This window comes from Vibrio sp. 2033 (assembly GCF_033339735.1).
This window is the reverse complement of record NZ_JAWOVC010000007.1, coordinates 1-50,400: the sequence shown is the minus strand read 5'-3', so window position 1 is coordinate 50,400 and position 50,400 is coordinate 1. Positions and strand designations below refer to the sequence as shown.

Below are 50,400 nucleotides of genomic sequence, written 5' to 3'. Positions count from 1 at the left end.
GAGACTTGAACTCTCACACCTTGCGGCGCCAGAACCTAAATCTGGTGCGTCTACCAATTCCGCCACTTCCGCAACTTATTCTGTAGTTATCAAGGTAATTGGTAAAAACCTAAATAACGTTGTTCATGGTGGCTACGACGGGATTCGAACCTGTGACCCCATCATTATGAGTGATGTGCTCTAACCAGCTGAGCTACGTAGCCAAAACCATATTTTTTGTTCTCAACGCTTTGTTGCCTTGTCGTTGGGAACGGCGCGCATTATGCGAAGTTGAGTGAGATCCGTCAACAGTTTTTTTTAATAAATTTCGGAAAAAACCTCGTTCGCTTCCTTTTTAAACAAAGAGGCGTGTTTATGATCTAAAACTGGAAATAAATTAGCTTGCAGTTGCGTAATTTATTTTTGTTCATTTACTTAAGGTATTAAAAAAGCCAGCTTAACAGCTGGCTTTTAGTGTAAATGAAGTGTTTAGAATTCATTCATTTAATTAAACATTGAAGCGGAAGTGTACAACATCGCCATCTTTTACGATGTAGTCTTTACCTTCTAGACGCCATTTACCTGCGTCTTTTGCGCCATTTTCACCATTGAATTGGATGAAATCGTCGTAACCAACTACTTCTGCACGAATAAAGCCTTTCTCGAAGTCAGTGTGGATCTTACCTGCCGCCTGAGGCGCAGTTGCACCAACAGGGATTGTCCAAGCACGTACTTCTTTAACACCTGCTGTGAAGTAGGTGTGTAGAGTCAGTAGTTCGTAACCAGAGCGAATTACACGGTTCAGGCCCGGCTCTTCGATCCCCATATCTGCTAGGAATTCTTCGCGATCTTCATCTTCTAGTTCAGATAGTTCAGATTCGATAGCTGCACATACAGGTACAACGACATTGTTTTCTTTTTCTGCGAACTCACGAACCGCATCTAGATATGGGTTATTTTCGAAGCCATCTTCGTTTACGTTTGCAATGTACATAGTTGGCTTCAGTGTTAGGAAGTTTAGGTAGCCGATTGCTGCTAACTCTTCTTTAGATAGCTCAACTGTGCGTGCCATGCCGCCTTCAGTTAGTACTGGTAACAGTTTTTCTAGTACGGTTAGTTCAAATTTTGCGTCTTTATCGCCGCCTTTTGCCTTCTTCGCGTTACGTTGAATCGCTCGCTCACAAGAATCAAGGTCAGCCATTGCAAGTTCAAGGTTGATCACTTCGATATCTTCGATAGGTGAAACTTTACCTGAAACGTGAACAATGTTTTCGTTTTCAAAACAGCGTACAACGTGGCCAATCGCGTCTGTTTCACGGATGTTAGCTAGGAATTTGTTACCTAAACCTTCACCACGTGATGCACCAGCAACAAGACCAGCGATGTCCACGAACTCCATCGTCGTTGGAAGAACTCTCTGTGGGTTAACGATCTTAGCTAGTGCGTCTAGACGTAGATCTGGCACAGGAACCACACCAGTGTTTGGTTCAATGGTACAGAACGGGAAGTTTGCTGCTTCGATACCCGCTTTAGTTAGTGCGTTGAACAGAGTTGATTTACCTACGTTAGGTAGACCAACGATGCCACATTTAAAACCCATGATAGTAACCTTATTCAGCTTTGAACGTGTGGAGGCGATTTTGTGCTTTAGATAGGCCATCCTTAATCAGGATATCTAGACAACGAACAGCCTCATCAGCTGCTGCATCTAAAAGCTCTTGCTCTTTAGCTGGCGCTTTACCTAATACAAAACCCGCCACTTTATCTTTGTGTCCCGGATGACCAATGCCAATACGAAGACGATAAAAATCTTTGTTATTGCCCAGTTTGCTAATGGTGTCACGCAGACCGTTGTGTCCACCGTGACCCCCACCTTTTTTAAACTTAGCGACACCTGGCGGTAAGTCTAGCTCGTCATGAGCAACCATGATCTCTTCAGGTTTAATTTGATAAAATTTCGCAAGCGCTGCGATCGATTTACCTGATAGATTCATGAAGGTGGTTGGGATAAGCAAACGGAGATCCTGGCCATTGACCATAATGCGTCCTGTTAGACCAAAAAACTTTGGTTCGTTCTTCAGTGTAACGTTGTGAACGCGTGCTAATTCTTCTACAACCCAAGCGCCCGCATTGTGACGAGTTCTGGCGTATTCTGGTCCTGGATTAGCAAGACCAACAAGAAGTTTGATTTGTTGACTCAAGGTTAGGATCTCTCTGGAATCTCAAAAAGCGCAGTATGATAGCACAGAAAACTCACGGTGGGCGACCAAGGGATTTTCTAGTTATCAGTACAAATAAAAAAACACCCCAAAGAGGGGTGCTTTTGAAATCAGTGTAACTGAAATGTTCGTATTAGTTGAACATTGCAGAGATTGACTCTTCGTTGCTGATACGACGAATCGCTTCAGCCAGCATGCGAGATAGGCTTAGTGTTGTCACTTTACCTGTTGCAGCCATCTCTTTAGACAGAGAGATAGAGTCAGTCACGATAACTTGGTCAAGAACTGAGTTCTTGATGTTATCCGCAGCGTTGCCTGAGAATACTGCGTGAGTAGCGTAAGCGAATACACGCTTAGCACCGCGCTCTTTTAGTGCTTCAGCTGCTTTACATAGTGTGCCACCTGTGTCGATCATGTCATCAACGATCACACAGTCACGACCTTCAACATCACCGATTAGGTTCATTACTTCAGAAACGTTTGCACGTGGACGACGCTTATCTACGATTGCGATGTCGATGTCGCCTAGTGCTTTTGCTGTTGCACGAGCACGAACAACGCCACCTAGGTCAGGAGATACCACTACAGGGTTATCTAGACCGCGAGCCTGCATATCTTCAAGTAGCACTGGCGTGCCGAAGATGTTGTCTACAGGTACATCGAAGAAGCCTTGAATTTGCTCTGCGTGTAGGTCGATAGTTAGAACGCGGTCAACACCAACGTTAGATAGGAAATCAGCAACAACTTTTGCAGTAATTGGCACACGCGCAGAACGTACACGACGGTCTTGGCGAGCGTAGCCGAAGTAAGGGATAACTGCAGTGATACGGCCTGCTGAAGCACGGCGCATTGCATCAATCATAACAACCAATTCCATTAGGTTGTCGTTAGTCGGTGCACAAGTGGATTGAATGATGAAAACATCGCTACCACGAACATTCTCATTGATTTGAACTGCAACTTCGCCATCAGAAAAGCGAGAAACAGATGCATCACCAAGAGAGATGTAAAGACGATCAGCAATACGTTGGGCTAGTTCAGGTGTTGCGTTACCAGCAAATAGCTTCATATCAGGCACGGTGGAAACCTCGGGTTTGCGTCCAGTTTAAATAGGTCGGTGTGAGGCTGATTGGTATTCAGCCAAAGTCTCTTTTAATGGCGAAATATTGCGCCCTTGAGCGACAAATGCCGAGACTTTATCAGAGAGTTGTGCAAGGATAGTTTCTGCTTCAGATTTGCTCGAAAATTCAGCAAAAACGCAAGATCCTGTCCCCGTCAATCTTGACGGCGCGTATTGTAGCAGCCAAGAAAGTTGCTTATCAACCTCTGGGTAGAGCATTCGTACAATTTTTTCGCAATCGTTTACGCTTGGCGTATTTAAAAGTGTTTCTAGATCTCGTTTTGGGGTGTTTCGCGTCAGATCTGGATGACAAAAAACGTCGACGGTTGCGATAGATACATTCGGTCTGACGACTAAATACCATTTTTCTTCGGGATAAGCAGGAGAGAGTTTTTCACCAACACCTTCAGCAAAAGCTGCAAATCCGCGCACAAATACGGGCACGTCTGCGCCTAGTTTTAAACCTATTTCAGCCAGTTCGTCGTCAGTTAGATTCAGTTGCCATAAGTAATTCAGTGCCACTAATGCTGTAGCTGCATTCGATGAGCCCCCACCAATGCCTCCACCCATAGGCAGCACTTTCTGTAGCTCAATATGCGCGCCAAAAGGGCAGTTTGAGTAAGTTTGAAGCGCGGTTGCTGCTTTCCAAATTAAATTGTCTTGAAGAGGCACACCTTCTATCTCTGGAGAAATCGTAATATCACCAGAATGGTTCGCTTGAATGGTGAGCTCATCGCCGTGATCGACGAATTGGAATAACGTTTGTAACTCGTGGTAGCCATTCTCTGTACGGCCGTTGATATATAGAAAGAGATTCAATTTCGCTGGTGATGGCCAGCGTGTTGAAAGTTCAATCATTGGGTGATGTTCCATTTTGTGATCACTAGATTTATTTTGACATCAGCTGTGGTGAGTTTCAGCTTATTTGGCAGAGGGAGAGACTGTTCATGCCATTGAACGTCGCCATATCGTTGATATGCAATGCTCCAATCATTTAAACCAATTTGTTTGTTTAACGCTTGCAGTGTATTGGTTGGAGACAGTTGGAATTTGTCGGCATCGGTCGGTAGACCTAATAGCCAGTCAGGCATGTGATCGACGGGCATCATCAACCCTGTAAGACGGTAAATCAGCTGGTTAGCACTGCGAGAAGAAAGGACCTGATCGTCGTAAGTTTCTACTGTGGCGCCTTGTGGGGTGATGGTGAGCTTTAATGCCGTTTGTCCGAGAATCGTTGTTAAACGCAACTGGCTTAGTGCTGAAGAATGTTTCCAGTAGAAGTTTAAATTTTGTCTTTGGTCTGGGCCAATATAACCAAGTTTCCCCGTTGCTTGAAAATCTTGGATGGTTTCGAGTCGATGCTCATGAGCTTGCCATTCAACGCTGGTAACACTTTCAGGAACGGACGAACAACCAGCGAGCAGTAAGCTCGACAAGAAAAAAAGAATAAAGGAGCGTAACGTCATGTTTGATGGCTTATTAATCAGTTTCATCGGGAATCGCTCACAACTATAGCATTGAAAAGTCGCACTTAGGAAAACAAATCCGGCTTACCCTTTCAATAAATGCGTGCTTACAGTAAAATTCTGGACCTATTTTATAACCTATCCCAGAGATACCACGTTAGATGTCCTTGCTTGCTATTGGAATTAATCACAATACAGCGTCTGTCGACTTGCGAGAGAAGGTGGCGTTTGGTCCGGATAAACTCGGCCCTGCACTCGAGCAACTTAGAGAGCACGAAGCAGTTAACGGCAGTGTGATTGTTTCAACCTGTAACCGAACTGAGTTGTACTGCGATGTTAAGCAAGGAGCGCGAAACAAGTTGATCGATTGGCTTGCTCAATTTCATCAAGTGAGCCGCGAAGATTTAATGCCGAGTTTGTATGTTCATGAAGAGCAAGCAGCAATAAAGCATTTGATGCGCGTATCGTGCGGTCTTGACTCTCTGGTGTTGGGTGAGCCTCAAATTTTGGGGCAGGTAAAGCAAGCATTTTCTGACTCGCGAGATCATCAAGCCGTCGATGCCTCGATTGATAAACTGTTTCAAAAGACGTTCTCAGTCGCCAAACGGGTAAGAACAGAGACAGATATTGGTGGTAATGCCGTGTCCGTGGCTTATGCGGCATGTACACTGGCAAAACATATTTTTGAGTCGTTATCAGATTCAACCGTGCTTTTGGTTGGTGCGGGTGAGACGATTGAATTGGTCGCGAAGCATTTAGCGTCCAACGGTTGCACAAAAATGATTGTCGCGAACCGCACTAAAGAGCGCGCGCAAGGCTTAGCGGACCAATTTGGCGCAGAAGTGATCAGTTTGAACGAAATTCCTGAACATTTGGCGAAAGCGGATATTGTGATTAGCTCAACGGCGAGCCCATTGCCTATTATTGGCAAAGGTATGGTCGAAACGGCTCTAAAGCAGCGCCGGCATCAACCTATCTTGTTGGTCGATATTGCGGTGCCGCGAGATGTAGAGTCGGAAGTCGGTGAACTGAACGACGCATATCTGTATTCTGTTGATGACTTGCAATCTATCATCGACAGCAACATTGAGCAGCGTAAAGTCGAAGCGATTCAAGCTGAAGCGATTGTTAGTGAAGAAAGCGCTGCATTTATGACATGGTTGCGTTCACTGCAAGCCGTCGATAGTATTCGCGACTATCGCAAATCAGCCAACGAAATTCGTGAAGAGTTACTGAGCAAAAGTTTGCAATCTTTAGCGGCAGGCGCAGATCCGGAGAAAGTGCTGCGCGAGCTGAGTAATAAACTCACCAACAAACTGATTCACGCTCCAACTCGCGCATTGCAAAGTGCAGCAGAGCAAGGCGAACCAGCAAAATTAACGATTATCCGCCAAACACTTGGCTTGGATGATCTATAACTCACGCTTTTTATTAAGAAAACGACACTATGAAAGCCTCTATTCTGACTAAGCTAGAAACGCTAGTAGAACGTTACGAAGAAGTTCAACATCTTCTTGGTGATCCTGATGTAATTGGAAATCAGGACAAATTCCGTGCTCTATCAAGAGAGTACTCTCAGCTAGAAGAAGTAACCAAGTGCTTCCAAGCTTATCAACAAGCACAAGAAGATCTTGTCGCCGCTGAAGAGATGGCAAACGAAGACGACGAAGAAATGCGTGAAATGGCGCAAGAAGAAATCAAAGAAGCGAAAGCGACGATTGAGCGTCTTACTGATGAGTTACAGATTCTTCTTCTGCCAAAAGATCCGAACGATGATCGTAACTGTTTCCTAGAAATTCGTGCAGGTGCGGGTGGCGACGAAGCGGGTATCTTCGCGGGTGATCTATTCCGTATGTATAGCAAGTACGCAGAAAAGCGTGGTTGGCGTATCGAAGTGATGTCTTCTAACGAAGCAGAGCACGGTGGTTACAAAGAGATGATCGCGAAAGTAAGCGGCGACGGTGCATACGGCGTGTTGAAGTTTGAGTCAGGCGGTCACCGTGTACAGCGTGTTCCAGCAACAGAGTCTCAAGGTCGTGTGCATACTTCTGCTTGTACAGTAGCAGTAATGGCGGAAATCCCTGAAGCGGATCTGCCAGAAATCAAAGCAGCAGACCTGAAAATCGATACGTTCCGTGCATCTGGCGCGGGTGGTCAGCACGTTAACACCACGGATTCTGCAATCCGTATTACCCACTTACCAACGGGTACGGTAGTTGAGTGTCAGGATGAGCGTTCACAGCACAAGAACAAAGCGAAAGCAATGGCGGTTCTTGCTGCTCGTATCGTTCAAGCGGAAGAAGAGCGTCGTGCCGCAGAAGTGTCTGATACACGTCGTAACCTTCTAGGTTCTGGTGACCGTAGTGACCGTATTCGTACATACAACTACCCACAAGGTCGTGTGTCTGATCACCGTATCAACCTGACCATCTATCGTTTGAACGAAGTGATGGAAGGTGACCTACAGAGCTTGATTGATCCTGTGATTCAAGAGCACCAAGCAGACCAACTTGCGGCGCTCGCAGAGAACGGCTAATCGATGAGCCAAGTTCAATCGATTGAGCAAGCACTGAAAAGTGCGACGGCGAAACTGGCAGAAGGCGGCAAAGAGTCGCCTTCTCTCGATGCAGCTGTACTCCTTTGCCATGTCCTTGGCAAACCACGAACTTACCTGCTGACCTGGCCAGAAAAAGCGTTAGAAGCAGAGCAAAAATCTCAGTTTGACGCTCTACTTGAACGACGTTTAACTGGTGAACCCGTCGCTTATATTATTGGTGAGCGAGAGTTTTGGTCTTTACCGTTCAAAGTTTCTCCCTCTACCTTGATCCCAAGACCGGATACAGAACGTTTGGTCGAGGTTGCACTCGATAAGACCTACGAGCAAACTGGGCCTATTTTAGATCTTGGAACGGGGACGGGGGCAATTGCTATCGCACTCGCATCTGAAATGCCAAAACGTCAAGTGATGGGCGTAGATCTCAAACAAGAAGCGAAAGCACTTGCAGAGTACAATGCTGAGCAGCTAAACATCAAAAATGTGACCTTTGCTCAAGGCAGTTGGTTTGAGCCTATTACAGAAGGTACGAAGTTTGCTTTAATTGTCTCCAACCCGCCATATATTGATGAAAAAGATCCACATTTATCCCAAGGTGATGTGCGCTTTGAGCCAAAATCTGCATTAGTTGCTAAAGAGAATGGCTTAGCTGATATTCGTCATATCTCGGATCTTGCTCGTCAGTATCTTGAAGTGGGCGGTTGGCTGGCATTTGAACATGGTTATGATCAAGGTGAGGCGGTGCGTGAGATAATGCGTGGCTTTGGTTACCAACAGGTCGCTACGGAAAAAGATTATGGCGGTAACGATCGAGTAACGCTTGGTTGTCTGGCCAGTTAATCATGGAAGTCAGCAAACACTAACTAAAAAGAGAAGAAAAATGTACGTAGCTCTAAAACACATACACTTAGTGACGATCGCTCTCAGCGCGACGCTACTATCGATCCGATTCGTGTTAATGATGATGAACTCACCGAAGCGAAATAATCGCTTTTTGAAAGTGTTTCCCCACATCGTTGATACTGCATTGCTAGTGTCAGGTATCGCGCTTATTTTCATTACGGGTTTCATCCCGTTTACCGATGCCGCACCGTGGTTAACAAACAAAATCACCTGCGTACTGGCGTACATTGCGCTTGGATTCTTCTCATTGAAACTTGCGAAAAACAACCTACTGAAGATATTTGGCTTTTTCGGCGCATTAGGTTGGTTGGTCATGGCTGCAAACATTGCTGTGTCTAAGAGCCCTACGTTATTTGGATAGACGTCATGTTAGAGTTTTTTGACGAAGATTTTGACAATATACCGTTGGTGGAAGGTGCGCTTGAGCTAAACAAAGCGATTAACCCAGAAACCAAAGTACATTGGGCGAAACAAGAGTTAGAGCGTCTTTACAAAGATGCAGAAGCCACGCTTGTTCATGAAACCGATGAAGAGCAACGATTTGATGCATTCCTACGACTGTTTTTCCACGAGTGGGGATTCAAAGGCGACGAGCAGGAATACTTTATTTCGGACAACAGCTTCATCGATAAAGTGTTGGAGCGCAGAAAAGGTATTCCTGTGAGCTTAGGTTCGATTTTGTTATACCTAGGCAAAAAGCTGGGGTTCCCGTTGAAGGGAGTTACTTTCCCTACTCAGTTCCTGTTAAAAGTCGACTGGATGCATAAGAAGCCAGACTACATCAACCCATTTAATGGTGAGTATGTAGGTGAAAGGATTCTTCAAGCTTGGCTTATTGGCCAAGAAGGACCGCTAGCTCAGCTAAAGCCTGAACATTTTGAGGAAGCTGACAACCCAACAATTATTGGTCGCTGGTTGGCGTTGATTAAAAGTGCGATGTTGCGTGAAGAGCATTATACGCTGGCATTACGTTGTACAAATCTTGCTCTAACATTTGTGCCAGATGACCCATACGAAATTCGTGACCGTGGTTTTATTTTCCAACAGCTAGAGTGCCCTCAAGTAGCGGTATCAGATTTTCAGTACTTTATTGACCAATGCCCTGACGATCCGGCTTCCGAGCTACTAAAATCACAAGTTAATGTGATGAGTGAAACGCACGTCACACTTCACTAATTTTATCGATGTGCCGAACGGTGGCGTATCGTGGACAGAAAAAGAGAATCAAAATGGAACAGAAAATCGTTAATATCGGCGACATTCAGGTTGCTAACGACAAGCCATTCACCCTATTTGCAGGTATGAACGTTCTTGAGTCTCGTGATCTTGCGATGCAGATCTGTGAGCACTACGTAAAAGTAACGGAAAAACTTGGTATTCCTTACGTATTTAAGGCGTCGTTTGACAAAGCAAACCGCAGTTCTGTTCATTCATACCGTGGTCCAGGTCTGGAAGAAGGTATGAAAATCTTTCAGGAGCTGAAAGACACTTTTGGTGTAAAGATCATCACGGACGTTCACACTGAAGCGCAAGCTCAACCTGTCGCTGACGTGGTAGACGTTATTCAGCTTCCTGCATTCCTAGCTCGTCAAACTGACCTTGTTGAAGCTATGGCCAAAACAGGTGCGGTTATCAACGTGAAGAAACCTCAATTTATGAGCCCAGGTCAAGTGGGTAACATCGTTGAGAAGTTCGCAGAATGCGGTAACGACAAGATCATCCTATGTGAGCGCGGTTCTTGCCACGGTTACGATAACCTAGTTGTAGATATGCTTGGTTTTGGTGTGATGAAAAATGCTTCAAAAGGTAGTCCAATCATCTTTGACGTAACGCACTCACTACAAATGCGTGACCCATCAGGCGCAGCATCTGGCGGCCGTCGTGAGCAGACAGTTGAGCTTGCAAAAGCGGGTCTAGCGACAGGCATCGCAGGTCTATTTATCGAAGCGCACCCAAACCCAGACCAAGCGCGTTGTGATGGCCCATCTGCACTGCCTCTAGACAAGTTAGAGCCATTCTTAGCACAAATGAAATCGCTTGATGATCTAATCAAGAGCTTTGCAGATATCGATATCAAGTAAACGCCAGATGACTGGTGGTAACAAATACTATAGCCAACCGAGTGTTGGCTATTTTTTTATCTGAAAAACTGTAAATTCTCAAACTTGTTACTGATGAATTTGTTATTGCTAAACAATGCATCATAATTATTAAATCAATGTGTTAGGGTGCACGTGGTTTTCAAATAGATCGAATGCTTAAAATGTGCGTCAGTAATCCCAATAAGAAAAAGGTAAATAAATGAATCAGCGTCTGATGATCAAAACTGTTTTGAGTGCCGCTATCTTGGCCTCGTTAGCTGGGTGTGCTACGCAACCTGCACCAGAATGGAATGCCGATACAACCTATAAATTGACCGTGTTGCACACTAACGATCATCATGGTCGCTTTTGGCAAAATCGATACGGTGAATATGGCATGGCGGCGCGTAAAACGTTAATCGATGATTTGCGCGAAGAAATACAGGATGAGGGGGGCAGCGTGTTACTGCTTTCTGGTGGTGACATCAACACAGGAGTACCTGAGTCTGATTTACAAGATGCCGAGCCGGATTTTAAAGGCATGAGCAAAATTGGTTACGATGCGATGGCTCTAGGTAATCATGAGTTTGATAATCCATTGGACGTGCTATTCAAGCAGCAAGAGTGGGCAAACTTTCCGATGTTGTCTGCCAATATTTACGATAAAAATACTGGCAAGCGTTTATTCCAACCATACGCGATGTTTAACAAGCAGGGCATTAAAATTGCGGTCATTGGTCTTACAACCGAAGACACAGCGAAACTTGGCAACCCTGAATTCATTGAACAAATTGACTTCCGTGACCCAAAAGAAGAAGCCAAGAAGTTGATTGCAGAACTGAAAGAGACAGAGTATCCAGATCTGATTTTTGCTGTCACGCATATGGGACACTATGAAAATGGTAATAGAGGCATCAATGCTCCTGGCGATGTGGCGTTAGCTCGTTATTTGAATGACGGCGATCTCGACATGATCGTTGGAGGACACTCACAAGAACCTGTGTGCATGGAAGGTCCAAACGTTATCAAAAAGAACTTTAAACCAGGTGATGAATGTCAGCCCGATAAACAAAATGGTACCTTTATTGTTCAGGCACATGAGTGGGGGAAATATGTGGGACGCGCCGATTACGAGTTTCGTAATGGCGAACTCTCGATGGTGAGCTACGATCTAATCCCTGTAAACTTGAAAAAGAAAATTAAAGTTGATGGTCAGTCGCAACGAGTCTTGATCCAAGATGAGATTAAACAAGACGAAATGATGCTTGAGTTTCTTCGTCCTTATCAAGAAAAAGGTCAGGGCAAGCTAAACGTGAAGATTGCAGAATCTAACGGTAAGCTTGAGGGTGACCGCAATGTGGTTCGTTACCAGCAAACAAACTTAGGTCGATTAATTGCAACGGCTCACATGGAACGTGCGAAAGCAGATTTTGCTGTAATGAATTCTGGTGGTGTTCGAGATTCGATTGCTGCGGGTGATATTACTTATAAAGACGTGCTCACTGTTCAGCCATTTGGCAATATGGTTTCTTACGTTGATATGACGGGTAAAGAGGTATTAGATTATCTAAATGTCGTTGCAACTAAGCCTGTTGACTCTGGTGCTTATGCACAGTTTGCCGGCATTGCGATGAGTATCAATAATGGTGAGGTAACCAATGTGTTTATTGGTAATAAGCAACTTCGCTTAGATGGTAATTACCGCTTTACCGTACCAAGCTATAATGCTGCTGGTGGAGATGGTTACCCTAAAATCGACGATCATCCAGGGTATGTAAATACAGGTTTTACCGATGCTGAGGTTCTGAAGGATTATTTAGAAACACACAGCCCTATTGATGTTAATGAGTATGCCCCTTCAGGTGAAATCACGTATTTAGTTGATACGGCGATTGATCAGTAACCCAACAGAGAAAAAGCGATTGACTCAAACTCGCTGATATCATTAACTAAAAGCGCAGATCCAATTCAGTCTGCGCTTTTTGTTTTTATGAGGAGAATCTTGATGACTCCGGCCATTAATCTTGCGAAAAAGAAAAAAATTCCACACACGATTCATCAGTATGAGCATGACCCTAGAGCCGATAGTTATGGTTTAGAAGCTGCTGAAGCGCTAGGACAGGATCCGAAAACAGTATTTAAAACCTTGTTGTTCTGCTTGAACGGGGAGCCAAAGAACCTTGCGGTTGCGATTATCCCTGTTGATCAAAAGCTGAACCTAAAACTGGCGGCGAAAGCAGCGAAGGGCAAAAAGGCCGATATGGCTGATCCGGAAATCGCGCAAAAGACCACAGGTTATGTCGTTGGTGGAATTAGCCCACTAGGGCAGAAGAAAGCCTTACCTACTTTTTTGCACGAAAGCGCAGTAGAGCAAGACACAATCTGTGTGAGTGCTGGTAAACGTGGTTTAGAAATTGAGTTAGCCCCGAGAGATTTGCTGAGCTTAACTCGCGGTCAGTTTGCACCTCTTTGTTTGTAAACTCATGACAAATAAAAAGGACGCTCATGAGCGTCCTTTTTTGATCTTGCCTGTCAGTGAAGCGTTACTTCTTCAGACTCAATGTACCACCAGTGCGTTTAGCTGGTTTACTTGGTTTCGCGGCATTTGGGTTCATGTAATGCTGCTTAGGCTTACTCGGTGATTGAGGCTTGTTTGCTGAATGCGTATTGCTCGATGCATCTGGTTTACGGTGTGATTTACCATGCTCGCCTTGCGGTCTGCTGCGTTCACCTTGTGGTTTCGCTTTGTAATGTTCTTTAGCTGGACGTCCGCCTTCATCATCACGCTGACGACGCTTTTGTTGACCTTTTTTCGAGTTTGGTGCATGACGGAATTCATCAGCATTGTTACCACGGAAAGTTCGTGTCTTCTGGTTACGACGAGCAGTAGAATCTTGGTTTTCTTCACGGCTATCAAACAGCTTCGCGTCGGTCGCTTTACGAATGTTGCGACCTCTAGAGTCTGTTTTTGATGCTTCTTCTGTACCTACCGAGCCTTCACACATTGCTAGGATCTCTGCCACTTCTTCGTCACTTAGATAACGCCATTTCCCATTGGGAATACCATCAAGAGAGATATTCATGATGCGTACGCGACGCAGCTTGAATACTTCATAGCCCAGCGCTTCACACATGCGACGGATCTGACGGTTAAGTCCTTGAGTGAGCACAATACGGAAAGAGAATTTAGTTTCTTTCGTTACCTTACAAGGTAGGGTGACTGTGTCGAGAATCTTAACGCCACTCGACATCTGTTTGAGAAACTCGCCTGTAATTGGCTTGTCCACGCGTACGACGTACTCTTTTTCGTGGCTGTTGCCTGCGCGAAGGATTTTGTTCACGATGTCGCCATCGTTGGTCAAAAAGATCAGACCATCAGAGGGTTTGTCTAAGCGGCCGATCGGAAAGATACGTTTTTGGTGGCCGATGAAATCAACGATGTTTCCAGGGACGTCTCTCTCAGTTGTACAGGTGATGCCTGTTGGTTTATTGAGAGCGATATAAATCGGCTTCTCTTTTGCTGCCACTGGCTTACCATCCACACAAACATCATCACCAGGTAGCACTTTTGTCCCCATTTCAGGTTTGTTGCCATTAATGGTGACACGGCCTTGCTCAATCAGTCTGTCTGCTTCACGGCGTGAGCAAAACCCCGTTTCACTGATGAATTTATTTAATCGTTTAGCGTTGTCTTGTGACATTTTTGTCTCCTAACGTTTCACAACGGCGAATGAAGCTCCCTTCCTTTAAGGGGAAGGACGAATAAGGGCGGGCATTCTAGCATTAGGGTGAAATTTAGCCTAACCGTTTTTGGTGACGTTCGCGGGTTTCTAATTTCTTTTCCGCACTTTTTCTAAGTAGGACGTAAACGGCTCCAGTTCCACCGTGAAAGCGTTGCGCACTATGGACGCATTGGACTTCCTTTATTTGTCGTAGCCAACTGCTAACAAAGCTTTTCATCATTGCAGGTGGATTTGAGCGTTCTCCTCGACCATGGACGATAACGACCGTTCTAATGTCCATTGATAGGCATTGCTTTAAAAACGTCACGACTTCATCACGTGCTTCTTTCAATGTTTTACGGTGCAAATCCAAGCGAGCTTGGATTGGATACTTACCAAGGCGAAGTTTGCGGTAAACCCCGTCCTGTACACCATCACGTTTGAACTCAACAAAGTCCTCTGGCTTGAGCATTTCAGCGTGATCAAGTGATAGGTATTCTGGGTCATCTTCCGTTAACCAGATTGCTGCTTCGCGTTTTGCGAGCTGTGCTTCTGTTACTTGGTGTACTTTTTTGTGTTCGGTGGTGTCTTGAGTGATTGGCTTTACATCGCCCATCATCTGTTGAAATAGATCAAAATCGTCGTCGTGAGACATAGCAGTAATCTCATTAAGAACAGGGAAGAATAATAGGATTATATCAATGAGTGGTGCATTGAGATCAAATAAAAAACCGGAGTAGGCAAGTAACCGACTCCGGTGCAAAGCGTTTCTAGAGCTAAGCGAGATCTAGTGAGGAGATTTGTCGTTCATGATCTTGTATATGAAGAAACCGCCGTAAAATAACATCAGACCAATTGCTCCAAAAATTACTATCATTGACGATAGACCCACTGCATTACCAAATAGGAGATCAAGCCAAAAGTCCATACGTTTCCTCCAAGATGTTCCCGACAGGAATAAACTAAATGGCGGTGTCTTGTTGCACACTGATCTGGATCAATTATGTTGCTAAGGTTAATAAACTGTATTTTGTTGTGAGTTATCAGTCACATTTTACGTGCTAGTGTTCAGTTATTCATCAAACGAATTAAGACCTAAGGTTTTTTTGTAAAAAGCACTTGCGCCACAGTTCAGAATCCGTAATATACGCATTCGTTGACGGGGACAATTCCTCAGTTAAACATCTCGGTGAATAGCGCAGCTTGGTAGCGCATCTGGTTTGGGACCAGAGGGTCGGGGGTTCGAATCCCTCTTCACCGACCACTTTTAGAAAGCCTGCTCAATGAGCAGGCTTTCGTCGTTTTTAGCGCTAGTAATTTTAGACTTCAATAGTATCGAATCAAATTGGGGTTCGCCTGATGTTCGAATATGGCACTTCACCGACACGTATTGAGAGGAAGGCTCTACAGAAATGTAGGGCCTTTTCATTTTTTAGAGCGAGTAAATTTATTACTTGATGTCACACGAGATAGTATTGATAGGAGTTTCAGAAGTAGTGAAACAGACATAAGCGGTCTTTGGGTGATTTGGACCAATCTTGACGTAACCCGCTTTTAAATCGTCTTCATCAAACGTTACTGAGTGAGATTTGCTTGTATTTCCATCATAGTAAACCGCTTCAAAGCCTTGGTTCATCATATGTGCAACGCGATTTCGAGTGTGGGCTGTTGAAAACGTGATGTTCGCGCAACGCATCATTGGTTTTTCGGTAATAAGAAATTGACCACTCTCTTTATCTAAAACACCGCCTTTTACTTCCGGAGTTATATCAATAGCTTGAAAAGCTTCTACGTTGCATGGCGGTTTAGCATAAGACAGCGAAGAAGTGAGCATAATTCCAATCGTGTATAGGAATAAATATTTAAATTTCATATGAGTTGTTTTGTATCCACTTAGCTTAACGGCGTTTTATAAGAAAGTTTGAATGAATTTTAAATAATTGTATTTAAATGGCATTTTTCAAACAATCACTAGATATCACAATTTGCTTGGCGCGTCTTACCCAGTGGTTTGATGTTAAACCCCCGATTTTTAAGCAGTTCAATCAGGTTATCTTTACCTACTAAATGCAAGCCACCAACAACAACGGTGTAGCGACCCGATTGTTGAGGTAGAACACTGCCAGTGTCGAGTTTTTTAGCCCAATCTCGATTACGCTCGTATAAAAAGGCTTGGTTAAACTCTTCTGTTGTATGATCGGTCAAAGAGGCTTCGACCAACATGCTACCATCACCGCTCTTCCAACTCTCTATCAAGCATTGAACCAACTCTTCTCCGCCATCATATTCTTCAATTGACGAGAGAAGTATCTCTTTACCGCCTTCTGATTGACCTGCGATTAAATCGATTTGGAATTGCACGGACTCCAGTGGAATGACCGGGATTTGCTTTTTATCAGCGAGTCCTATTAAGTGCATGTCGACCCCTTTATCAGAGACATACCCCAGTTTGTTGACTAAAGCGAGTTGGATGGTGAATGCAGCCATCCAAGGTGGGGAATTTAGGAGTTGAGTTTCTGGCAAACCTAAATCTTGGGCAATTTCAATTAAGTGGCGACGTTGAGCTCTGTCTAAAACATCTTTAGAAAGAATGGTTGTTTGTGGGTAAACCAAGCCTTCAGAATTCCTGACGTCTGCTTCAATAATCAACCCTGCGCTTTGGCTTAAGTGCTGGATGACCGTTCTAGGGAGTGGGTACATCGTTTTATCCCCCACATGTACCGAGCCAATAATCATAAGTTCGGTTTCCCCTTTTTTCGCTAACCAATGCTGTGGCTCTGCATAAGAGGAAAAAGGAGTCAAAGTAACAAGTAGAGATGATATGAGCGTCAAGAGACGAAACATAGAGTGGCCCTCAGATAAGATACCTTTAAACTTTATACGCAAAATAGCGTGAGGTTAAGTGCAATTTCTCCAGTGGTGTATTCGACAAAATCGTCATTTCTAAAAATATTGACGAGTTTTGACGACGAATAAATGAGAGTCACTTCACGAAAGGTAAATAGGTAATTCGCTTACTAATGGTTCACAAAATAATTAGGCGTGATCCAAATCTTACAAAATCAGTCGTAACTCATGAATATAAGTGACCTAGATCGCAGCAAACTCGTCAAAACAAGTTGTTCGATTTTGACGTGTATTGTAACTCCATGAAAATTAGGTTTTTATTGTTTTTGCTGAGTGTCATTTTTTGAACTGGATCACTTCCTATTTCTATTTATTTTACGCTTAGAAATAACAGGTTGTATGTTGAATGTAACGGTTAGGTACCTCGCATTTGAGGGGCCGAGATTTTTATCATTGTCGTTTTGAACCACTGACTTTTTTGGGGAAGTAAGATGTTTAAACCTAGTCTGATTGCTGTTTCTGTTATCACTACATTAGCAGGTTGCTCTGCGCTGAAAAGCTCTGAACAACAAGTTGTAAATTCGTTGGCTAATAATCTTGATATTCAATACCAAGTGTTGACTAACCACGGTGCAAACGAAGGTCTTGCTTGTCAGGACTTAGGGGCTGAGTGGGCGTCTTGTAACAAGGTAAACATGACGCTGGTTAACCAAGGTGAAGCGGTTGACTCAAAAGATTGGGCTATTTACTTCCACAGCATTCGTCTGATTCTGGATGTTGAAAACGAACAGTTCAAAATCTCTCGCGTAACGGGTGATCTACACAAACTAGAACCAACAGATAAGTTTGATGGGTTTGCTGCGGGTGAAGAGGTTGTGCTTCCTCTTGTTGCTGAATACTGGCAGCTATTTGAAACTGACTTCATGCCAGGCGCTTTCGTTGCTGCACCAAATGCAGAGCCTAAGATGATCGCTTCTCTTAACACAGAAGACGTTGCATCTTTCGTGACTGGCCTTGAGGGTAACAACCTAAAACGTACGCCAGATGACAACAACGTATTTGCAAACGCTGTGTCTCGTTTCGAGAAGAACGAAGACCTAGCAAAACAAGACGTATCAACCACGTTACTACCAACGCCACTGTCTGTTGAAGCAGGTAACGGTACGGTAGATATCGCGGCCGGTATTGCGCTGCCTAAAGACGCATTCGATGCGACTCAATTCGCAGCAATTCAAGATCGTGCAGAAGTGGTAGGTGTGGATGTTCGTGGTGATCTTCCTGTAAGCATCACTGTTGTTCCTGCAGACTTCACCGGTGAATTGGCAAAATCTGGTGCTTACGAAATGAGCATCAAAGGCGACGGTATTGCGATTAAAGCGTTTGACCAAGCAGGTGCTTTCTACGCAGTACAATCTATCTTTGGCCTGGTAGATAGCCAAAATGCTGATTCTCTACCACAACTGTCTATTAAAGATGCGCCGCGTTTTGATTACCGTGGTGTGATGGTGGACGTGGCTCGTAACTTCCACTCTAAAGACGCAATCCTTGCAACGCTTGACCAAATGGCAGCGTACAAGATGAACAAACTACACCTTCACCTAACGGATGATGAAGGCTGGCGTTTAGAAATCCCGGGTCTGCCTGAGCTGACTGAAGTGGGTGCTAACCGTTGTTTCGATTTGGAAGAGAAAAGCTGTTTACTGCCTCAGCTTGGCTCAGGTGCAACGACAGACAACTTTGGTTCTGGCTTCTTCAGCAAAGCAGACTACGTGGACATCTTGAAGTACGCGAAAGCGCGTAACATCGAAGTGATTCCTGAAATCGATATGCCAGCGCACGCTCGTGCAGCAGTGGTATCAATGGAAGCACGTTACGACCGCCTAATGGAAGAAGGTAAAGAAGCAGAAGCGAACGAGTTCCGCCTGATGGATCCTCAAGATACATCGAACGTAACGACGGTTCAGTTCTACAACAAGCAAAGCTTCATCAATCCATGTATGGAATCTTCAACTCGCTTTGTTGATAAAGTGATTTCAGAAGTAGCAGCAATGCACCAAGAAGCGGGCACGCCGCTAACAACATGGCACTTCGGTGGTGACGAAGCGAAGAACATCAAGCTAGGCGCTGGTCTGCAAGACATCAACGCAGAAGACAAAGTAAGCTGGAAGGGTAACATTGATTTGTCTAAGCAAGACAAGCCATTCGCACAGTCACCACAATGTCAGACGCTAATTGCAGACGGTACGGTAAGCGATTTTGCTCATCTACCAAGCCACTTTGCAGAAGAAGTGTCGAAGATGGTGGCAGAGAAAGGCATTCCAAACTTCCAAGCTTGGCAAGATGGCCTTAAGTACAGTGAAGGTGAGAAAGCGTTCGCAACAGAAAACACGCGTGTTAACTTCTGGGACGTTCTTTACTGGGGTGGCACATCATCAGTGTACGAATGGTCTAAGAAAGGTTACGACGTTATCGTTTCTAACCCAGACTACGTATACATGGACATGCCGTACGAAGTTGACCCGAAAGAGCGTGGTTACTACTGGGCGACGCGTGCAACAGATACTCGTAAGATGTTTGGTTTTGCACCAGAGAACATGCCTCAGAACGCAGAAACCTCTGTAGACCGCGATGGTAACGGCTTCACTGGTAAAGGTGAAATCGAAGCGAAACCTTTCTATGGTCTATCAGCACAGCTGTGGTCTGAGACAGTACGTAACGACGAGCAATACGAGTACATGGTATTCCCTCGCGTACTAGCAGCCGCTGAGCGTGCATGGCACCGTGCTGATTGGGAAAACGACTACAAAGTGGGTGTTGAATACTCGCAAAACTCTAACCTAGTAGACAAAGCCGCGCTAAACCAAGACTACAACCGCTTTGCGAACGTACTTGGCCAACGTGAACTGGCTAAGCTAGAAAAATCAGGTATCGACTACCGCCTGCCTGTACCAGGTGCGAAAGTAGAAGATGGCAAGCTAGCAATGAACGTTCAGTTCCCAGGGGTGAAGCTTCAATACTCTCTAGACGGCAAGAACTGGCTAACTTACGCAGATAATGCTCGTCCAAATGTGAAAGGTGAAGTGTTTATCCGTTCCGTGTCAGCAACCGGTGAGAAAGCAAGTCGAGTGACCAGCGTGAAATAACTCAATTCTTGTAAGTTAATTTTTTGGCAAAGCCTCAACATCATGTTGGGGCTTTCTTTATTTTTTGAGGAAATTAAGCGTGATCGATGTCTAATTATTTTTCATTGATAAATAAGTTTTGGGTTGTAATGGTCAAGGTTATTGTGAACTGGATCGACTTAATCTGCTAAATGTCAATAAATTATCTGTTTACGATCACACTTCTATTTTTTGAATAATTTTATAAAAATACGATAAGTGCCTGTATTTTCCATGTTTTTATCAGGGTTGTTGAGCTTCGGTTTGAACAAGATCACTTTTTAAAATGTTTTATTTTCCATCGCGAATTAATTGAAACAATATTGCGAACGCCAAGGAGGCACATTCCAAAGTTTGCGATAAAAGGGAAGAGATGCCCTCTAAAACTATCGCATAACGTGAATAAATAAAGGCAGTAATTATGAAAAATATTTTTGCACTGAGTGCTCTTTCTCTCGCTTTCGCTTCTAATGCTTTTGCTGGTTCTTCTTACGTAACAGGTAATGTTCAATTCCACGATGATGGTCGAATTCATGGTTCGGACGTTACGTCTACACTGGAAGCTGGTCATACTTTTGATAACCAATTCGGCGGCTTTACGGTTTATACCGAATTTGATGGTATTCAGTTGGGTAAACTGGAAACAGAAAACGGTGGCGCAGGTAACACAACACCAGCAATCACTGTGGGTGGTGAGCAGTCATTTAATATTACCGATCATTTATGGGTTGCCGCTGGTTACCAACACCTGTTCTCTGCTGGCGAGAATGTACAGTACCGTCCACTGGTTAAGATCGGTTACAACTTCGATAACGGCATCTCCTTAAGTAACCGTACTCGTGCGCACATTGATGCGACAGACGCAGATGCGGATACAGATTACCGCATGGACAACCGCATCGGTTACGTGATGAATGAGGATGTGACGCTAAGCTACAACAACGTCTACATGATTGAAGCGGAAACCATGGACCACGAGCTTCGTGCAACGTGGACTCGTAAAGGTGTTCAACCTTACTTTGAGTTCCGTAGTCAAGCACACGGTGCAGAAAACGCGAGTGGTGACAGCCTAGTGAATAACGCTTTTGTATTTGGTGCCTCTTACGGCTTCTAATTTTATATTTGTCTTAACTGTCCATTTAGAAAAAGCCCAGCGGTTTATCTCGCTGGGCTTTGTTTTTATTGGTCGTTGCCTTCGTGGTGGCTATATTCGAACACTTGGCCTTTTTCGTTAAAGGCGTAAACGGTGTAGCTGTCTTTTTTGTCGCCATATTCCATACCAGGGGAGCCCATTGGCATGCCCGGTACTGATAGGCCTTTTGCGTTACGTGGTGGATTTTTCAAAAACGCTTTAATGTCTTCGGCTGGAATGTGACCTTCAAACAGATAGCCGTTGATCTCTGCCGTGTGGCAAGAGTAAAGCTGTTCATTCTTGATGCCTAGATCGCGTTTGATGGCGTTCATGTCATCGTGCAATTTTTCTTCGACCGTAAAGCCGTTCTCTTCCATGTGTTTTGTCCATTCTCCACAACAGCCACAGTATGGTGATTTATGGTTAATGACATCGGCTGCCAATACGTTGGCGGACACGGTCGCAAGCATTGCAAAGGTCAATAGTTTCAACTTCATAATACCCTCAAAAAGAAGTGGTTATTTTACTGAAAACAGTCGTAGTCGATTTGCATTACTAACGACAGTAATTGAAGACAGTGCCATTGCCGCTCCTGCGACAACAGGACTGAGCAAAAATCCAAACGCTGGGTAAAGCACGCCAGCGGCAACTGGAATACCCAACGAGTTGTAAACAAAGGCACCAAATAGGTTTTGCTTCATGTTTTTAAGTGTAGCGCGAGAGAGTTCAATCGCATGTACTACCGCCATTGGTGACGTGTTCAGGATGGTCATTTGCGAACTTTCAATGGCGACATCACTGCCGCTACCCATGGCAATACCTAGGTTGGATAACGCGAGAGCAGGGGCGTCGTTAATGCCATCCCCCACCATTGCCACGACATGTCCTTGAGATTGAAGTTGCTCAATGTGCTGAGCTTTCTCATCTGGCATTACTTGGGCAATCACTTCATCAATACCAAGTTCTTGGCCGATAGCATTGGCAACGTGTTGGTTATCGCCCGTCAGCATTACCGTTTTGATGCCTTGCGATTTTAATGCAGAGAGCGCTTGCTTCGCATCTGATTTGATCGGGTCGGCAATGGCGATCAGACCGATCAGTTCGCCGTTCAATGCCACAGCTACCGGAGTCCACGCATTTTTTGCGCATTCATCGATGGCGGGTTTTAGTGCGCTGGTCTCGACGTTCTCTGCTTGCATAAATTGAAGCGAACCAATGAGCAGCGGTTTATCTTGATACGTCGCCCAAATGCCGCGCCCGCGAACGTTCTCAAACTTGTCTAATGAGACACCCTTTGCGTCGTGTCGTTTGGCGTAATCACATACCGCTTTTGCCAGTGGGTGCTCAGACTGACGCTCTGCCGCATACGCTAAAGCCAATAGATCTTCTTGGCTGGTGGCGTGAGTAAACACTTGCTGAACGCTAGGTTTACCTTGGGTAAGCGTGCCAGTTTTGTCGAATACAACCGTGTCGACTTTGCTTGCCAATTGAAGGGCGTCGGCGTCTTTGATCAGAATGCCGAGCTCTGCGGCTTTACCCACTCCCACCGTGACAGAAAGTGGGGTTGCTAAGCCTAGAGCGCAAGGGCAGGCGATGATCAGGACGGTTGTGGTGACCACCAGCATATAACTCGCTTTTGGCTCTGGGCCAACGGCAAACCAAACGAGCGCGGCCAGTATTGCTATGCCAACAACGACAGGGACAAACACCGATGAAATCTGGTCTGCCAGTTTCGCGATGGCTGGCTTACTGCTTTGCGCTGTGCGCACCATGCGGATGATACGAGCCAGCATGGTATTTGCGCCAATGCCCGTTGCCTCAATGACTAATCCACCATCGGTATTTAATGTCCCAGCAGACACTTGAGCCTCTTGCGCTTTTAACACTGGTACTGGTTCACCAGTGAGCATCGACTCATCAATGTATGATTCACCTTGAATCACAACACCATCAACAGGCACTTTCTCGCCTGGTTTGATACGCAGTTTCATGCCTAGCGTGATTTGCTCAACCGTTATTTGTTGATCGCCTTGTTCCGTGATTACCGTAGCTTGCTGAGGTTGCAGGTTAATCAGAGCTTGCAATGAGCGTGTTGTGTTTGCTTTGGCTTTTGCTTCTATATAGTGCCCAAGAGAAATTAAGCCGATGATCATTGCACTCGCTTCAAAGTACACGTGGCGTGAAGCAAGAGGGAACCAGTCTGGGAAAATCACCACAAGCATCGAATAGAACCACGCTGCGCCAGTACCGAGCGCGACTAACGTGTCCATGGTGGCGCGCTTGTGAGTAGCTGCTAACCAAGCGTTACTGAAGAAGTGTTTCCCTGCTGTGGCAAGAAGGAGTAAACATACGATACCGATCGCGCCCCAAGCTAATTGGTCGTTGGTGTTGCGAATCATCATATTGCCGCCAGCAACGCCCCAAATCATTAAAGGGGCACCGACGACAAGGCCAGCAATAGCATCCAGTTTAAAGCGTTTTTGTTGCTGACGTTGTTGCTGTGCTTGCTTTTCTTGCTGGGTTGCGGCGTCTTGTAGGATCTCTGCTTGGTAACCGGCTTGTTTTACCGATTCAACAATTGCGTTAAGGAGGTCATCAGAGTCTTGGCTTGCGAATACTAGTGCGCTTTGTTCTGCAAGGTTGACTTGTGCCTTCTCAACGCCTTCTACGTTAGTAAGTGCTTTCTCTACTGAAGATACGCAACTCGCACACGTCATGCCTTGAATCAGCATTTGCAATTGAATACTCGCTGGTGGCACCTGCGTATCTTTAATATTGCTTTGCTTTTCTACCTGTTCAGTCTCTGGTGAGCTTTCGTTCTCTACTTCAACAGAATCAAGGTTGGCGGTATAGCCGAGTGTTGCTATTAAGTCGATCACTTGTTGCTCGGAGAGGAGGGTACGAATCTCTAAGTGCGTTGTTGAAGCCTCAAAAGAAATAACGTCTTGATTAGATTCTAATAAAGATGAAAGTTTTTTGACGCAACCGCCACAGCTTAAGCCTGAAAGGTTTAGCTCGTAGTGATTTCCTGCTTGGTAACCAAGAGATTCAATCGACGAGACGAGCTCTTTAAGAGAAGACTCGGTTTTGACCTCTACTTGCGTCGGGGACAAATTGAGGATCTCCACATCGTGATTCGCATGTAAAGCATTCTCAACTTTTCTCGCACAGCCCATGCAGTTGAGCCCTGATAAAGGTATAACTAACTGATACATAATCTGCACCTCAATAGTAGTGATGCTATGAGCTTAAACCTTCCTGTAAGGGTAAGGTCAATACCCATTTGCTACTCACAACAATTTCGTCAAAATCTCTCGAATCCCACAAGTGCACGGTCATTTTACTTGCGAGTGATCTCAAGGTTTTTTCTCTTTGAATATAAAGTTCCGTTAAAACACCTAAAAGATGAATGAAGTCGCTCACGTTTTTTAGATGCTCTCAATGTCAGTTCAGTGTCAAAACGTACTTTTAACGTTTTTTATTTTTTATATTTGATGTTAAACAATTGTTTTTTATTGATTTATTTTATTTTTGATTTTCTCATTTTGAAGTCGCTCAGATTGCTGTAGAGAAAGTTTTTTAGTGCGAAAAAAGTTTGTCATATTTGCCCCGTCCAAACACTGTTTCAAGTTCCTGCCATGTCCTAGTTAGTGAATTTGAAAATGGAAAAAACTAAAAATATAGGGGTTTATAATGTCTTACCTAAAGAAAAGCCTACTTGCCACGGCAATTACCGGCATGATGTTCAGTGGTGCTGCATTTGCTGATGGTGCAAACAGTGACGCAGCAAAAGAGTTTCTAACCAAGGATTCATTTTCTTATGAAGTTTACGGGATCATCGCGATGCAGGCCGCGTACCGCGATTACGATTCTGGCAGCAAAGCAACGGACGATGATTTGGGTGGCATGCAGCTAAACAACGAATCTCGTATTGGTTTCCGTGGTAAAAAACAATTTGCTAACTTCGACCCTACTTTTATTTGGCAAATCGAAGGCGGTTATGTAGACCCTAGCTTTGGTGGCGAGGGCGCAGGTCTTGGTGAACGTGACACATTCGTCGGTTTTGAAAGTGCATCTTGGGGGCAAATTCGCCTGGGTCGCGTTTTGACACCTATGTACGAATTGGTTGACTGGCCAGCATCTAACCCTGGCCTGGGCGATGTATACGACTGGGGTGGTGCTATTGGTGGCGCCAAGTACCAAGACCGTCAATCAAACACTATCCGCTGGGACTCTCCAATGTTTGCTGACAAATTCTCCCTAGATATCGCAGCTGGTGCAGGTGATAAAGCAGGTCTAGGTGAAGGGGATGACTACTGGGGTGGTATCGCAGCACACTACAAAATTGGTCCTATCCAGTTAGATGCGGCATATGAAGGTAACCGTAATATCAAGATGGAAAGCCAAACGTGGGAAAACAACACGTACTTGGTAGGGGCACAAGGCTGGTTTGATAACGGGATCTCTTTCTTTGCGCAATACAAATACATGGAAGCGGACGCAAGCAATGGTGTGAGTGAAAAGCAAGATGCAATGTCTGCCGCCATCATGTACACCACGGGTGATTGGCAATACAAACTGGCTTACGCCGCTAACTTTGATCTAGAGCGTGATGGTAAGAAAATTAACGATACAGCGGACGATGTGTTATCAGCACAAGTTATGTATTTCGTAGACCCATCGGCAGTGCTGTACGTACGTGCTCGTACTCTAGACTTTGGCGACGGTGCGTCTCAATTAGATAAACCAACAGAAGCACGTTGGAAGTCTGCTGACTACGACGAGTTCTCTGTAGGTGTTGAATACTACTTCTAACTAAAGAAGCAGCTAAAAGGGCGGAAACGCCCTTTTATCTTGATACTTATTCAAATAAGCCTTTGAAATGACTGGCCTGTAAATTTTAGAGGCTTATCTAAATTGGTATAAAGTGAGAAACCATGATGAAAAAAACAACGACACTTCTCGGACTTTGCGCAATGCTTTCGGCGCCAGCTTTTGCTGCTCAACTCACTCTGCAATCTGAATTAGTTCCTCGCGTTCTCAACGGCGAGTTCGTCTACCCTGAGTGGATATCCAAGAACAACAGCATCGAGTTAAAGGATGGGGAAAACCAATTAGCGGTAACGGTTGGACAAATTGTATTTGAAGATGGAAAGCGCCGTAAATTCGATTCGCAGCCGCTGGTATTAGAGTTTGATGCAGAAAAAGACACCGAGCTTTCTCTGACTTATCAAACATTCCGTACTATTGAAGAGGCGAGAGCCTTCGAACTCGATCCTAAAGTGGTATTGAAAGACAAAAACGGAAAAGAAGTGGCATTCTCTATGGTTCAACTTCGTAAAGGTGGTTTGCAAGGTTTTCGTGATTACGAACGAGAAGTTGCCGACTATAACAACGTAATGAATAAAGAATCGACCAAGGCAAGCATTGCGTCTTCTCCAGCGGAAACCAAAACAATCAAAGCATCGTTTAATGAATTGAGCCGTGAAGAGCAGCAAGAATTTATGCAATGGGCAATGCGTAACCTGAAGTAATTTTGTCTTGTGCTTTAACAGTAAATAGTAGGGCTGTGCCTTTTTGGTTCTGCCCTGTTTTTATTTCTGTTGTCAAACCGATTGTAGAATTGACTTACGGTGGTAAAATGTCGCCACTTTTATCCTTGACATTACAACGAGAGATCTCTCGTTGCTCATTACCCCTAAGGAACTCAAATGACGGTTAAAACTCGTTTTGCTCCTAGCCCAACTGGCTATCTACACGTTGGTGGTGCGCGTACTGCACTTTACTCTTGGCTATACGCTAAAAACCAAGGTGGTGAATTCGTTCTACGTATCGAAGATACAGACCTTGAGCGTAACTCTCAGGAAGCGGTTGATGCAATTCTTGAAGGCATGGAATGGCTAGGCTTGGAGTGGGATGAAGGTCCTTACTACCAAACTCAACGTTTTGACCGTTACAACGAAATGGTTGATAAGCTTCTTGCTGAAGACAAAGCTTACAAATGTTACGCGTCTAAAGAGCTGCTAGATGAAATCCGTGCAGAGCAAGAAGCAAATAAAGAAATGCCTCGCTACGATGCTAACCATCCAAAAATCAAAGCAGCAAACGAAGCGGCAAAAGATGGCGAACCATGTGTTATCCGTTTCCGTAACCCGAAAGAAGGCAGCGTAGTATTTGATGATCAAATCCGTGGTCGCATTGAAATCCGCAACGATCAAATGGATGACCTAATCATTCGTCGTACTGACGGTTCACCTACTTACAACTTCTGTGTAGTAGTGGATGACTGGGACATGGGTATCACTCACGTTGTTCGTGGCGAAGATCACATCAACAACACGCCTCGTCAAATCAACATCTACGAAGCACTAGGTGCCCCAGTACCTACATTTGCACACTGTGCAATGATCCTGGGTGATGATGGCGCGAAACTGTCTAAACGTCACGGCGCTGTATCAGTCATGCAATACCGCGATATGGGCTACCTGCCTGTGGCACTAAACAACTACCTAGTGCGCCTTGGTTGGTCTCATGGTGACCAAGAAATCTTCTCTCAAGAAGAGATGATCAATCTATTTAGCCTAAACGCAGTATCTAAGTCAGCGTCTGCTTTTAACACTGACAAACTGCAATGGTTGAACAACCACTACATCAAGAACTCAGACCCTGCGTACGTTGCTGAGCATCTACAATGGCATCTAGATCAACAAAAACTAGACGTAACGAATGGTCCTGCTATCACTGACGTGATCAAGCTAGTGGGTGAGCGTTGCAACACACTAGTTGAGCTAGCTGAGCAAATCCGTTACTTCTATGAAGATTTCTCTGAGTTTGAAGCGGGCGCAGCGAAGAAACACCTACGTGGCGTGGCTAAAGAGCCTCTAGAACTTGCATTAGCGAAAGTGGAAGCACTAACTGAGTGGACGACAGCGAACATCAAAGATGGCGTTATCGCAGCAGTATGTGAAGAGTTGGAAATCGGCATGGGCAAAATCGGTATGCCATTACGTGTTGCTGTAACAGGCGGTGGTCAGTCTCCTTCTGTCGATGCAGTAATGGAGCTGGTTGGAAAAGAGCGTTGTATTGCTCGCATTAAGATGGCGCTTGAGTTCATTGCTGAGCGTGAAGCAAACGCATAATTGCTTTGAACTGAACGTTCTTTTGAATAAATAGTCACAAAGCCGCGGTGAGCAACCGCGGCTTTTTTGTATCTTCAATTTAGATAACGAGAAACTTTCTTTCATATTGGTGAATGAAGAGATGGTTTCACCTGTAACTTACCTCAATATGGATAAGATTTTTTAATCCAAATATCGTTGGAATGAATAAAAAACGAGCGATTATATATCAAATATCTGATTGATTTTTATCCATCTTCCTTAAAGTTCCATTTTATTTGTCTCATTTTTAAGAAAAGCCTTTGCTTTAGCTATGTTGTTCCAAAAAACAAAGCAAACGTTTGCGTCGTGATTGCGTGGGGATTTTTTTGCTTAAGATCACATGTTGTCGAGATTTTTGATGACAATAAATTGACAGAATTGGGATTTTTCTCGCGATTTCTTAGCGTTATAGTTCATCCCGTCAGCGATACCGAGATGGCGATATGTATCACTGAACAGGAAATGTACGTAAGTTGCTTCCATAAAAAAAATGCATGTGCATAAAAAGAAGCTGACTAAGTATCTCACTCAAGGAATGAATAAAAAGAATTGAAATACAACGTCAGTCAGACGGCGCATTTCGGCATCTAACAAAAGAACTTCTTTAGAGGAATCAATAATGAAAAAATTAGCAGCGGTAATTTCAGCGTCTCTACTTATGGCTTCAGCAGCACAAGCAGAAGTATACGTTGGTGGTAAGATGGGTAAGTCATGGATGGAAGACGCGTGTGTAGCGGGCCAGGCTTGTGACAAAGATGATTCTACTCTTGGCGCTTTTGTTGGTTACGAAATGAATAAATACTTCGCAGTAGAAGCGGGTTTCGACAACATCGGTGATTTTAACCAAACTTCTTTCGGTGGCCACGTAGAAGCAATCACTCTTGCTCCTAAATTTAGCCTACCAATCACTGAAGACATCGCACTTTACGGTAAAGTGGGTGGCGCTTACGTAATGTTTGATGGCAAAGATGATTACTCTTACCTAGGCGCGGCTGGTCTTGAATTCAACCTAAGCCAAAACGTAACAGCTCGTGCGGAATACCAAACACTGACTGACATCAGCAACGATGTAACTCGTGCGACAGGTAACACTGCAACACTAGGTGTTTCTTTCAAATTCGGCGGCAACGATGAGCCAGTAATCGTAGAAGAGCCAGTTGTTGTTGAAGAAGTGGTTGTAGAAGAAGTGGTAGAAGAGCCAGTTGTAGTTACGAAAACATTCGAAACTCAAACAATTGGCACAGGTAGCTTCGATCTAAACAGCACAACTCTAAAACCAGAGAGCGCTGCAAAACTTGATAACCTAGTTGCTTTCCTAAACGAGCACCCACAAGCGAACGTTGAAGTTGTAGGTTACACAGATACGTCTGGTCCAGCAGCTTACAACCTAAAGGTTTCTGAAAAACGTGCTGAGTCTGTTGCTAACGCACTCGTTGAAAAAGGTATTGATTCATCACGTATCCAAGCTCGTGGCGAAGGTGAAAACAACCCAATCGCTTCAAACGACACTCGTGAAGGTCGTCAACAAAACCGTCGCGTAGAAGTCGTTGTTCCAGAATTTGAATACCAAGTTCAGCAATAAGCTCCTATTCGACCGTAGTATAGAAGACTGAAGCTGAAAGCCCCAAAGAGTTCGCTCTTTGGGGCTTTTTATTTCTCTTTAAAAACTGACTGAAATGTTCAAAGTGGCCAGGTATTACTTAAGATCAATGCTGTTTAAACGCCCCATAAATGTCAGGATCTCCAAGTTATCTTTATGTGCTTCTAACAACGCTTTTTTGGTTTGCATGTAGGCGGCAAGTTTGCCGTACTTACTAATAGAGCGAACCACCGTTTTATATTTATACTCACCGTCATCATTGAACTCTCGCCACTTGGCGATGTAACACGTATCTCGGTTGTCAGGGTTTTCAAGAGTAGGGTTAGGCTTGTGAACGATTTTAGGCTCAACGCTATGTGGAAGCCTAGTCATTAGGTAAGGGTCTTTCAAAAGACGTCGCCAGAATTTGCCCCACATTTGCCGGCCTAACTCGTTTCTCAGCTTAATGGCTTTTTGTAAGCCTTTCTTTTCTCCAATACGAACAAATCCTACCGAGCGGTGTAGTACCGTATCCTCGGGGGTATGGATATGTATCTTAAAGGCTGTCTTGCCTTTAGAAATAAAGCGGTGTCCAGTGTTAGTTATTAAATTGCTCTTAGACATAGTGCTAACTAATAATTTTATTAATAGCTAAAAGGGTAAGCAAAACTCATAGATAATTAAAGTAATAAAATACAAAACTGTAAATAGGGCTTGTTGAAATGATTTCAAGGGGAAGAAGTCAGAACAGTAGAAGGCTTTATCCCGTAACCGAAACACCCGATCCGATCATATTGATTACTGGGAAGATTATCTAACACGGTGTACTAGGGGGAGCAGTGCGAGGCTTGAAATTGAAGATACAAAAAAGCCTTAGCTCAAGTGGGAGCTAAGGCTATGATATGGCGCCCCCAGTAGGATTCGAACCTACGACCTGTCCCTTAGGAGGGGACTGCGCTATCCAGCTGTGCCATGGGGGCGTAATACCAATAGTTGCAGTTCATTGCACTGTTTTACTGAGTTCAAATCTAGCAATCTACCAGATCTGTATCAGCATCACGTTGAACGATTCGCTACGGTCATTGGTATAATCAAATAAGATGCGCTGCCTATGATATTCAAAAGCGAGCATATCTCAAGACTTAATGTTTGCTTTTATAGGATCTTGTTCATTACGTCGCCAATTTGAACGCTAGATGCTAAATTTGGCTGATCAATCGTCAGTTCCGCTTCGTGTTCGTATATGCGTGATACCGTTAATGTAATTTCGCTTTGCGAGACTTTGTTTCTTGGCAATCCATTTTGGTCGATAAACGATGCGGTGTGCCAAAGCTGCAATTTGTCTCCCTCTTTTACGCCGTGCATACGGCCGAGATCCATCGTTACGGTATTACCGAAGACTGCGACAACCTCTGGCAGTGTAATTTTGCAAGACAGCTCCGACTCCAGATCCAACATAATATTGCGACTAACGCGAAGCATCATCTCGCCATAGGTTGATGCCCAAAAACGTGCACTACGAGTGTCCACTTGACTCGTCTTAGCAAATGGCCAACGCGCGACCTCACGGTAGGCTTTGTTGAAGATTTCATGGCCAGTTTTACCATCAAATACTTTCATTTCTAACGCAAACTGACGATTGATGATGTCATCTTGCAATAGTTGAGATTCGACCGTTGCAGTGAGATCGGTAATGACCCCTCCAATGATGTATTGTGCGCCGTTGTCTTGCGCGATCATTTGAGTGCGAGCAGGATAGTTGCGGCTTATTGAGTAGTCCGTTGTACCAACAGACACAAAGCTGCGTGAGGTTTGATCAAGTTGACGGTTCACTACGTGGCTAAAATCGTCACCAACTTGATAAATTTGTCCCATCACTGCTTGTTGTGGTGATGCGACCTCAATATTGCCGACCAGCATTGTCTTTTTGTATTGATCGGTGTGGCAACCCGTTGCCGATGGATAAATATCAACGCGGATTTTTACCTCGACTTTACCGTGACGTTTGCGTTCAGACTCGACCAAAATGTAACGGACTTCATGATTCGTAAACTGGTATTCGTTGCGGCTTTCTTCTAATAGCGGCATCAAGTTGCTAATACTGCCAATATCTGCGCCCGAAAAATTGACGGCTTTGAACAGCGCGTCTTCCAACGCATGGAGCCTTGCCGTCTCTTCTGAAGAAACGATGGTGGCAACGCCTGTGACTTCATACCAAGATGCCATTACCTTAAAAGGTACAAGCATCACTAAAGTGATTGAAAACAGACTGTTTAATATTTTTTTCATTGGTTACAACCGTTCGGGTATAAATATTGCTTTAACAAATTCAGTGAAGTTTGGTGGGTTTTTCTTCGTTAGGCAAACAAAGAAAAGCAAAGACTGTTCCAATATTCACTTTCTTGGAAAGGAATTAATAAAGAACGGTATCACCTAAGATTATCTGGAGAATCAAACCATGAAAAAGTGGCTTGTCGCCGCATCGATGATGACGCTTCTGACATCGTGCGCGTACTCACCGATTTACAATGGTAAAGAACCGTACTCGGGAAGCCAGTTCATGCTGATGGATAGTCCGCGTCATACGATGGACTTTTTCATTGAGAGCATGACAGAAGACCTGATGGTTTCTAATGTGGCAGTATCAGCGCGGACACCGATTGCGATTACCTCGTTTGTTGATCTACAAAATATGGATGCAACAAACTGGTTAGGTAACTCGGTCTCTGAAGGTTTTATCCATCAGTTTCAGCGCCGAGGGTTTAAAGTGGTTGATTTCAAAACTACGGGCTCTATTCAAGTGACGCAGCAGGGCGATTTTGCTTTAAGTCGTGATTGGCAAGATTTAGCTCAAGAGCAGCAAATTCAGTATGTACTGACCGGAACAATGCTGCGCCAAGAGGGCGGAGTGCTTGTCAATGCACGCGTGGTTGGCATGCAAAGCCGTGTAGTTGTAGCGACAGCGCAAGGTTTCCTTCCGGCTGACCGTATTGGGCGTGACTTAGATACGTTAAATAGCATCCGCACACAAGATGGTGTGTTGATTCGTTCTGACCCTACCATTCGTCAGCCGTACACTGTGATTCTCCGTCCATAGGATAGAAGCATGAAGAAGTTATTATTTATTGTTGCCACACTGATATTGGTGGGGTGTCAGCCATTACAACAGATGCGTCAAGATGAAATCTTAGTGGCGGTGGGCTACGCCAGCGTCAGTGAGCAAACAGGCCGCACAGTAGAAGAAAAGCGTGTACGAGCAATGCGCGCATCAAAAATTGATGCTTATCGTGAGCTAGCAGAGCAAGTTTATGGCATGCGTGTTAGTGGACGTGCAGAGCTGCAAGACCAGCGTTTGGGTATTGAAAGCACCACTGGTGCCGTCGATGGTGTAATTCGTGGTGCAGAAGTTGTGCGTAGTTATCTTGTTGAAGACAGTTATGTGACTGAGCTGCGTCTGGATATCCGTAAGATGGATAAGCTACGTGATTATGGAGAAGTTCAGCAGGTGCCTGAGAAGCGTCAGCAAACCTTGTTTTAAACCATTTCACTAGACAGATAATCTTTTTGAGCGGCTTATTGGTAACAATGAGTCGCTTTTTTATATCTACGTGAGCGCGGGAATTGAGGGTAGGAGTGACGTTTAAGCTTTTATATTGGTGCCAAGCGTCGAGATGGTGTGGGTTTTTCCGCCCGCATTGTAGGTCATGCCAACTTTGCCATGAGTTCGCTGAAGCATGTTGTTGAGTTTATTGAAGCTCAGCTGTGCGCGACTAAGCGATTCGCCATTTACTTGGTTAACTTGTTGACAGTCTAGGACGATCGATTGGATTTGAGCAACAACCTGACTTAGGTGCTCATCTTCAGTAAGTTGATTGACGTGCGGGTGAGAGGCGATTCGCTGATCAGTTGTTCTGAGCTGATCAATGAGCGTCATCTTCTGTTTGGCAATGTTCTCAATCTCGGTAGAGACACGCGCCGTTATTGCTTGTGTTTCTTGACGTAAAACAGCGGAAAGTGCCTTAGCATTTTCTAGCTGGAAATTAACGAGATCGACTAATGCTGCCATAAAATACTTACCTTCGGCCTAAGTCAGTTAGCTTTTGCCTTGCAATTCGTTTTCAAACTTAATCATGTTGTCAGCCAATTTTTCAGGATCGACCTTGTACGAACCGTTTGTGATAGCTTCTTTGATTGCTGCAACTTTGGCGCTGTCATATGCCGGAGAAGCTGCCATATCTTTCTGGAGTTTACTGACGGCTTTACTTTGCTGGCTGAGTGATACTGCGTCTTGTTGCGCTGGCGCCTTTTTTGATTCTGTCGTGCTGGTAGCATTGGAATCGTTACGTGCAGGTGCGCGACTTGTTGTCGTCATCATTTGCCCTGAACGTATATTATCTATACCTGCCATGTTTAACCTTTGCCTTGTATCGTAATACTGGTATCCAGACTATCGACCAGCGCAAAAATAACTTTAGTCATTTTTTGCATTTTTATTGATCAGTTTAAACACGCTACCAGTGGGTATTAAAAATTAACAGTGATTTCCGCAATGTCAGTCACTATGCCTTCTATTATACGTTGTGACTTATCATTTTTCACTCTTACTTGATCGCCAGCTGAACCATCCTGCAATGCTGTGCCTTGCGTTGTGATCGTCATGCCAGAATTCACCGCTTTGATAATGACCTTTTCATTTCGGCATACCACACAAACATCATTTCTCTCTACGACATCGCCTAAACGAACATTACGCTTTAGCTTTGCCCCAACCACTTGATCGTAGCTAGAAAATCCATCTTTACGAAAGCGCTGTAGCTCGATCATGGAAGTGGTAACATCCGATGCGCTGACGATTTCTCCTCTCCCTAGTGTTCGTGTAGCGACGATCATTGGTACTGATACCGAGATCCTCACAGGGACATAGACTTTCCAGTCATCCGGTTGGCATTCCACTAACACATTGATGTTACTTCTCGTGCTGCTGGTGGAAGAGGCAGATGTATCTAACGGAACAGGGCAATCCGTTGCTTTTATTCTCGAGTCGATCTCTGCCGCATTAACAGATAGCTCGCCACCATCAGGCTGATCAACCGTAGCAAGAATATGTTGTTCTGCTGCTGTTTTTATTTGCTCGATCTGATTATCTGAAGCTGAATGAACAAAAAAGCTAAACATACTGAGCAAAATGCCGATAGACTTAGCGTACTTTGTAATTAGCGCTCTACATATTGTCATAGTCAATGGTGTCGAAGTGAAAGTGAAATACGCCATACTGTCTCCCTGGTATCGTGCTTGCCAGTGGTAGAGTATCATTTAAAAACAAAAAGTTTGAGATGGAGATGAGCATATGACGGGGATTCTTGACTCGGTGAATCAGCGTACGCAACTCGTCGGTCAGAACCGATTGGAATTATTGACCTTTCGACTGATGGGCCGACAGCGCTACGGCATTAACGTATTCAAAGTGAAAGAAGTACTACAGTGCCCTAAGCTGACTTCAATGCCAAATCTACACCCTCTGGTTAAAGGTATCGCTCATATCCGCGGCCATACCGTGTCCGTTATTGATTTGAGCCTGGCAATTGGTGGCCGCCCAACCACTGATTTAGATAAATGTTTTGTTGTTATTGCAGAATTTAACCGTACGATCCAAGCATTTTTGGTATCATCGGTTGAGCGTATTATCAATATGCATTGGGAAGCGATTTTGCCACCGCCAGACGGCGCAGGTAAAGCGCACTATTTGACTGCCGTGACAAACATTGACAATGAGCTGGTTGAAATCCTTGACGTTGAAAAAATCCTGGCAGAAATTGCGCCAGTTGATGAAACGATGGATTCCGCTATTGGCGAAGAAATCGCACAAGCAGAGCAAGAAAAGCCTATTGTACGCCGCATACTGATTGCTGATGACTCGACGGTCGCGCGTAAACAGGTAGAGCGTGCGATTACATCCATCGGTTTTGAGGTCGTATCTGTCAAAGACGGCAAAGAAGCGTACAATAAGTTGATTGAAATGGCTCAAGAAGGCAATATCTACGATCAAATTTCGTTGGTTATTTCCGATATTGAAATGCCAGAAATGGACGGCTATACCTTAACGGCTGAAATTCGCAGACATGCCGATTTGAAAGACCTTTATGTTATCCTCCATTCTTCATTAAGTGGTGTATTCAACCAAGCTATGGTTGAGCGTGTAGGTGCCAACACCTTCATTGCGAAATTTAACCCAGATGAGTTGGGTAACGCGGTTAAATCTGCATTAACACAATAAAAGAGACATTAATGACTGCTATTACAATCAGTGATCAAGAGTATCGTGACTTTAGCCGTTTTCTAGAATCGCAATGTGGCATCGTGTTAGGTGATAGCAAGCAATACCTCGTGCGTAGCCGACTGAGTCCTTTAGTGACGAAGTTTAAGCTCGCATCGTTATCAGATTTGCTACGTGATGTTGTTACAGGGCGTAATCGAGAATTACGAGTCGCCGCTGTGGATGCGATGACGACTAACGAAACCTTGTGGTTTCGAGATACTTATCCGTTCACGGTTTTAGCTGACAAATTATTGCCAGAAGTAGCGGCAAGTAAGCGCCCAATTAAGATCTGGTCTGCTGCCAGTTCATCGGGCCAAGAACCGTATTCTATTGCAATGACGATCCTGGAAACGCAACAGCGCAAGCCGGGCTTGTTACCAAACGTGTCCATTACAGCCACAGATATTTCGGCAAGTATGCTCGAGATGTGTCGTGCAGGGGTGTACGACAACTTGGCTTTGGGTCGCGGGCTTTCACCAGAACGTCGTCGCACCTTCTTTGAAAATGCGGACGGTGGTCGCATGAAAGTCAAAGATAACGTCAAGCGTTTGGTGAACTTTCGTCCACAAAACCTGATGGACAGTTACGCACTGATGGGTAAGTTCGACATCATTTTCTGTCGTAACGTATTGATTTACTTTTCTCCAGAAATGAAATCTAAAGTGCTTAACCAAATGGCGAGCAGTTTAAACCCTGGTGGTTACTTGCTGTTAGGGGCATCAGAGTCGCTAACTGGTCTGACTGATAAATTTGAAATGGTGCGCTGTAATCCGGGCATCATTTACAAGCTTAAATAGCGGTATCTCTTCATTGATAGAAAAGCCTGACTTCGTGTCAGGCTTTTTTGTTTGTTACCTTTCTGCGCCGAGCGTTTCATGTATCACTCAATTAGTTGAAGCGCGTTTTTGCCTTGTGCCCTCAACACGGTGTATCTTTATTAAGTGAACAAAGTGATACGACATGACATTCCAGTTACTTTGGCTCACTTATTGCTATTTCAATTCACGGTAACCACTAGGTTGGTGTAATGCTTTAGGTTTTGGCATGCTAATTGCTTTTTGGTTATCAATCACGGTCAGTTCTTAATTGTAGAGGCAAACATGGCTATATCTTTTGACAATGCACTAGGCATCCACCAGCACACGGTGGGCGTACGTGAGCGCAATGCAGAGGTGATTTCCACCAATATCGCACAAGCAAACACGCCTGGTTACAAAGCAAGAGGTTTAGACTTTGCGAAGGAATTGCAAGCGGCAACATCTGGGGCAAGCATTGGTCTTAGTCGCACAGATGGTCGGCATATTCCTGCCACTACGACGTTGGTTGGGGACAAGTTATATCGTCTTCCTACGCAACCAGATACGGGAGATGGCAACACGGTAGACTTGGATTTAGAGCGTAACTTGTTTATGCAAAACCAAATCAGACACCAAGCATCACTCGACTTTCTAGGCAGCAAATTCAAGAACTTAACCAAAGCAATCAAAGGGGAATAATTTAGATGAGCTTATTTAACGTTTTCAATGTGACAGGTTCCGCAATGAGCGCTGAATCCGTTCGTCTGAATACTACCTCAAGCAACTTGGCGAACGCCGACAGTGTCAGCAGCTCTGCGAAAGACACTTACAAAGCGCGTCATGCAGTGTTTGGTGCAGAGTTAAGTAACGCCATGCGTGGCGGTGATACGGTGCCAGTGAAAGTGATGGGTATTGTAGAAAGTGATAAACCGCTGAGTGCGGAGTACAACCCAGACCATCCCCTTGCAAACGAAGAAGGCTACATTTACAAGCCTAACGTCAATGTAATGGAAGAAATGGCAAACATGATTTCAGCTTCTCGTGCATACCAAACTAATGTACAGGTCGCTGATTCTAGTAAACAAATGCTGCTGCGTACGCTGCAGATGGGTCAATAAGGATAAGGGGGTAGCGTATGGCCGGAATTAACAACGTTGGTCAAAGCGGCTTGTCCTATATCGACCAGCTTAAAAGTCTACAAGAGAGTAACAAGAAAGCGGAAGAGAGCACGGGTAAGCAGGACCTAAAACAGGAAGACTTCTTATCATTGCTCACGAAGCAACTGTCTCAGCAAGACCCTTTTAAGCCGGTAAGTAATGACCAGATGATTGCGCAAATGGCTTCATTTGCGACCGTTGATGGCATTGGCAAGATGAACACTCAGTTTGAGAGTTTGAATTCGTCAATGACATCAAATCAAGCGTTACAAGCTTCCTCTTTGGTAGGGCGTGACGTATTGGTCCCAGGAGCAGCAGGTGTGAAGCAGGACGACGCACCAATGGCGGCAATGGTTAAGCTTTCACAATCTATCGATAATCTGTTTGTTCGTGTAGAGGATGAAGCTGGCCAACTGGTTCGTACCTTTGAGGTAGGGGCGAAACCAGCCGGCGACACGCGTGTGCTTTGGGACGGTAAAGATGAAAGCGGAAATCCACTGCCAGCTGGCAAATACAAAGTGAAAGCGTCTGGCTTAGTTGAAGGGGAGTCGCAAGAGTTCCCAGTATCGACATACGCCAACGTAAACAGCGTATTGCTTGGCAAAGGTGACGGAAACGTATTACTCAATCTGGCTGGTTTTGAATCGCCAGTTCGACTTGCAGAAGTATTGGAAGTCGGCAAAGCGTAGTCATAGCTCGCTAGATTAGGAGATTTTGGAATGTCATATGTATCTTTAAGCGGTTTGTCCGCCGCCCAACTGGATTTGAATACCACCAGTAACAACATTGCGAACGCCAACACTTACGGCTTTAAAGAGTCCCGTGCTGAGTTTGCTGATGTCTACTCTAACTCTTTATTTACTAACGCAAAAACCACACCGGGTGGTGGTGCGCAAGCAAGCCAAGTGGCACAGCAGTTCCATGAAGGCTCTAGCATTTACACCAACAACCCAATGGATTTGCGTGTTTCGGGGACAGGTTTTTTCGCTGTAGCGAAAGAGCGTCTAACTCCACAACAGAATGAACTGACACGTAATGGTGCATTTCACTTAAATAAAGAAAACTACATGGTGACCGCGAACGACGAGTTCTTATTAGGTTACCAAGTGGACCCAAGCTCTGGTGAGGTTTCTTCATACGAGCCACAACCCATCAATATTCCTGCTGAATTTGGTAAGCCAAAACAAACAGCAAACATTGAAGTGGGTGTGAACTTGCCAGCGAACGGCGATTTGAAAGATCCAACGCAGTTTGATTTTTCAGACCCAGATACATACAACCGTTCAACCTCTTCGACAATTTATGACTCGATGGGTCAGTCTTACAAGCTAACGACGTATTACTTGAAAGATCAGACTCAGCCAAATACATGGAACACTTACTACACCGTGACAGATAAAGAAGGTGAAAAGCCTTTAAATGTTGCGGCTGGTGATGCGCAAACGCCAACAGGTCATGTGGGGCATACCATGAAGTTCAACAACGATGGTACGTTGGCGAGCTTGAACAATGGTCAGCCAATCACTTCTGTGGCTCTGGGCGATCCGGCGACGAACACGACACCAGTCGATATGAATGGTGCTGATCTTGCGCAGACGCTTAACTTCGGCTTAGGCTCAGCAACACAGTTTGCGGCTCCGTTCGAACTGACTAAGTTTGACGAAGACGGTGCAACAACGGGCTTCCTAACCAAAGTTGACTTCGATGAAAACGGCAGCGTATTGGGGACTTACTCAAACGGTGAAAACGTTACATTGGGTCGTGTTGCTCTCGTACGTGTTCCAAACGAGCAAGGTCTGGATAAGAAAGGCGGCACTCAATGGGATTCAACGCAGTTCTCTGGTGACAAGATCTGGGGTGAATCAAATAAAGGCTCTTTCGGCACCATCAATAACGGTATGCTGGAACAGTCAAACATTGATATGACGCAGGAGTTGGTGGACCTGATCTCTGCTCAGCGTAACTTCCAAGCAAACTCACGTTCGCTAGAAGTACACAACCAACTACAACAGAATATCTTACAGATCCGTTAGAGCACTAGCTGGGTCATTCGATACTCTGCTTGAGTAAGCAATGGCGTGTGATTGCTTCTTAGTAATTACCGCTTTGTTCATTTTCATCATGACATTCATCTGATGCTTAGCCTGAATACACCTCACTCAGGCTAAGCATGCTTTGATCTACGATTTGCCGCTGTTGCCGCCGTATGGATCAAAACCTTGCCTCTCGTTACAGTTTTCTGCCTCTATTGACCTCTTTTAATAGTTTGTTATTAATTCAAGATATTGATTAGTAAGTCTATTTTTATTTTGGCATAACTATTGCTTTTTACTCCGTGTACAGAGAGATTTTTTGGAGTAATTTATGGATCGCGCACTGTTTCTCGCAATGAGTGGCGCCAAGCAAAATATGCAGGCACTACAATTGCGCGCTAATAACTTGGCTAACGTAAGCACGACCGGATTTCGGGCTGATTTAGCACAGGCTCGCTCAATGCAGGCTTATGGTGAAGGCCATCCTTCACGTGTGTTCAGCATGACAGAGCGTCCAGGGCATAACTTTGCTCAAGGTAGCGTGATTACAACAGGGCGTGATCTGGATGTGACGATTGAAGGCAGCGGTTGGATATCGGTACTCGATCATACAGGGAAAGAAGGGTTGACCCGTAACGGCAACCTAAAAGTCGATCAAAATGGCATGCTTACCAACGCAAGTGGTCATTTGGTGCTGGGTGAAAACGACGCGCCGATTACTTTGCCTATTCCTCTCTCCAAAATTGAAATCGGTCGGGATGGCACCATCTCTGTACTTCCTCAAGGTGCCCCGGCAGAAGAATTCCAAGCGGTTGATCGCATTAAGCTTGTTAAGCCTAATGATCAAAGCTTGTTTAAAGACACCAATGGCTTATTTCGCCATAAAACTCCAAACCAACCTTACGAAGCAGACGCGACTGTTAGTCTCCAGACGGGAGCGATAGAAGGCAGTAACGTGAATGCCGTAGGTGAAATGACCGCATTGATTGACTTACAACGTCAGTTTGAAATGCAAGTCAAGATGATGAGCACAGCTGAAGAAATGGATAAATCTTCAGATTCACTGCTTCGTATGAGTTAACAGAGTTAGAGGTTCACTATGCATCCAGCACTATGGGTAAGTAAAACAGGTCTAGACGCCCAACAAACCAACATTGCCACGATTTCGAACAACTTGGCGAACGCCTCTACTGTCGGCTACAAAAAGAGCCGTGCAGTATTCGAAGATCTGTTCTATCAGAACATCAACCAGCCTGGCGGCCAGTCATCTCAGAACACGGAACTGCCAAGTGGCTTGATGCTAGGTGCGGGTTCTAAAGTGGTTGCGACGCAAAAAGTGCACACGCACGGCAATGCACAGACAACGACCAACGCACTGGACATGATGGTGGAAGGCGACGGTTTTTTCCAAGTGACATTGCCGGACGGCAACATCGGTTATACCCGTAACGGTCAGTTCACGCTCAATGGTGAAGGCACGTTAGTCACGTCGGGTTCTGGCTACCCTGTAGAGCCTGAAATTGTGATTCCAGAAGATGCAATTTCTATTACTGTCGGTACGGATGGTGAAGTGTCGGTTCGCGTCCGAGGTCAGCAAGACAACCAAGTCGTTGGTCAGCTAACCATTACAGATTTTGTTAACCCGGGTGGCCTAGAGCCAATTGGTCAGAACCTTTACTTACCAACGGGTGCCAGTGGCGATCCACAAGAGGGTGTTCCTGGTTTGGACGGTTTGGGTGAAATTCGTCAATCCATGCTGGAAGCGTCCAACGTGAATGTAACGGAAGAGTTGGTCAACATGATCGAAGCCCAGCGCGTTTACGAAATGAACTCAAAAGTGATCTCGTCAGTCGATAAAATGATGAGCTTCGTTAACCAGCAATTGTAACGATTAAGAGCAAGATTTGAGGAGCTCACGATGAAACGTATTTGCCTACTCGCTTTGATTGCTACGATGTCGGGCTGTGCCATGTTGGAACCGATTGAAACGGATGAAGTGACACAAGCAACCACTGTGGTCGACGCAGTAGAAGGCGATAAATCGAAAGAAGAGAGCAGCGGTATTGTAGATACTTTACGTGGTAGAAGCGATCCGGTTGCTGGCGATCCTGCTTGGGCTCCAATTCATCCGAAAAACAAACCTGAGCATTATGCTGCTGCAACAGGTTCGTTGTTTAGCGCCGAGCACATTACCGATCTATACGACGATTCTAAACCACGTGGTATTGGCGACATTATTACCGTAACACTGGATGAGACAACCAGTGCGACGAAAAGCGCAAATGCCGATTTATCGAAAACCAATGAAGCGCAAATGGACCCGCTTCAAGTGGGCGGAGAAGAGCTGCAAATTGGCGGAAAATATAATTTCTCTTATGACTTAAACAACTCCAACTCATTTGCAGGTGACTCTTCTGCAAAGCAGAGCAACAGCATCAGTGGTTACATCACTGTTGAGGTGATCGAAGTACTGGCAAACGGCAACCTCGTGATCCGCGGTGAGAAGTGGATGACGCTAAATACGGGTGATGAGTACATACGTTTAAGTGGCACTATTCGTCCGGATGATATTAATTTCGACAACACCATTGCATCAAATCGCGTTTCTAACGCAAGAATTCAATACTCAGGGACTGGTTTGCAACAAGATATGCAAGAGCCAGGCTTCTTGGCACGATTCTTTAATGTAGCGCTATAACACGCCGTGCTGACGGCAATTTGACTGCAAGAGATAAGTAAGCATGAAAAAACTCCTTTTAGTACTGATGAGCGTTGCTCTGTTTTCTACCGTAGCCCAAGCCGCACGTATCAAAGACGTCGCGCAAGTGGCAGGTGTACGAAGCAACCAACTCGTGGGTTATGGTTTGGTTTCAGGCTTACCTGGTACGGGTGAAGCGAACCCGTTTACAGAGCAAAGTTTCGCCGCCATGCTGCAAAACTTCGGCATTCAGATGCCGCCAGGCACAAAGCCAAAAATTAAAAACGTTGCCGCAGTCATGGTTACGGCAGAATTGCCGCCTTTCTCTAAACCGGGTCAGCAAGTGGACGTGACTGTCTCTTCCATCGGAAGTGCTAAAAGTTTGCGTGGTGGCACCTTGCTGCAAACGTTCCTCAAAGGTCTCGACGGTCAAGTTTACGCGGTGGCTCAAGGTAACTTAGTAGTGAGCGGCTTCAGTGCTGAAGGCGCTGACGGTTCTAAAATCGTAGGTAACAATCCAACCGTTGGTCTTATCTCTAGTGGTGCGACAGTAGAGCGAGAAATTCCAAACCCATTTGGTCGTGGTGATTACATCACGTTCAACTTGCTTGAGTCAGACTTCACAACGGCTCAACGTATGGCGGATGCTGTAAACAACTTCCTCGGCCCACAAATGGCGAGCGCTGTTGACGCGACATCAGTGCGCGTGCGTGCTCCTCGTGACGTCAGCCAGCGTGTTGCGTTCTTATCGGCAATCGAAAACCTAGAGTTTGACCCAGCAGATGGTGCAGCCAAAATCATCGTTAACTCTCGCACGGGCACCATTGTAGTTGGTAAGCATGTACGTCTTAAACCAGCAGCAGTAACGCATGGCGGCATGACGGTTGCGATCAAAGAAAACCTGAATGTTAGCCAACCTAACGGCTTTTCTGGTGGGCAAACCGTAGTCGTACCAGACTCGGATATCGAAGTCAGCGAAGAGCAAGGCAAAATGTTTAAGTTCGAACCAGGCTTAACGTTGGATGATTTGGTCCGTGCCGTGAACCAAGTCGGGGCTGCGCCTTCGGACTTGATGGCAATTTTACAAGCATTGAAGCAAGCTGGTGCCATTGAAGGCCAGTTGATCATCATTTAATGGTTAGGAGGTAGGTATAATGAACAATCCTAACGACATTGGTTTTATCCATGACATCAGTTCTCTGGATACTCTGCGTCAAAAAGCAGTGAAAGAGGGAAAAGATGGCGAGCAAGAAGCATTGCATGCGGCTGCTCGTCAGTTCGAATCGATCTTCACCTCCATGATGTTGAAATCCATGCGTGAAGCCAATGAGGGCTTTGAGTCCAACATGATGAACAGCCAAAACGAGAAGTTCTACCGACAAATGTTGGATGAACAGATGGCGAGTGAATTGAGTTCGTCTGGTTCAATGGGACTGGCCGATATGATTGTTAAGCAATTAACGGCTGGGCAAGGGAACGACAAAAAAGAAACGGCTATGCGTGATGCGGCAAACAATGCTGCGGAATATCGTCGTGTTGACCCGAAAAAAGCGCGCGAGATTGAACAGCGCTTGATTGAGTCTGGTCAGCTATCTCGACCAAGCAATGAACCCACTCGATTCGATTCACCAGAATCCTTTGTTAACTCGATGAAGCCATACGCGGAGAAAGCTGCGAAAGCCTTAGGTGTCGAGCCATCTTTGCTACTTGCGCAAGCCGCTTTGGAAACGGGGTGGGGACAAAAGGTCGTGAAGAACGCGCGTGGCAGCAGCAACAACTTATTTAATATCAAAGCAGATCGAAGCTGGCAGGGTGACAAAGTGACGACTCAAACTTTAGAGTTCCACGATAACACGCCAGTGAAAGAGACGGCAGCGTTTCGCTCCTACTCAAGTTACGAAGACAGCTTTAATGACTTTGTACGATTTTTGAATGACAACCCACGTTACGAGACAGCATTACAGCAACGCGGGAATTCAGAGTCGTTTATTCGCGGTATCCACAGTGCGGGTTACGCGACCGATCCGAATTACGCAGATAAAGTCCTGCAGGTGAAGGATAAAATCGAAAGTATGTAATGTTTCTGCGACAATTTATGACGTTCTCGAAGGCTTGCCATAGTGCAAGCCTTCACTTTATCTGAACATCTACGCCTTTCTATCACTTGGCACATCTTTTGCTTTTAATGTGTCTAGGTGATCGGTTTTGCCGATTTATATTTCGTTTTCGGGGGCATGTATGGCGTCAGATCTTCTGAATGTAGGTACTCAAAGTGTGCTTACTGCTCAGAGACAATTAAACACCACTGGTCATAACATTTCTAATGTTAATACAGATGGTTATAGCCGTCAGTCTGTTATCCAAGGCACGAATGATCCGCGCATGTTTGGTGGTTCTACCTACGGCATGGGTGTGCATGTGGAAAATGTTCGCCGCTCGTGGGATCAGTTTGCCGTGAATGAACTGAACCTGTCGTCGACCAACAATGCCAACAAAACGGATACCCAAGACAATCTTGATATGCTCTCTAGCATGTTGAGCTCCGTAGCATCGAAGAAAATTCCCGAGAACCTGAATGAGTGGTTCGATGCGGTAAAAACCATGGCAGATACCCCGAACGATTTAGGGGCACGAAAAGTGGTATTGGAAAAGGCGAAAATCTTCTCTGATACATTAAATGATTTCCACGAAACCGTTCGACTGCAATCTGATGTCACCAATAAAAAATTGGATATGGGCATTGAGCGCGTTAACCAACTTGCGTTGGAAATTCGCGATATTCATCGACTGATGATGCGCACCCCCGGCCCACATAATGACCTAATGGATCAGCATGAAAAGCTGGTTACTGAGCTGTCAGAGTACACCAAAGTTACTGTAACCCCACGCAAAAATGCGGAAGGGTTTAATGTTCATATCGGCAATGGACACACACTTGTTTCTGGTACGGAAGCAAGCCAGCTCAAAATGATCGATGGCTATCCGGATGTTCATCAAAGACGATTAGCAATGGTGGAAGGGAATGGCATTAAAGCGATCAAGTCTGATGATATGGATGGCAAAATCGGCGCTTTACTTGAAATGCGCGACAAACACATCCCACAACTGCAAGATGAAATGGGCCGTTTAGCGACGGGTTTCTCCTACAAAATTAATCAGCTGCAATCTCAAGGTCTGGATCTCAACGGTAAGATAGGTAAAGACGTATTTACCGATGTGAACTCTGAGCTGGTGGCAAAATCTCGAGTTTTTGCTGCGCCTGACTCTCAAGCTGATGTTGCGGTTTACATCGAGGACATTTCCGCGATCAAAGGTGGTGAATATTCGCTGCGTTATGATGGCGACCAATACAGCGTGACAACACCGAAAGGTGAGCAAATGTCGTTGAACATCGACCGTTCGGATTCGTCGTTTGTTCTGGATGGTATGAAAGTGCAAATTGGTGAAGGCCTTGCCGCCGGTGAGCGCGTATTGCTCCGCCCAACGAGAACTGGTGCAGCCATCATAAAGATGGAAACCAATGATGCAAAAGCTATTGCCGCACAAAGTTATGAAGCCTCAACCACTTTTGCACAAGGTAACGCCAAGTTTAAAATTCGTGAGGCGGGGGATGTTAAAGAGTTTGAGGTTACCGTACAACCAGCCGACGAGAAGCATGATAAGCCGTGGTTAAAGATCACGGATAACAAGGGTAATTTACTATCGGACAAATACTCATACCCGTTAGATAAAGATAACCCGATGATTGAAATCTCAGTGCCGAAAAGTCATCCGCTGTATAAAAACGGCGATGCAACCGTGTTTGAGTTGAGCGAAGGCGCACTGATGAATGATAAATTCACCGCAAACTTGGTGCCTTCTGAAGGTGGTAACGGCAACTTGAGAAAAATGCAGAAGATCCAAACAGACAAGATGATGGATGGAAAATCCAGTACCTTGATCGATGTTTATCATAACCTCAATACCGAAGTTGGACTGAAGTCTTCTACAGCAAACCGTTTAGCCTCCGTCGCTCGTTTAGAGCATGAAGCGGCGCAAGAGCGCGTTGCTTCTATTTCTGGTGTTAACCTCGATGAAGAAGCGGCCAACATGATGAAGTTTCAACAAGCGTACATGGCTTCATCACGTGTGATGCAAGCGGCGAATGATACCTTCAATACCATTTTACAACTGAGGTAAGGAGAAGAGATAAGTGCTAACCCGAATTTCTAGTTTCCATAACTATCAGTCCGTACAAAATGATCTGCGTCGTCAAGAGAATAAGGTTCACCACAACCAAGAGCAACTTGCTTCAGGGAAAAAGTTACTGAAACCTAGTGACGACCCCCTCGCTGCGCATTACATCCAAAACATTAGTCAGCAACAAGAACAGCTACAACAATATCTTAGCTCGATAGTGTTGGTGCGTAATCGTCTAGAAAACCACGAAGTTAATATCGCCAATGCGGAGAATTTTGCCGACGAGTCGAAGCGCTTAACGATGGAGATGATTAACGGTGCGTTTTCTGCGGAAGACCGACAAGCAAAGAAGCGTGAGCTAGAAGAGATTGCGAACAACTTCCTTAACTTGGTGAACTCGCAAGATGAATCTGGTAACTACGTGTTTGCTGGCACTAAGCCAAAAAGCCAACCATTTTATCGCGATAAAGATGGTAGCGTGCAATACGCTGGGGACGATTATCAGCGCAAAATGAAAGTCTCCAGCATGCTTGAGATGCCAATGAACGATCCCGGCAGCAAGCTGTTTATGGAGATACCAAACCCATTTGGCGACTATCAGCCGAATTACGATCTACAAAACGGCTCTGAGCTGTTGCTAAACAAAGCTACTAACGTTGACGCTAAGGATGATGCGGCGTATCGCGTGACATTTGTCGATATGAATAACGGCAAATTTGGTTACCAATTAGAGCGTAACGGCAAAGTAGTGGATGCCGATGAGTTTTCACCAGAGAAAGGGATTGAATACAAAGGCCTGAAAGTGCACGTAAAAGGCCAAATTACGCCTGGTGACAGCATTGAGATCGAAAAGCGGGCAGAGTTCAGCATTTTCGATACCTTCAAGGATGCAATGGCATGGTCAGACAAATCGGTTTCGGATACGTCGGCGACCGCCAAATTGCACCAAATGACAGAAGAATTCCACGCTGCTTTTATCCATTTGAATAAAGCGCGTACAGATGCCGGTGCTCGATTGAGTACGCTGGATATCCAAGAGCAAAATCATGAAGACTTTAATTTGTCTCTGGCAAAAGCGAAGAGCAACTTTGAGGACTTGGATTACTCTAAAGCCGTGATCGAGTTCAGTGAAAACTCGCGAGCGTTACAGGCATCGCAACAAGCATTCGGTAAGACCAAAGATCTAACGTTGTTTAACTACATCTAGTATGACACTCATACACATTGTCTGATTTTGATGCCTTATGTGCAAAGCCTTAAGCGCGATAAGTCGACGTAACCTGAGAGTCTGAGATGTTATGCGGCACGATTTTACCCAAAGCGGCAATGATGCGGGAGGCAAGTCGGGCGGCAACAGGGCAGCGTTCAATACCCATGGGCTAAGATGAGTCTGACAAACCGGAAATAGCTTAATGATAAAGCTAACTTATTGTTTATTTGATTCTTTTAAAAGTAGTTAAATAATTTACTCAAGTTGGCACACAAATTGTATTGAAAATATCAGAACAGATTTAGAGATTCTAAACCCTGCGTTTAAGGCAGATTTAGCAAGTAACTTTTACGGTCAGTGCTTATCCAAATGAGAGTAAAGCTGGCCGCTTCGCAAAAGCTTGCGAACTCAACAGGAGAGCAAAATGGCTGTAACAGTTAGTACTAACGTCTCCGCGATGACCGCGCAGCGTTACCTAAACAAAGCGACTGATGAATTAAACACGTCGATGGAGCGCTTATCTTCAGGACATAAGATTAACAGTGCAAAAGATGATGCGGCAGGTCTACAGATCTCTAACCGCTTAACTGCACAGTCTCGTGGCCTAGATGTCGCAATGCGTAACGCGAACGATGGTATCTCGATTGCACAAACCGCTGAAGGTGCGATGAATGAGGCAACCTCTGTCATGCAACGAATGCGTGACCTTGCGATTCAATCATCGAATGGTACTAACTCTCCAGCTGAGCGTCAGGCGATCAACGAAGAGTCAATGGCATTGATTGACGAGCTAAACCGTATTGCAGAAACCACTTCATTTGGTGGTCGTCGTCTATTGAACGGCTCATTCGGTGAAGCAGCATTCCAGATTGGTGCGAGCTCAGGTGAAGCCATGATCATGGGACTCACCAGCATTCGTGCGGACGATACTCGCATGGGCGGTGTGACCTTCTTATCTGAGAACGGTAAAGATAAAAACTGGAGCGTTGACCCAGCTAAATCTGACTTGAAGATCACGCTACCAGGTATGGGTGAAGACGAAGACGGCAATGTTGATGATCTAGAAATCAACATTAATGCCAAAGCGGGCGACGACATCGAAGAGCTTGCCACTTACATTAATGGTCAGTCTGATATGATTAATGCGTCTGTAAGTGAAGATGGCAAGCTGCAAGTTTTTGTCGCGCACCCAAACGTTCAGGGCGAGATTTCCATTTCTGGTGGATTAGCATCTGAGCTTGGCCTGAGTGATGAACCTATCAGAACGTCAGTACAAGATATTGATATGACCACGGTACAAGGCTCTCAAAACGCGATTTCTGTGCTGGATTCGGCACTGAAATACGTAGACTCGCAACGTGCAGACTTAGGTGCGAAGCAAAACCGTTTGAGTCACAGCATCAACAACTTGGCGAATATCCAAGAAAACGTTGACGCCTCGAACAGCCGAATTAAAGATACAGATTTTGCGAAAGAAACCACGCAAATGACCAAAGCACAAATTTTGCAACAGGCAGGTACATCGATTCTTGCTCAAGCGAAACAGTTGCCAAACTCTGCAATGTCACTATTGCAGTAGTTTACTTAGCCTGTACTCAATACATTCAGACGTGGATGGGAATGCAGGCTTTTGGCAAGCAACTTTACAATAGAATGAGCGGCTCTCTCATCTCTCACCTGCCAATCATTTTCAATGTAAAGTTGCACTCGGTATGCCGGAAATGTGTTCATTTCTCTTGATCTCCACATAGGCTCTGGCGACCAACCTAGCCCCAGTTCTCTCAAAGGAAAAGGGGCTTTTTCTTTTCTAATTTTCACGTCTATCGTCTGCGAACTTACCTTCAATTGTTTCCTTTTGCTGGTTTTCTATACAATTTATCCCTCTCGGCTCGATTTGTGGAAACTTGAGCACTTTTTCTTACTTTTCTTCAATTTTATTAGCTAAATCTCGCAATGTTATTTTTTTAAACTTTTTTCTAAAGCTTCTGAATTTGGTGTCGTTAATAGAAATAACTTTGAGAGAACTACTTGGTTTTCCGAGACGTCGGAAACCGCTACACCGGAAAATCAATTGGAGAAATCACCAT

47 protein-coding genes and 3 tRNA genes are annotated in these 50,400 nt (G+C 44.9%); 31 read left to right on the top strand and 19 right to left on the bottom strand.

From position 1 onward, the window contains the following. Nucleotides 1-126: 126 nt before the first annotated feature. From R7P74_RS11540 to lolB, 6 genes are all read right to left on the bottom strand, one after another. Nucleotides 127-203, bottom strand: a tRNA-Met gene (locus tag R7P74_RS11540). Nucleotides 204-487: 284 nt separating this feature from the next. Further along, nucleotides 488-1,579 (bottom strand): redox-regulated ATPase YchF, encoded by a 1,092-nt coding sequence (gene ychF / locus R7P74_RS11535; protein WP_005393178.1) that lies wholly within the window; start codon nt 1,577-1,579, stop codon nt 488-490. 10 nt (nt 1,580-1,589) lie between these two features. Then, complete coding sequence (gene pth / locus R7P74_RS11530) at nt 1,590-2,180, bottom strand: aminoacyl-tRNA hydrolase (RefSeq protein ID WP_005384112.1); 591 nt, start codon at nt 2,178-2,180, stop codon at nt 1,590-1,592. Nucleotides 2,181-2,331: 151 nt separating this feature from the next. Next, nucleotides 2,332-3,276: a ribose-phosphate pyrophosphokinase gene (locus R7P74_RS11525; protein WP_005393176.1), complete on the bottom strand. Its 945-nt coding sequence runs from the start codon at nt 3,274-3,276 to the stop codon at nt 2,332-2,334. A 27-nt stretch (nt 3,277-3,303) separates the two neighbouring features. After that, nucleotides 3,304-4,176 carry a 4-(cytidine 5'-diphospho)-2-C-methyl-D-erythritol kinase gene (gene ispE, locus R7P74_RS11520; protein ID WP_213869001.1) on the bottom strand — a complete coding sequence of 291 codons (873 nt, stop codon included), beginning with the start codon at nt 4,174-4,176 and terminating at the stop codon, nt 3,304-3,306. Continuing rightward, the gene (gene lolB, locus R7P74_RS11515) at nt 4,173-4,811 is read right to left on the bottom strand and encodes a lipoprotein insertase outer membrane protein LolB (RefSeq protein WP_225473472.1); all 639 of its coding nucleotides are present in this window, start codon (nt 4,809-4,811) and stop codon (nt 4,173-4,175) included. Before lolB ends, ispE begins: the two co-directional genes overlap by 4 nt. A gap of 134 nt (nt 4,812-4,945) precedes the next feature. Between lolB and hemA the strand changes: the two genes are divergently transcribed. The 8 genes from hemA to ybaK all read left to right on the top strand — a co-directional run bounded on the left by hemA (nt 4,946) and on the right by ybaK (nt 12,801). Next, nucleotides 4,946-6,202, top strand: a complete 1,257-nt coding sequence (gene hemA / locus R7P74_RS11510) for a glutamyl-tRNA reductase (RefSeq protein WP_005384104.1) — start codon at nt 4,946-4,948, stop codon at nt 6,200-6,202. Between the two features lie 29 nt (nt 6,203-6,231). After that, on the top strand, nt 6,232-7,320 hold the full coding sequence (prfA, locus tag R7P74_RS11505; RefSeq protein ID WP_005382222.1) for a peptide chain release factor 1: 1,089 nt from the start codon (nt 6,232-6,234) through the stop codon (nt 7,318-7,320). A 3-nt stretch (nt 7,321-7,323) separates the two neighbouring features. Continuing rightward, nucleotides 7,324-8,178, top strand: a complete 855-nt coding sequence (prmC, locus tag R7P74_RS11500) for a peptide chain release factor N(5)-glutamine methyltransferase (protein ID WP_017634841.1) — start codon at nt 7,324-7,326, stop codon at nt 8,176-8,178. Nucleotides 8,179-8,218: 40 nt separating this feature from the next. Further along, nucleotides 8,219-8,602 carry a SirB2 family protein gene (locus R7P74_RS11495; RefSeq protein WP_005382225.1) on the top strand — a complete coding sequence of 128 codons (384 nt, stop codon included), beginning with the start codon at nt 8,219-8,221 and terminating at the stop codon, nt 8,600-8,602. 5 nt (nt 8,603-8,607) lie between these two features. Further along, complete coding sequence (locus R7P74_RS11490) at nt 8,608-9,417, top strand: SirB1 family protein (RefSeq protein ID WP_005384098.1); 810 nt, start codon at nt 8,608-8,610, stop codon at nt 9,415-9,417. Nucleotides 9,418-9,470: 53 nt separating this feature from the next. Beyond that, nucleotides 9,471-10,322, top strand: coding sequence for a 3-deoxy-8-phosphooctulonate synthase (gene kdsA / locus R7P74_RS11485; protein WP_005384095.1), 852 nt, complete (start codon nt 9,471-9,473; stop codon nt 10,320-10,322). Nucleotides 10,323-10,542: 220 nt separating this feature from the next. Further along, nucleotides 10,543-12,225, top strand: coding sequence for a bifunctional UDP-sugar hydrolase/5'-nucleotidase UshA (ushA, locus tag R7P74_RS11480; protein WP_213901875.1), 1,683 nt, complete (start codon nt 10,543-10,545; stop codon nt 12,223-12,225). 102 nt (nt 12,226-12,327) lie between these two features. Next, the gene (gene ybaK, locus R7P74_RS11475) at nt 12,328-12,801 is read left to right on the top strand and encodes a Cys-tRNA(Pro) deacylase (protein WP_318122857.1); all 474 of its coding nucleotides are present in this window, start codon (nt 12,328-12,330) and stop codon (nt 12,799-12,801) included. Between the two features lie 64 nt (nt 12,802-12,865). Here the strand turns inward: ybaK and rluF are convergent, their stop codons facing one another. The 3 genes from rluF to R7P74_RS11460 all read right to left on the bottom strand — a co-directional run bounded on the left by rluF (nt 12,866) and on the right by R7P74_RS11460 (nt 14,972). Further along, nucleotides 12,866-14,023: a 23S rRNA pseudouridine(2604) synthase RluF gene (gene rluF / locus R7P74_RS11470; protein WP_064377052.1), complete on the bottom strand. Its 1,158-nt coding sequence runs from the start codon at nt 14,021-14,023 to the stop codon at nt 12,866-12,868. A gap of 94 nt (nt 14,024-14,117) precedes the next feature. Continuing rightward, a complete protein-coding gene (gene smrA / locus R7P74_RS11465; RefSeq protein WP_005382233.1) occupies nt 14,118-14,699 on the bottom strand; it encodes a DNA endonuclease SmrA in 582 nt (193 codons plus the stop codon). Between the two features lie 132 nt (nt 14,700-14,831). After that, nucleotides 14,832-14,972, bottom strand: a complete 141-nt coding sequence (locus tag R7P74_RS11460; RefSeq protein WP_005382236.1) for a DUF3149 domain-containing protein — start codon at nt 14,970-14,972, stop codon at nt 14,832-14,834. Between the two features lie 259 nt (nt 14,973-15,231). On the opposite strand from R7P74_RS11460, the gene R7P74_RS11455 reads away from it, so the two are divergent. Continuing rightward, nucleotides 15,232-15,308: transfer RNA gene (locus tag R7P74_RS11455), tRNA-Pro, on the top strand. 186 nt (nt 15,309-15,494) lie between these two features. Here R7P74_RS11455 and R7P74_RS11450 read toward each other — a convergent pair. Together R7P74_RS11450 and R7P74_RS11445 are read right to left on the bottom strand one after the other, a co-directional pair. Beyond that, entirely contained in the window at nt 15,495-15,878 is a 384-nt protein-coding gene (locus R7P74_RS11450) for a hypothetical protein (protein ID WP_005384085.1), read from the bottom strand. Nucleotides 15,879-16,015: 137 nt separating this feature from the next. Then, nucleotides 16,016-16,888: a TraB/GumN family protein gene (locus R7P74_RS11445; protein ID WP_005382001.1), complete on the bottom strand. Its 873-nt coding sequence runs from the start codon at nt 16,886-16,888 to the stop codon at nt 16,016-16,018. 494 nt (nt 16,889-17,382) lie between these two features. Here R7P74_RS11445 and R7P74_RS11440 point away from each other — a divergent pair, with 494 nt between their 5' ends. Continuing rightward, on the top strand, nt 17,383-20,034 hold the full coding sequence (locus tag R7P74_RS11440; RefSeq protein WP_318122856.1) for a beta-N-acetylhexosaminidase: 2,652 nt from the start codon (nt 17,383-17,385) through the stop codon (nt 20,032-20,034). Between the two features lie 439 nt (nt 20,035-20,473). Then, nucleotides 20,474-21,166: an oligogalacturonate-specific porin KdgM family protein gene (locus R7P74_RS11435; protein ID WP_017819981.1), complete on the top strand. Its 693-nt coding sequence runs from the start codon at nt 20,474-20,476 to the stop codon at nt 21,164-21,166. A 65-nt stretch (nt 21,167-21,231) separates the two neighbouring features. Here the strand turns inward: R7P74_RS11435 and R7P74_RS11430 are convergent, their stop codons facing one another. Both R7P74_RS11430 and R7P74_RS11425 read right to left on the bottom strand, forming a co-directional pair. Continuing rightward, entirely contained in the window at nt 21,232-21,681 is a 450-nt protein-coding gene (locus tag R7P74_RS11430; protein ID WP_005382005.1) for a DUF411 domain-containing protein, read from the bottom strand. A 21-nt stretch (nt 21,682-21,702) separates the two neighbouring features. Continuing rightward, a complete protein-coding gene (locus R7P74_RS11425; RefSeq protein WP_318122855.1) occupies nt 21,703-24,399 on the bottom strand; it encodes a heavy metal translocating P-type ATPase in 2,697 nt (898 codons plus the stop codon). Nucleotides 24,400-24,877: 478 nt separating this feature from the next. On the opposite strand from R7P74_RS11425, the gene chiP reads away from it, so the two are divergent. The 4 genes from chiP to R7P74_RS11405 all read left to right on the top strand — a co-directional run bounded on the left by chiP (nt 24,878) and on the right by R7P74_RS11405 (nt 29,926). Continuing rightward, nucleotides 24,878-25,999 carry a chitoporin gene (chiP, locus tag R7P74_RS11420; RefSeq protein ID WP_005382007.1) on the top strand — a complete coding sequence of 374 codons (1,122 nt, stop codon included), beginning with the start codon at nt 24,878-24,880 and terminating at the stop codon, nt 25,997-25,999. Nucleotides 26,000-26,121: 122 nt separating this feature from the next. Further along, complete coding sequence (locus tag R7P74_RS11415) at nt 26,122-26,718, top strand: YccT family protein (RefSeq protein WP_213874990.1); 597 nt, start codon at nt 26,122-26,124, stop codon at nt 26,716-26,718. Between the two features lie 177 nt (nt 26,719-26,895). Next, complete coding sequence (gene gltX / locus R7P74_RS11410; protein WP_213874989.1) at nt 26,896-28,323, top strand: glutamate--tRNA ligase; 1,428 nt, start codon at nt 26,896-26,898, stop codon at nt 28,321-28,323. 640 nt (nt 28,324-28,963) lie between these two features. Next, nucleotides 28,964-29,926 carry an OmpA family protein gene (locus R7P74_RS11405; protein ID WP_005382010.1) on the top strand — a complete coding sequence of 321 codons (963 nt, stop codon included), beginning with the start codon at nt 28,964-28,966 and terminating at the stop codon, nt 29,924-29,926. Between the two features lie 114 nt (nt 29,927-30,040). Here the strand turns inward: R7P74_RS11405 and R7P74_RS11400 are convergent, their stop codons facing one another. The 3 genes from R7P74_RS11400 to R7P74_RS11390 all read right to left on the bottom strand — a co-directional run bounded on the left by R7P74_RS11400 (nt 30,041) and on the right by R7P74_RS11390 (nt 32,212). Next, complete coding sequence (locus R7P74_RS11400; protein WP_005382011.1) at nt 30,041-30,547, bottom strand: hypothetical protein; 507 nt, start codon at nt 30,545-30,547, stop codon at nt 30,041-30,043. A 279-nt stretch (nt 30,548-30,826) separates the two neighbouring features. Then, nucleotides 30,827-30,903: transfer RNA gene (locus tag R7P74_RS11395), tRNA-Arg, on the bottom strand. A gap of 175 nt (nt 30,904-31,078) precedes the next feature. Next, a complete protein-coding gene (locus tag R7P74_RS11390) occupies nt 31,079-32,212 on the bottom strand; it encodes a flagellar assembly protein FlgT (protein WP_213874988.1) in 1,134 nt (377 codons plus the stop codon). A 169-nt stretch (nt 32,213-32,381) separates the two neighbouring features. On the opposite strand from R7P74_RS11390, the gene R7P74_RS11385 reads away from it, so the two are divergent. Together R7P74_RS11385 and flgP are read left to right on the top strand one after the other, a co-directional pair. Further along, complete coding sequence (locus R7P74_RS11385) at nt 32,382-33,020, top strand: FlgO family outer membrane protein (RefSeq protein WP_005382013.1); 639 nt, start codon at nt 32,382-32,384, stop codon at nt 33,018-33,020. A gap of 9 nt (nt 33,021-33,029) precedes the next feature. Further along, complete coding sequence (gene flgP, locus R7P74_RS11380) at nt 33,030-33,461, top strand: flagellar assembly lipoprotein FlgP (protein ID WP_005382014.1); 432 nt, start codon at nt 33,030-33,032, stop codon at nt 33,459-33,461. Nucleotides 33,462-33,563: 102 nt separating this feature from the next. On the opposite strand, the gene R7P74_RS11375 is transcribed toward flgP, so the two are convergent. The 3 genes from R7P74_RS11375 to flgA form a co-directional block, all read right to left on the bottom strand. After that, nucleotides 33,564-33,989: a flagella synthesis protein FlgN gene (locus tag R7P74_RS11375; protein ID WP_005382015.1), complete on the bottom strand. Its 426-nt coding sequence runs from the start codon at nt 33,987-33,989 to the stop codon at nt 33,564-33,566. A gap of 27 nt (nt 33,990-34,016) precedes the next feature. Further along, complete coding sequence (flgM, locus tag R7P74_RS11370; protein WP_005382018.1) at nt 34,017-34,331, bottom strand: flagellar biosynthesis anti-sigma factor FlgM; 315 nt, start codon at nt 34,329-34,331, stop codon at nt 34,017-34,019. 116 nt (nt 34,332-34,447) lie between these two features. After that, the gene (gene flgA, locus R7P74_RS11365) at nt 34,448-35,194 is read right to left on the bottom strand and encodes a flagellar basal body P-ring formation chaperone FlgA (protein WP_005382020.1); all 747 of its coding nucleotides are present in this window, start codon (nt 35,192-35,194) and stop codon (nt 34,448-34,450) included. A gap of 76 nt (nt 35,195-35,270) precedes the next feature. Between flgA and R7P74_RS11360 the strand changes: the two genes are divergently transcribed. From R7P74_RS11360 to R7P74_RS11295, 14 genes are all read left to right on the top strand, one after another. Then, nucleotides 35,271-36,197: a chemotaxis protein CheV gene (locus R7P74_RS11360; RefSeq protein ID WP_005382022.1), complete on the top strand. Its 927-nt coding sequence runs from the start codon at nt 35,271-35,273 to the stop codon at nt 36,195-36,197. Nucleotides 36,198-36,208: 11 nt separating this feature from the next. Further along, the gene (locus R7P74_RS11355) at nt 36,209-37,036 is read left to right on the top strand and encodes a CheR family methyltransferase (protein WP_005382024.1); all 828 of its coding nucleotides are present in this window, start codon (nt 36,209-36,211) and stop codon (nt 37,034-37,036) included. A 303-nt stretch (nt 37,037-37,339) separates the two neighbouring features. Continuing rightward, nucleotides 37,340-37,735, top strand: a complete 396-nt coding sequence (flgB, locus tag R7P74_RS11350; RefSeq protein ID WP_005382026.1) for a flagellar basal body rod protein FlgB — start codon at nt 37,340-37,342, stop codon at nt 37,733-37,735. A gap of 5 nt (nt 37,736-37,740) precedes the next feature. Further along, entirely contained in the window at nt 37,741-38,154 is a 414-nt protein-coding gene (gene flgC, locus R7P74_RS11345; protein ID WP_005393132.1) for a flagellar basal body rod protein FlgC, read from the top strand. Between the two features lie 17 nt (nt 38,155-38,171). After that, nucleotides 38,172-38,882: a flagellar hook assembly protein FlgD gene (gene flgD, locus R7P74_RS11340; protein WP_005382029.1), complete on the top strand. Its 711-nt coding sequence runs from the start codon at nt 38,172-38,174 to the stop codon at nt 38,880-38,882. 30 nt (nt 38,883-38,912) lie between these two features. After that, nucleotides 38,913-40,226 (top strand): flagellar hook protein FlgE, encoded by a 1,314-nt coding sequence (gene flgE, locus R7P74_RS11335; RefSeq protein WP_318122854.1) that lies wholly within the window; start codon nt 38,913-38,915, stop codon nt 40,224-40,226. A 331-nt stretch (nt 40,227-40,557) separates the two neighbouring features. Next, nucleotides 40,558-41,307 (top strand): flagellar basal-body rod protein FlgF, encoded by a 750-nt coding sequence (gene flgF, locus R7P74_RS11330; RefSeq protein WP_005382031.1) that lies wholly within the window; start codon nt 40,558-40,560, stop codon nt 41,305-41,307. Nucleotides 41,308-41,325: 18 nt separating this feature from the next. Beyond that, nucleotides 41,326-42,114, top strand: a complete 789-nt coding sequence (gene flgG / locus R7P74_RS11325; RefSeq protein WP_005382032.1) for a flagellar basal-body rod protein FlgG — start codon at nt 41,326-41,328, stop codon at nt 42,112-42,114. Nucleotides 42,115-42,144: 30 nt separating this feature from the next. Then, nucleotides 42,145-42,924 carry a flagellar basal body L-ring protein FlgH gene (gene flgH / locus R7P74_RS11320; protein WP_005382033.1) on the top strand — a complete coding sequence of 260 codons (780 nt, stop codon included), beginning with the start codon at nt 42,145-42,147 and terminating at the stop codon, nt 42,922-42,924. Nucleotides 42,925-42,967: 43 nt separating this feature from the next. Beyond that, nucleotides 42,968-44,059 carry a flagellar basal body P-ring protein FlgI gene (locus R7P74_RS11315; RefSeq protein ID WP_005393118.1) on the top strand — a complete coding sequence of 364 codons (1,092 nt, stop codon included), beginning with the start codon at nt 42,968-42,970 and terminating at the stop codon, nt 44,057-44,059. A gap of 16 nt (nt 44,060-44,075) precedes the next feature. Further along, entirely contained in the window at nt 44,076-45,002 is a 927-nt protein-coding gene (gene flgJ / locus R7P74_RS11310; protein WP_031779079.1) for a flagellar assembly peptidoglycan hydrolase FlgJ, read from the top strand. Between the two features lie 160 nt (nt 45,003-45,162). Beyond that, nucleotides 45,163-47,103 (top strand): flagellar hook-associated protein FlgK, encoded by a 1,941-nt coding sequence (gene flgK, locus R7P74_RS11305; RefSeq protein WP_213967242.1) that lies wholly within the window; start codon nt 45,163-45,165, stop codon nt 47,101-47,103. 13 nt (nt 47,104-47,116) lie between these two features. Then, nucleotides 47,117-48,310: a flagellar hook-associated protein FlgL gene (gene flgL / locus R7P74_RS11300; protein ID WP_005382037.1), complete on the top strand. Its 1,194-nt coding sequence runs from the start codon at nt 47,117-47,119 to the stop codon at nt 48,308-48,310. A 427-nt stretch (nt 48,311-48,737) separates the two neighbouring features. Further along, the gene (locus tag R7P74_RS11295; protein ID WP_005382038.1) at nt 48,738-49,892 is read left to right on the top strand and encodes a flagellin; all 1,155 of its coding nucleotides are present in this window, start codon (nt 48,738-48,740) and stop codon (nt 49,890-49,892) included. Nucleotides 49,893-50,400 lie beyond the last annotated feature (508 nt).

Bases quoted from the DNA above. Each gene is read 5' to 3' on its own strand.
- flgD (WP_005382029.1), top strand. From the start codon at position 38,172: ATGGCCGGAATTAACAACGTTGGTCAAAGCGGCTTGTCCTATATCGAC.
- flgA (WP_005382020.1), bottom strand. From the start codon at position 35,194: ATGGCGTATTTCACTTTCACTTCGACACCATTGACTATGACAATATGT.
- lolB (WP_225473472.1), bottom strand. From the start codon at position 4,811: ATGAAACTGATTAATAAGCCATCAAACATGACGTTACGCTCCTTTATT.
- prmC (WP_017634841.1), top strand. From the start codon at position 7,324: ATGAGCCAAGTTCAATCGATTGAGCAAGCACTGAAAAGTGCGACGGCG.
- R7P74_RS11440 (WP_318122856.1), top strand. From the start codon at position 17,383: ATGTTTAAACCTAGTCTGATTGCTGTTTCTGTTATCACTACATTAGCA.
- R7P74_RS11425 (WP_318122855.1), bottom strand. From the start codon at position 24,399: ATGTATCAGTTAGTTATACCTTTATCAGGGCTCAACTGCATGGGCTGT.
- R7P74_RS11400 (WP_005382011.1), bottom strand. From the start codon at position 30,547: ATGTCTAAGAGCAATTTAATAACTAACACTGGACACCGCTTTATTTCT.
- R7P74_RS11430 (WP_005382005.1), bottom strand. From the start codon at position 21,681: ATGAAGTTGAAACTATTGACCTTTGCAATGCTTGCGACCGTGTCCGCC.
- smrA (WP_005382233.1), bottom strand. From the start codon at position 14,699: ATGTCTCACGACGACGATTTTGATCTATTTCAACAGATGATGGGCGAT.
- ychF (WP_005393178.1), bottom strand. From the start codon at position 1,579: ATGGGTTTTAAATGTGGCATCGTTGGTCTACCTAACGTAGGTAAATCA.
- R7P74_RS11360 (WP_005382022.1), top strand. From the start codon at position 35,271: ATGACGGGGATTCTTGACTCGGTGAATCAGCGTACGCAACTCGTCGGT.
- R7P74_RS11405 (WP_005382010.1), top strand. From the start codon at position 28,964: ATGAAAAAATTAGCAGCGGTAATTTCAGCGTCTCTACTTATGGCTTCA.
- ybaK (WP_318122857.1), top strand. From the start codon at position 12,328: ATGACTCCGGCCATTAATCTTGCGAAAAAGAAAAAAATTCCACACACG.
- flgP (WP_005382014.1), top strand. From the start codon at position 33,030: ATGAAGAAGTTATTATTTATTGTTGCCACACTGATATTGGTGGGGTGT.
- ispE (WP_213869001.1), bottom strand. From the start codon at position 4,176: ATGATTGAACTTTCAACACGCTGGCCATCACCAGCGAAATTGAATCTC.
- flgK (WP_213967242.1), top strand. From the start codon at position 45,163: ATGGCGTCAGATCTTCTGAATGTAGGTACTCAAAGTGTGCTTACTGCT.
- flgB (WP_005382026.1), top strand. From the start codon at position 37,340: ATGGCTATATCTTTTGACAATGCACTAGGCATCCACCAGCACACGGTG.
- R7P74_RS11355 (WP_005382024.1), top strand. From the start codon at position 36,209: ATGACTGCTATTACAATCAGTGATCAAGAGTATCGTGACTTTAGCCGT.
- R7P74_RS11415 (WP_213874990.1), top strand. From the start codon at position 26,122: ATGATGAAAAAAACAACGACACTTCTCGGACTTTGCGCAATGCTTTCG.
- R7P74_RS11450 (WP_005384085.1), bottom strand. From the start codon at position 15,878: ATGCTCACTTCTTCGCTGTCTTATGCTAAACCGCCATGCAACGTAGAA.
- gltX (WP_213874989.1), top strand. From the start codon at position 26,896: ATGACGGTTAAAACTCGTTTTGCTCCTAGCCCAACTGGCTATCTACAC.
- flgF (WP_005382031.1), top strand. From the start codon at position 40,558: ATGGATCGCGCACTGTTTCTCGCAATGAGTGGCGCCAAGCAAAATATG.
- prfA (WP_005382222.1), top strand. From the start codon at position 6,232: ATGAAAGCCTCTATTCTGACTAAGCTAGAAACGCTAGTAGAACGTTAC.
- R7P74_RS11390 (WP_213874988.1), bottom strand. From the start codon at position 32,212: ATGAAAAAAATATTAAACAGTCTGTTTTCAATCACTTTAGTGATGCTT.
- flgE (WP_318122854.1), top strand. From the start codon at position 38,913: ATGTCATATGTATCTTTAAGCGGTTTGTCCGCCGCCCAACTGGATTTG.
- R7P74_RS11315 (WP_005393118.1), top strand. From the start codon at position 42,968: ATGAAAAAACTCCTTTTAGTACTGATGAGCGTTGCTCTGTTTTCTACC.
- R7P74_RS11435 (WP_017819981.1), top strand. From the start codon at position 20,474: ATGAAAAATATTTTTGCACTGAGTGCTCTTTCTCTCGCTTTCGCTTCT.
- ushA (WP_213901875.1), top strand. From the start codon at position 10,543: ATGAATCAGCGTCTGATGATCAAAACTGTTTTGAGTGCCGCTATCTTG.
- R7P74_RS11495 (WP_005382225.1), top strand. From the start codon at position 8,219: ATGTACGTAGCTCTAAAACACATACACTTAGTGACGATCGCTCTCAGC.
- rluF (WP_064377052.1), bottom strand. From the start codon at position 14,023: ATGTCACAAGACAACGCTAAACGATTAAATAAATTCATCAGTGAAACG.
- R7P74_RS11490 (WP_005384098.1), top strand. From the start codon at position 8,608: ATGTTAGAGTTTTTTGACGAAGATTTTGACAATATACCGTTGGTGGAA.
- hemA (WP_005384104.1), top strand. From the start codon at position 4,946: ATGTCCTTGCTTGCTATTGGAATTAATCACAATACAGCGTCTGTCGAC.
- R7P74_RS11375 (WP_005382015.1), bottom strand. From the start codon at position 33,989: ATGGCAGCATTAGTCGATCTCGTTAATTTCCAGCTAGAAAATGCTAAG.
- flgM (WP_005382018.1), bottom strand. From the start codon at position 34,331: ATGGCAGGTATAGATAATATACGTTCAGGGCAAATGATGACGACAACA.
- chiP (WP_005382007.1), top strand. From the start codon at position 24,878: ATGTCTTACCTAAAGAAAAGCCTACTTGCCACGGCAATTACCGGCATG.
- flgH (WP_005382033.1), top strand. From the start codon at position 42,145: ATGAAACGTATTTGCCTACTCGCTTTGATTGCTACGATGTCGGGCTGT.
- flgC (WP_005393132.1), top strand. From the start codon at position 37,741: ATGAGCTTATTTAACGTTTTCAATGTGACAGGTTCCGCAATGAGCGCT.
- flgG (WP_005382032.1), top strand. From the start codon at position 41,326: ATGCATCCAGCACTATGGGTAAGTAAAACAGGTCTAGACGCCCAACAA.
- R7P74_RS11385 (WP_005382013.1), top strand. From the start codon at position 32,382: ATGAAAAAGTGGCTTGTCGCCGCATCGATGATGACGCTTCTGACATCG.
- kdsA (WP_005384095.1), top strand. From the start codon at position 9,471: ATGGAACAGAAAATCGTTAATATCGGCGACATTCAGGTTGCTAACGAC.
- R7P74_RS11460 (WP_005382236.1), bottom strand. From the start codon at position 14,972: ATGGACTTTTGGCTTGATCTCCTATTTGGTAATGCAGTGGGTCTATCG.
- R7P74_RS11445 (WP_005382001.1), bottom strand. From the start codon at position 16,888: ATGTTTCGTCTCTTGACGCTCATATCATCTCTACTTGTTACTTTGACT.
- R7P74_RS11295 (WP_005382038.1), top strand. From the start codon at position 48,738: ATGGCTGTAACAGTTAGTACTAACGTCTCCGCGATGACCGCGCAGCGT.